Consider the following 57,671-nt stretch of genomic DNA (forward strand, 5'->3'; position numbering starts at 1 on the left):
CTCATGAAATACGGTATTCTGATGTGACAAAACCTGAATCCTGGTCGTTAAAGTGTTTGTTTGCACTCATATTTTAACTGTTAGGACTCAGGTTTTTTTATTTAAAGCAAACTATGGGACAGCAGTGTCATATGATCCTTCTTTTTTATGTATGTATAATTTTGAGATGATTAAGGCTGATAGAGTTCCATCACCACGTGTACGCAAGTATCGCCTTTCGCAGACTGAATATCCAGCATTCCACCCATGCGTTCAATACGCATTTTCATACTGCGCATACCAATGCTCATGCCATTTTTCTGCACCATCTCCGGATTAAAACCGATACCATTGTCCTGAATTTTTAAAGTCAGTTGATGTGGTTGTGTATATTCCATACTCACACTCACTTTTATGGCCTGACTATGCTTGATAATATTGGTCAAGCTTTCTTCTACCACACGGATCAGGGTCAGACATTGTAAAGCCGTAGGTTCACGCTGCCAGACTTTAGGAAATGACCATTCTACGGCGATATCCATTTCTTCCAGCAATTGAGTAAATCGGTAACGTACTGGCGCAATCCAGATCACTGGCGTTTCAGGCACTTTATTGTCAATAGAAGAACCGCTATCGATGATTTGACGCAGGTCATCCCTAAGCAGCTTCAGCATGGATAAAAACTGCCGGTTAGAAATATTTTCGTTACTTTGATCCACCAGAATCATGGAACGTACAATCGAGCCCCCCAGTCCATCATGCAGTTCATGTGATAGATTAATCCGTTCCTGCAAACGCACATTATCCAGTTCCAGCTTATGCTGATCACTCAAGCTTTTATTTAGATCTGCACTGACTTGCCGTACTTTGGATTCCAGCTGCGTATTAAATTTTTCGATTTTTTTAATATTACGATTCAGTCGTGTCCCCATAATTAGCACGACAAACAGGATAATAATCGGTGATGTATAAGGTGATAAAGGTGAGAATTCACTAACCGCCGTTTGACCCAGAATGATCAGATCTATAATGACACACAGCAAAATTCCCCACAGACAAAGCATCAGAAACAGATATTCGCCATTTCGAGTTTTAATTGCCCAGTAGCTAACATAGATGACACAACTAATATAAAGCAGCACATAGCAGACAAAAGCAACACTTAGCACTGCTTCTAAATGATCTAAAGAACTGGCTATGATGAATAGACTGAATAAAGCAGTCACCCCGATAAGTCCCCGCTCCAAACGCTGAAATTTCTGCTTCAAGAACCGAATTAGATACAGACAAAAACAGTGCATATAGAGGATAAAGAAAATCAGATTGGCTTTACCGGCCCATATACTGGAGGGAAAAGGAAAATTCTCTGTGGTTAATACATTGGAGATAAACAGAATCCACAATAATGAACTCAACGCCAGCCAGCCAAAAGTGGTTTCTGAACGTCGGAATAGCCAGATAATCAGGCTAATGACTCCAATCGTACCGGATAGAATCATATTGATCTGAAAGAGCGTACGGCGATCCCAGATCTTTTTTGAGTAATGCTGGTCATTGGCCATGATGTTGTGAAATTCAATTCTGCCAAGCCCTGCACCCTGGAAACTATAGCCTCGTACATAAATCAGCAGTTCATTGTCTGTCTGCTTCAAGCCCGCAATGGGCAAAATCCAGTAACGTGGTACATTCCAGCTTTTAGACAAAGGCTCTTGCAGGTTTTGATCCGACCACAGCAGATCATCATTCAGGAAAACAGCTCCAGCAGAGTTCAGATAATCAATACCAAAAACAATGGGTTCAGCGAGACGTATATTGTCCTGACAAGACCAACCCCAGCGAATTTTATACCAGGCACCCCCATTATATTTTGGCCAGTTATTTTTCCAGTTATCCGGCAATGTTACAGGTTGCCAGCCCGCCTCCGGAATTTCGAGATGACTCGGGACTTGAACTTTTTGTTGCTGTTCAATATTCACCTGACAAAGCTCGTTAATCTGAAAATTATTCTGTGCCAGACTGATGCAAGAGAATAGGCTCAGCCAGCTCCCTATTATCAATAAAGCGATGAGCCTTAATCTTTGTCCAACCATCTTGCTAATAGATAGCGTTTGCACTAAAGAATACCTAAATGCCGTGCTGTGCTGACTGCTTTGGTTCGCTTGCTGACAGAGAGCTTGCGGTAAATATGCTTGATATGACTCTCTACGGTATAACGTGACACGCAGAGTTCATCAGCAATTTCACGATTGCTGAGTCCCTGTGCCACCAATGAAAGAATTTCTTTTTCCCGTTGAGTCAAGCTTTCCTGTTCAGGATCAAGTACGATCTGCTCCAAAGAGGAAGATGGCTCTGAACTGGAAATCTGCTTGAGAATTTCCCGTGCAATAAAAGGATCAATGGGTGCACCGCCACGCAAAATACTACGAATTGCCAGACTTACTTCTGTATCATCGCGTTCCTTGAGTACATAACCGGTTGCTCCCGCCTTAATTGCTTTTAACAAGCTATCCTGAGTGCTCCAGGCAGATACCACTAGTATTAAGGTTTGTGAACCGAGCTCATGTATTTTTTCAATAATGGAAATGCCATTTCCATCTGGCAGTCCAAGATCAATCAGTGCTAAACAGAACGGTTCTTGTTGCAGAAGATATTCGGCTTCCCTGACATTATTGGCGAACAGCAATACCTCATCACTATATCCCAGATCCTTCAAAATATTTTTTAAACGGCACTGAATGACATATTCGTCTTCAACAATTAATACAGGTACCGGTAGTACGGCGTCTTGTGCTGTCATAAGCACACCCCTTATCGTTATTCTTATTACCCCATTGAAATTAAAATATAAACAAAAAAAGAAGAAAAATCATGAGTTTTTTTAACTTTATTGTGAGTAGCTCTAAGTATGAATAATTTTGAAAGCAGAGTTCTTGTTCTTGGAAAATTCAAAGTTATAAACCATAAAAATGCCATCTATTTTCAGATGGCAATTTTTTTATCTTCCAAATATTAGGAGCAGTTTATTTTTTGCTTTTCTTCTCAGGACCATATTGCTGCTTCAAATACTCCACAATATCTTTGGACTCAAACATTTTTGTATTGGTATTTGGGTCAACGAGATAAGGAACCTGAATATTATCTCCCATTACTTTTAAGACCTGTTCACGCTTACCACCCGGTAAAGGTTCATATTTCCCCGGTTTTAAACGCAGTTTTGCCAGACCTTGATCCTGCCAACGTTCTTTTGCCACATTATGATAGATGTAAGGGATTTCCAGTTCAGACAATACGCCACGGACAATACGGGTATAGGGACTGGCTTCAAAGCCCCACAGCTCAAGAAGCTGTTCAGGCGCAGGGCTATTCTTCGACAACGGTTTAGCCATGCCACCACGTAGACCATTCACCATCGTACCTGCAATGGCAGCAACCGGCACTTTTGGATAATTTGAATATTTGGCTGGAGTCTTACCTGTCTTGCCATAATGCTTAAACAGGTGATGAATAATATCCTGAGATTCGTATAGCTTATCTCCGGTATTTTCATCTACTAAAAATGGAAACTGAAGTTTGCCACCTTGCTGTTTCACTTCGGGACGAAAGCGTTTACCGCCTCGTGGGCACGGATACACTTCATAATCGAGGTTCAGTAAAGTCATCACCTCACGAACACGACGACAAAATGGTGATCCTTCATATTCATAAAGCTTGAGAGGCTTTTCAGGCTGATTCGGAAATGGTGTCCCAGTCGTACCACGTCCACCTTCCAGAAATGCGGATGCCAATGCCTGTGCTACTTTAATCTGATGGCCTAACATATCGTCTGTCCTCTTTATTATTTTCAAACCGTGAAAGCAGCAATCTAAACTGCCTGACTTCCACGGTATAGCTTGTTTTTGTATATTTTCAATAACCGGAATTAGTCCACCAGTTGCTCTTTGGACAGGACAATGCCGTTGTTATCAGCATAGACATATTCACCTGATTTAAAGGTCACGCCACCAAAATAAAGCGGCACATCAACTTCACCAATACCTTTACGATTGCTCTTCTGTGGAATTGAAGCCAGTGCATGCACACCAAGATCAAGTTCAGCAATCGCATCGACATCACGGACACAGCCGTAGATAATCACACCATTCCAGTGGTTTTTCACCGCAGATTCAGCAATCAGGTCACCCATCAATGCACAGCGCATCGAAGCACCACCATCTACAACCAAAACCTTGCCGGAACCATCTGTCGCCAATAACTCTTTTACGCGAGAGTTATCTTCAAAGCATTTTACGGTCACAATCTGGCCGCCAAAGCTTTTACGTGCACCATAGCTTCTAAAGAATTTGCCATCTAGGCATGGGGTGACTACCTGCAGGTCTTTATCCGGATTGTCATCAAGCAGGTCACAAGTTACAAATGGTACGCTGGACACGATTTTTTACCCTCATTTCATTTTTTGTATGGCTAAATTATCATAAATTTCAAATTTCACAGTCTGATTCAGCGCTGCATATACCATAGTATGAGCCACCTGCTCTGCTGTCACTGGCTTGTATTTAAAAGAATCGGGGATGAAACGCGAAAACTTGTCAAACAGGTTCTGTGCCGCGTCTTCCAGTAACCGCTGATGATCCCGCTCACCAATCAACAAAGAGGGTCGGAACAAGCTGATACGCTCCAGAGACAAGGTCTGGATATAATCCTCTAATTCACCCTTTACCCGGTTATAGAACAGTCTGGATTTTGAATTGGCACTCATCGCACTAATCAACAGATAATGAGCATCCGTTTGCTGCACCAGTTCGGCAAAATGGGCGTTGATGGTGTAATCGGTATTATAAAAAGCTTCTTTGGAGCCGGCTTTCTTTAGCGTGGTACCCAGACAGCTAAAGGCATGGGTATGGCCACTGACATCCTGATCATTGAGCATTAAAAAGTCCTCAACGACCACCTGTTTGACCTTGTGCCATTGTTCAAATTCTGGTTGATGTTTACGCACGATGACGCTAATACGCTTACAACTTGGTTCATTTACCAGCTGTTGTACCAAAGTCTTTCCGACCAAGCCTGTAGCGCCAATCACGATAGGATATGTAATGGTTTTAGTCATTTTTTGTACGATCTCCCTGCTTAGATACTAATCTAACGTTTTCTTTATAATTTTTCTGCAACTAAAATGTTGTCAAAGCATGTCAAGACTTGACTTAAGCCCATAGTTTCCTCAAAATATGGCACTTGTTTACGGGCTGGTGATAGTTCTTCTGATGTGGTTTTCAGTTGAGTTTCAGCCCGCCCAGACCAATCTATTTCAAGGAGTGCACGAGTGGCAAACTCTGCTCAAGCAAAAAAACGTGCTCGTCAAAACGTTAAAGCACGCAAACACAACGCAAGCTTGCGTTCTATGGTTCGTACATATCTTAAACGTACAGTAGCTGCTATTGCTGCTGGCGACTATGCTGTTGCTACTGAAGCTTACAAAAAAGCTGTTCCAGTAATCGACCGTATGGCTGACAAAGGTATCATCCATAAAAATAAAGCAGCTCGTCATAAGAGCCGTTTGAACGCGCAAGTTAAAGCATTAGCTTCTAACTAATCGCAAATCAAAAGAAGCCCTTTTAGGGCTTTTTTTGTGCCTGAAATTTAATACTAATTCAACAAAGAATTATGAATACCAGAAAGTATCTAATCCTAGTTATAGAAATCTTCTATTCAAATAAAAATAGAATACATTATTCATCCTTATCCATAGAATGAGGTGTTGTCGTTTGATCTTGCTGCGCATTGTCTGTATCACGCTGACAGGCAGTTAATCCCAGCATAACGACCAGACTTAAAATTGTGATTATTTTCATGATAACTCCTATGCTTCCAAAATTGGTTTAAATATCAGCATAGTGATATTTTATCATTACTCTATTTCACTTTCATACGATAAATGTAAAAAGCTCAACCTAAATGATTGAGCCTTTGAATTATTTATTGACCTTTAATTCGGTATTCTGAAATTGGGAAATATCCAGCTCATGCACTTTGCCACGCCAGATCCATTTTAGTTTAGATTCCTCAAATACATCGCCCTCAAACCAGACAAACAGACCTTCCATCATTTTCGGCCAGTCTTCACGGCTGACTTCCTGATGCCCAGACATCACTGCAATCATCGCTGCCAGAATGGTGTCATGACTGACCGCCAGACTGAGTCCATACGGCGTTTTCGGATGAGTGTTATAAATCAATTCCAGTACATCCACTACGCCATTAATTGGATGTTTCATTCCGGGCAAGGCATTGTTGACGAAGCTATTAATAAAGCCTAATGCCCCCTGCTTTTTGAAATATGGCCCTGCTTTTTGAATATCCAGTACAAAGCTGCCTGGCTCAACTAGCAAACCCTGTTCCACGATTTCAATCTTATGGGTATGCGGTGCTTTATCCGTTGCATCTGCCCCTTCGATCATCAATGCTGCGGTATCTACGCAGCGCTGAATCGGACTCGATATACAATGCTGAATATGCCGATCTGTCTGATTGACCAGATAAGCGCCCCATTCCTGCGCCAGATCACGTCCTTGCGGCGTCAACTGCAAATCATACCCTGCCAGTCCCTGACCAGCGACATCTTCACGCAGAGAATGCCGCGTAAACAGAGTCACAGGTGTCTTGGTATCAGGCAATAAATCTATTGCACTGAGCATACTTAGTGGAAGCAGTTTTAATGCCACAATCTTGCCAACTGATCTATCAACGGAATCTTCCTCACTATACCATGAACGGCTATGAGCTCAATCATTGTCTTGCATGTCCGCCAGTGCCTGTAAGGCTAGTATTTTCATAGCTTCATTCTTATAGGCGATAAATCCGCCATTCAGTAAGGTCTTGCGCTGGTTGTAGATGAATGGCCGACCTTCAAGATCAACCAGCCCTCCACCAATCCGCTCAAGCATGCATTGACCGGCACTGGTATCCCATTCAGAGGTTGGATGGAAACGCGGATAGATGTCTACTCGGTCTTCAAGGATCATGCAGAATTTATAGGCACTTCCTGCCTTGAACTCGGTGTACGCGCTAAGTTTAGCCAGGCTTTGCAGATACTCGACATATTTAGGTTTTTGCTGGCTGCTCTGACTCAGACCGACAAAGACATCCTGATGATTTATAGCTGCTTCATAACCAAACCATGCCTGATTCTGAATATCGTATTTTAAAGGCATGCCCTGTTCTGGGCAGAAATAAATTAGCTGCTGCGCAGGAACCGCCAAAATAGCAAAGGTAGTCAGACTGCCTCTGACCAGACTGAGATTAATCGTGAATTCTGGGCGCTGATGCAAAAACTCTTTAGTGCCATCCAGAGGATCAAGTAACCAGAAATCTGTCCAGGCATGACGCTGATCCTGCTGCCCCTCTTCTGACAATAAAGGCAATTCTGAGATTTCCGCTAAAGCTTGGGTTAAATAACTATTCACCCGATAGTCTGCCTGGGTCACAGGAGAATCATCACTTTTCTTGACAATATCAAACGCAGCACCTGAACAATAACGCTGATATTCTTCTCGCAAAATTTCACAGGCCTGTGTCAAAATGGGCACAAACTGCAAAATCATCGGATCTTGTGGTGCTATTGTCGCTTTAAACATAGAAAACCTTATATGTCGAATTGCTCAGAAAAACCGCCTGTCATTTTTGATATGGACGGAACTTTACTTGATCTTGCCTACGATGATTTCATCTGGAACGAGTTATTACCGGTCCGTTATGCTGAAACACATGGCTGTAGTCTGGAACAGAGCCGCGAAACGCTTTATGCATTCTATCAGCAACATAATCATACCCTAAACTGGTACTCTTCTCGCTTCTGGACGGCTAAAGTCGAAGTCGATGTTCTGGCCATGCAAATTGAGCATAAAGATAAAGTTAGCTTACGCCCTTATTGCCTGGAATTACTCGATTATCTTAAAAATAATGGCTATCCGATCTGGCTTGCCACCAATGCCGACTGTGCAGGACTCGCCTTCAAACTGGATCATCTGAATCTCAAAGATTATTTTGATGTGATTGTCAGCTCGGAAAGCATTGGACATGCCAAGGAATTTGTAGAATTCTGGCAAGGTCTGAATGCTTTGCACCCCTTTGATCCTGAGCAGGTCTATTTTATTGATGATACCGAAAAAGTCCTGAATGGTGCCAAGGCTTATGGCATCCAGAACCTGTTCTGTATCCAGCAACCTTCTTCCAGTAAAGTTGCACGCCAGACTTGCAATTACCCGATGCTGCACCAATTAACAGATTTAATCACTCATTTAAATCAGTCTGAGGTAAACAAGCAATATGCGTAAATCGTCTTTACCCGAAGATGCGGTAGGCATGCGTATAGATAAATGGCTGTGGGCGGCACGTTTTTTTAAAACCCGTTCCATTGCCAAGAATGCTATTGAGGGCGGTAAAGTCCATCATAATGGTGAGCGTGTAAAAGTATCTCGCGAAGTCCGTGTGGGTATGGAGTTGACGATTCAGCAAGGTATCGACAAAAAAACCGTAGTTGTAAAAGAACTTTCTGATGTTCGTGGTCCTGCACCTGTGGCACAGAAACTGTATGAAGAAACTGAAGTCAGTATCGCTCGCCGGGAATTGATTGCATCACAAAGAAAGTTGCATAATCTAGCGCGTCCCGATCATCGGCCAAGCAAAAAAGATCGTCGAGACATCAGTCGATTCAAGAATGAAAATAGTCAGAACTTTGATCAACATTGGTCATATAATGATGATTAAATTCAAGCGTCAGCATGTGTCGTAACACTGCTGGATTTTATAGAACACAAGGGAAATTTCTGTCACTATATTCTTGTGGAACGAAGCTCTAATGTAAGACATCCACTTGAGTACTAAGTTTGTGACATCGTATTGAGGTTGTAAGATGGATGAGAATAAAAACAAGGCGCTCAATGCTGCCTTAAGCCAGATTGAAAAACAGTTTGGTAAAAACACAGTGATGCGTCTTGGTGACAATACCGTGCAAGCAGTTGAAGCTGTATCTACAGGTTCTTTAACGCTTGATATCGCACTGGGTATTGGTGGTTTACCGAAAGGCCGTATTATCGAGATTTATGGTCCTGAATCTTCAGGTAAAACCACAATGACATTGCAAGCGATTGCTGAATGTCAAAAAGCTGGCGGTACATGTGCATTCATCGATGCCGAGCACGCGCTTGACCCTCAATATGCCCGTAAACTCGGTGTAGATATTGATAACCTGCTGGTTTCTCAGCCAGACAACGGTGAACAGGCACTTGAAATCGCTGACATGCTGGTGCGTTCCGGTGCGATTGACCTGATCGTAGTCGACTCTGTTGCTGCATTGACGCCTCGTGCCGAGATTGAAGGTGAAATGGGTGACTCACATATGGGTCTGCAAGCACGTTTGATGAGCCAGGCACTGCGTAAAATTACCGGTAATGCCAAGCGTTCAAACTGTATGGTGATCTTCATTAACCAGATCCGTATGAAGATTGGTGTAATGTTCGGTAGCCCAGAAACGACTACTGGTGGTAATGCACTTAAATTCTACGCTTCGGTACGTCTGGATATTCGCCGTATCGGTCAGGTAAAAGAAGGCGATGAGATTGTAGGTTCTGAAACCAAAGTCAAAGTTGTGAAAAATAAAATGGCACCTCCATTCAGAGAAGCTCTGTTCCAGATTCTGTATGGTAAAGGTGTTAACCATCTTGGTGAACTGATTGACCTTGCAGTACAGCAAGAAATTGTTCAGAAAGCGGGTGCATGGTATTCATATCAAGGCGACAAGATTGGCCAAGGTAAGAACAATACCATTCGTTATCTGGAAGAACACAAAGAGCTGGCGGATACTATTGAAAAACTGATCCGTGAGCAACTGCTTACTACAGGCAAAGTAGTCGAAGATAAAGACGAAGAAGAACCAGCAGACTTTCTGGATGCATAATCCTTGAACGTCATAACAGAGCGCCCTACGGGGCGTTTTTGTTATTATGGAGTGGATATTTTAATCGAGATCAATATGTCAGACGCAAAATTCAGCAAACTTTTGGACTATGACGCGATTAAACAGCAGTTTGGTGATGCTGAAGACTCAGTCACTCCTGCACCTATTGAGTCACAGACTTTGCCAGAATTTGATCCGGAAGACAGCTTATTTGGTAACTCCGATAAAGAGCAGAAGAAACCCGGTCTAACCGGCACCCGTTTGCGTTCTTATGCCTTTGCTGTACTAACTCGCAAAGAATACTCCAAAGCTGAACTCATTGAGAAACTGGCGCTTTATGCAGAAGATCGAAATGAAGTGGTCACTTTGGTTGAAGAGCTATCTAGAGAAAACTATCAAAGTGATCAACGTGTCGCTGAAATCATGTTATCGAGCCAAAAGCGTAAAGGCAAAGGTCCCAATCAGATTAAAATGAAGCTGAAAAGCAAAAAGATTGATACTGCCCTGATCAGTGAAGCACTGAAAGAAACGGACTGGGTACAACAGGCTTATGAACTGAAACTCAGAAAATATGGTCCAGAAGTGACGAAAGATCCAAAACTTAAAGCCAAGCAGATCCGTTTTCTGATGTATCGTGGTTTTGAAATGGATGCGATCATGAAAGCGATTAGCCGCAAGGCCGAAGATTAATTCTTTTTTTTATTTGTGAAAATTACGCTTAGACTATTTTATTATTTTCCTCATTACCATCTTACTTAAATAGTTTCCCTTATTACAATTAATCCCGAACAACAAAAAGCTTTCAAAAACTCAAATTAAGATAGTCTATTCAAAAGATTGAATTTCAATATTCCAAACAATATGGCATCCACGAAAGCAGCTGTGAATAGAAGATTAAAAGGAAAAGGAATAGAAAACAATAGAAATTAAGATTGAAAAATAAAGAGAGAATAGAGAAATTTTATAATTATAAATCTGGTGGCAACCCTACCAGCAAAGCTCCGGCACATCATAGATCTACTACCGTTGCTACCTTCCGGTCCTGGCGGGGTTCATAGAGTACAATTGCGAAGTAACCGGCAGGGCTACCATTACAGGAACAGAGTATAGAGATTTTTATTGAAGTTGCAAGGCCTGTATTTCAAATTTTCGGCATAAGATATCCGTTTGATTATTTTAAAAACAATATACCCCATTATGCTGATTTTTTAATATTCTTCACAATTAATTCATGAATATCGAAATTCACATGATCTTTGTAAAACCTTGTTGCAATTTCTAAAAATGCCGTTTTAAATGTGAAGCTATAAACAGGTTATCTCTTTTAGAATAAATGAGCTGCGGATACATAATCTCGCCAAGAATCATGGAACTTATATGATGTTTAAGAAACAGGTATTGTGTGCCCTCACTGCACTCTGTACAACCTCTCTTTTTGCTGCGATTCCTATCGAATCACGTGGACTCAGCCAAGGTGCTCAATCAAATAATATCAGCACTCAATCTGCCATTGCTACAGGTGCAGATGCACCTCAGACCAATACCAGCTGGCAGCTCATGCAAAAAAACCAGCAGCTTGAAAATGATCTACGCAGTTTACGTGGAAAAATCGAAGAACAAGAAAATGAAATCGAGAGATTAAAGAGCGAATTAACCAACCGCTATGCCGATCTGGATCAACGTCTGGAACTATTGCAGCAAAAAATTGAACCTGCTGAAGATACCTCCACGGAGGATAACCAACAGGATATTTCTCCCAGTTTAAGCTCTAATGCTCCAGCTACCACTCATCAGGCATCCACAACGCAACAGCCGAGTGAGCAGGAAAAAGCGGCTTATACCATTGCACTAGATGCCTATAAAAATGGTGGTGCAGCTAAAGCCATTGCGCCCATGCAAAATTTCATCAAGAATAATCCGAATAGCGTCTATATCAGCAATGCTCACTTCTGGTTAGCCGAATTTAACCTGTCGATTGATCCGCCGAATTTTAATGAAGCAAAGAAGAATTATCTGATCGTGGTTGACCGCTATCCGAATTCTGCAAAAGCCTCTACTGCCCTTTATCAGCTTTATAATATTAGTAAGGATGTCGAAAAGAACGCTACTCTTGCTTCACAATATAAAGCGAAACTACTCAAGAATTATCCGAAAGCTGAAGAAGTTAAATTTTTGAAGTAAATAAAAAGTCCCATAAAAAAAGACACCACGAAGGTGTCTTTTTTAATTTTACTTTCATTTCTATAACTTAACGTACAATGCCACGCTTGGATTGTTCGAGTGAATCAATCAGACGTTGTGCTTCAGAAACTTCTGGAAGAATCTCGTTACGGATTTTCTCAATAGCTTCCTGAGTCGTTAAACCAGATTTGTAAATCAGCTTAAAGGATTCACGTAAACCATTAATCACGTCTTTCGACCAGCCTTTACGACGCATGCCTTCAACATTCATGGCAAATGCATGGGCCGGGTTACCCGATACCATCACATAAGCAGGAACATCTTTCAGAATCAGTGAAGCACCACCAATCATGCTGTAAGAGTCAATTTTACAGAACTGGTGAATACCTGAGTTACCACCAATCACGACATAATCGCCTACGTGTACGTGACCCGCCACACCGACATTATTTGCGAAAATATTATGATCACCAACCATACAGTCATGTGCAATATGGGTATTTACCATTAACAGGTTATGACTGCCAATCTTGGTAATACCTTTGTCCTGAACCGTACCGCGGTGCAGACTGCAGTGTTCACGAATCTTGTTATAATCACCAATTTCCAGCCAGGTTTCCTCACCTGCATATTTCAGATCTTGGCAGACTTCACCAACACTGGCGAACTGAAAAATTTCATTATGTTCACCAATACGTGTGAAACCACCTACCACGACATGTGAATGCAGTTTGGTACCAGCACCAATCGTGACATTTGGCCCAATAATACAGTAAGGGCCAATCTGTACATCTGCAGCAATTACTGCAGATGCGTCAATGATGGCAGTTGGATGAATTAGGGGATTATTGCTCATGCCTGCTCGACTTTCAGATGGGAAACCATAATTTCCGCGGTTGTTGCGACAATGCCATCTACTGTGGCAATGCAATTATATTTATAAATGCCACGTTTTTGCATCACTAATTCAGATTTAAGTACTAATTGGTCACCAGCAACCACTTGTTTTTTAAATCGAACCTTTTCAGCGCCAGCAAAAAGGAATAATGAACCTTCTTTTGGAGTTTCATTATTCATGACAAAACCAAGAATACCTGAGATCTGTGCTAATGCCTCTACAATCAATACGCCTGGCATGATTGGATAGTTCGGAAAATGGCCTTGCAGAAACTCTTCATTAATTGAGACGTTTTTATAACCAACAATGCCATTTTCGGTAATATCGACAACGCGATCTACCAGTAAGAATGGATAGCGATGGGGCAAATATTCACGAATCTTTTGAATATTCATTGGCAATTCAGGCTTCGTGAATGTAGGCAAATTCGACTCTGTCATCATAATTATTTACGCAACTTAAATGTTGATTCAATGGACTCAATTTGAGATTGCATATGATCCAATCGTTTCACCAACTGGGTCAATGGCACATCTGCTAATTGTCTTAAGCGAACCACTGTGCGTTTCCATTGCTGATTTGGCAACAATCCCATGCCTGAAGAATAAGTACCTTCTTCAGTAATGTTATTTGTCACCATTGACATTCCTGTCAAGGTCACATTATCGGTGATATGTAGGTGTCCTGCTACCCCACAGGCCCCTGCGAGAATACAGTTTTTGCCAATTGTGGTACTACCGGCAATCCCGCATTTGGCTGCGATCGCAGTGTTTTCACCAATCTTGACGTTATGGGCGATTTGCACAAGATTATCAATAATGACACCTTGTTCCAGAATTGTGTCATCCAGTGCACCCCGGTCAATACTACAGTTTGAGCCGATCCGGACATCATCTGCAATACGGACTGAACCCAACTGGGCAATTCGATGCCATTTCCCTTGATAAGGTGCAAACCCAAAACCTTCACTACCAATTACGGTATTGGCATGGATCCGAACACGATTACCGATTTTTGTAGCACCTGTTAAAGTCACATGTGCATCAATAAAACAGTCCCGACCAATTTCAACCTGGTCGTCGATCTGAACGTGTGACTGGATAATCGTATTTTCACCCACCACACAATTCTCACCAATAACGGCATAGTGGCCAATATAGGCACTGTCAGCAATGATGGCAGATGGATGAATTTGTGCGGTACTTTCAATTCCCTGAATCGTATGTTTTTTCTCAAAAACGTGAGTCAGAATTGCAAAAGCCAGATAAGGATTGGCTACGACAATGAAGTTCTGCTGGGAAGTTAGCTGCTCTTTTAATTCAGCAGTCACAATTAAAGCACCCGCCTTACTCTGAGCTGCCTGTTCCAGATATTTATCTGCATTGACAAATGCAAGGTCATGAGAGGTTGCATTTTCAAGACTTGCCAAACCTCTCAAACATAAATCTGCCTGACCTACATACTCACCTTGGACAAGACGAGCGAGGTCAGCTAACTGAAGTTTTTGATGATTCATCGATTATTTAATTGCATTAACCTTTTGAATCATTTTATCAGTTAAATCATACTTCGCGTCATAAGCAAGTACGGAATTTTTATTTAAAACCACATCTAGCTTGTTTTCTTGGCGCAATTGTTCAGCAGCACGCTTCAGATTTCCTTCAAAAGCTTTATTCACACTTTGCATGCGCGTTTGCACGGTTGCCTGTACCTGTTGCTGCACACCTGCCAGTTGAGTCGCTTTGCCTTCAAATTCTTTGGCTATTTTTTCACGTTCTGCCTGTGTTTTTGCAGCCTGACCTTTTTGCTTGATTGCAGTAAGGTCTTTTTGAAACTGTGCAATCTGTGCAGTTTGCGGCTTAATATCATTTTCCAGAGTGGCATTTTGCTGCTTTAAATAAGTACTGTTTTGTACCACTTTTTCTAGATCAACGATTCCGTAATCATCGGCATGTGACAATGAAGTTAAACCCGCTAAAGCAATACCCATTGCCATCATCATTTTTTTCATGTTTTTACCCATTCAAAAAATTTTGCTCACAAAACCTGATGGCTTCATGAGCAAAATTTGTATTTAAGATCAAAATCTTCTTAGAAAGTACGCCCAATTTCGAACTGAACATTTTGAGTTTCATCACCGTCTTTATCATTCAACGGGTATGCATAGCTCAGTGATAATGGACCAATCATGGTAATCCAGGTGAAACCAGCACCTACGCTATAACGCATATTGCCTGCATCGAAACCAAAGTTATCTTTACAGTACTGTTTACCACTAATCGAGCTGCCATTCACGAAAATATTATCATTAGATACATCACACTGAGTATCAAATACTTGAGCACCTTCAGCAAAAAGTACCGGACGAACCTGACGCGCCCAATCTCCCTTAAATGGAACAGGCAGAACTAACTCAGTACCAAACTGAACTAAAGCATTACCGCCCACTTCTTCTGGGGATGGATCAGTTCGGCCGATGTCAGAGAAATATACGCCTGGATATTTAGGACCTAAGGTACTGTTTTCATAACCACGTACCGAACCATAACCACCGGCATAGAAGTTCTTATAGAAAGGCAGATCATTACCATAGCCTAAACGGCCATAACCACGCAGAACAAAGTCTTTGCCTAATGGGAAGAAAGCCTGTGCGTCATAGGTGAGCTTTTGATATTCCACATCACTACCTGGCAAGGCAATTTCTGCATTGACACGATGTGACATACCTGTAGTCGGGAACATTGGACGGTTCAAGGTATTATAAGACCAACCCAGATTCAGGTTATAGGTCAAGAAATCGCCTTTAAACTCTTGACCATATGAAATAGTATCAAGTGGAGCACCATTTGCATCTACACAGTTGCCTGTTGCAGATTCAACCTGACCTGGACAGAAGTCACCACGCTTGGTTTCTTTACCACCATTACGTTCCAAATAGTCAGCCACATATGTAGATACATATGGCCCTGTGGTCACTTCAGTCTGGTCTATATTCAAACCCAGGCTTACACTCTGGTTCTCATCAATTGGATAACCAAAGTTAATACCACCACCCAAGCTGTCTGTAACATAGTTATTTACGTTATAGTCATCATCCAGCTTTGTTTTACGGTAGTAAAGATTATAACCACGACGTACACCATCAATCGTGAAGTACGGATCCATTACACTCAAATTATAGTAATCTTGAGTTTCAGAACGTGACAGGTCAATCGAAACGCTGTTCCCTGTACCCAGGAAGTTAGTCTGACTTAGACCAGCCTGGAACGTTACACCACCACTTTGAGAGAAACCAACAGCTAGAGTACTTGTACCCGAATGCTGTTCTTCAACTGCCACATTCAAATCAATCTGATCTGGTGATCCCGGAATACGAACAGGTTTGATATCAACTGTTTTGAAGAAACCAGTACGTTCTAAACGTACTTTAGACAGGTCAATCTTCTCATTGCTTGCCAGCGCACTTTCCATCTGGCGCATTTCACGACGTAATACCTCATCGGCAGTTTTAGAATTACCTGTGAAGTTGATCCGACGCACAGTGACTTGTTGACCTGGGTTAATATAATAGTTCAGGTCAACCTGTTTAGTTTCGTTATTGATTTGAGGTACAACATTTACTTCAGCATAGTAATAACCAGCATTACCATATTTACGTAGCAATAGCTGCTTGACCGCATTCACTCGTTCCTGAGAGTATGTGTCGCCTTCTTTATACAATTGCAAAGCTTGTAGCTCTTCAGGTTTATAAAGCGCATCACCCAGGAATTTGGTTTGTCCAAACTTAAACTGTTCGCCTTCATTGACTGAAACTTCAATAAAGACATTCTTTTTATCTTCACTCAGGTTCAGACTTGAATTGGTAATATTGAAGTTGATGTAACCACGGTTCAGATACATCGCACGTAAAGCTTCCAGGCTCGCAGCCATTTTTTCACGTGCATAACGGTCATTACGTGAAATGACCGAGCTCCAGCCACTTTCTTTAACAGCGAAAGCCTGCTTGATATCTGATTCTTTAAAGACAGTATTGCCGATAATATTGATATCAAAAACTTTAGCGGCTTTACCTTCAACAAAATCAATCAGCACTTCAACGCGGTTATTTGGTCGCGGTGTCGTTGTTACCGTAATATCGGCATCATAACGACCTTGCTGCATATATTGCTGTTCCAGCTCGGTTTCGACTGTTTGCAGTGCAGATTTCTTCAGTACCTCACCTTCAGCCAGACCCATTTTTTTCAGGCCTTCTTCCAGCGCTTCCTTTGGAATCAGCTTATTGCCTTTCAGCTCAATTTTCGAAATCACCGGACGTTCTACGACCTGGAATACCAAGGTATTGCCCTGTTGAACGGCTTTGATGTCATCAAATAGTCCAGATGCATACAGGCTACGAATCGCATTGGCAATGATCGGATCATTCACCCGGTCACCACTGTTGATTGGCACCAAGCCGTACACATTTTCTGGAGTTAAACGTACCAATCCATCAAATTTTATATCTTGTACAATGAAGTCTTCTGCCGCATATACTTGTTGTGCTACTGCCATTGCACTAACGAGTGCCAAAGGCATAAATAAATGTGTGTGCTGCATGCCAGTCTTTTCCGCTGTTAATTATTCCATTTACGTTATTATAAACGCATAAAGTCATTAAATAATGCCAAAAGCATCATACTGCCGAGCAGTACCATACCAATTTTTAATCCAACCAATTGTATTTGTTCAGAAACAGGTTTACCACGAATTAATTCAATAAAATAATAAACCAGATGTCCGCCATCAAGCATTGGGATTGGCAATAAGTTTAATATCCCTAAACTTACACTCATTAGCGCCATAAAGGAAATAAAAGTTTCCCAACCCATTTCCGCGCTTTGTCCCGCCACTTTGGCAATGGTAATTGGGCCTGAAAGATTATCCAGACCAATCAGACCACGTACCATTTTGACGATCGAGTTCAGAATCATTGAAGACAGATGTGCTGTCTTGTCAAAGGCCATCACCATCGCCTCAACAGGCGTATAGTGAATAGTCTGTTTATATTCAGCAGGAATTGTCACCTTGCCCGGATCGCTTTGCACTCCGAGCATACCGGTTACATTCCCCATATTGTCACGTTTGCCTTGCGGCATGACCTGAAGATGCACGACCTGATTACCACGTAATACATCTATCTTAAGTAATTTTTCTGGTGATGCCTGTACCACTTGTACCACATCGAACCAGTCTTTCATCTGCACACCATCAATCGCCAGAATCTTGTCACCTTCTTTAAGACCCTGACGAATGGCTGCACCATCTTCACTCAGTTTGCTCACCACAGCCGGAATTTCCGGACGATATGGCAAGAAACCTAGTGTATCAAGGGGTGACTGACTTTGATCTTTAAGAAAGTCTTGAATTGGTAACTGGAATATCTTGTTTTCACCCGCACGGTCCGCCTGGATCGAAACCACACCAGTTTCACCCACACGATCCACCAAGGCATAACTCAGTTTTTCCCAAGTTTCGACTTGTGTACCATCTACAGCGACAATCTTGTCACCAGGCTGCATCTGTACAGTGGCTGCAGGTGTGTTTGGTAAGACCTTACCTACACGAGTATTCAGCTGTTCCTGTGCAGGTAAAAAAAGTACCCAAAACAGGACAACAGCTAAAAGCAGGTTAATGAGAGGACCCGCAGCAACGATGGCAATACGTTTCCAGGGATGCTGACGGTTAAAGGCTTTAGGCAAGTCTTCTTCTGCCACACTGCCTTCACGCTCGTCCAGCATTTTGACATAACCACCCAAAGGCAAAGCTGAAAGCTGATATTGGATACCGGATTTTTTGGAAGTCCACTTTAGAAGGGTTGGTCCAAAACCAATGGAATAGACCAGTACTTTAACGCCCAGTTTACGTGCCACAATGTAGTGACCAAACTCGTGAATCGCAATTAAGGGACCGAGTAATAGGATTGCGGCTGCAATAATAAACAAGGCGTTCATGTCTTAACTTCCTTTATTCACAACATATTGCTGTGATAAACCTCGTGCTGTGTGATCTGCATGCAGGATAGTATCCAGATCGTGTGCTGGTTGATTGTCCATCTGGTTCAGGACAGTTTCAACCACCTGAGGAATTTGGGTAAATCTGATTTGCTGATTTAAAAATGCAGCAACTGCAATTTCATTGGCCGCATTCAAAATTGTAGGCGCAATTCCACCACTCTTCATGGCTTGACGCGCTAATTTCAGTGCCGGAAAACGAACCACATCCGGTTCCTGAAAATTCAGTTGTGAATGCTTAAACAAATCCAGAGCCGGGATATGGGTACTGATCCGTTGTGGCCATGCCAAAGCATGTGCAATTGGCGTGCCCATATCCGGGTTACCCATTTGTGCCAATGTCGACCCGTCCACATATTGCACCATGGAATGAATAATACTCTGTGGATGCACAACAACTGTAACAAATTGTTCTTGAACTGCAAACAAATGACACGCTTCGATAAGTTCCAGCCCTTTATTCATTAAAGTAGCGGAATCTACGGAAATCTTTTGCCCCATTGACCAGTTAGGATGTTTGCAGGCTTGAGCAGGTGTCACATCATGCAATTGTTCAAGCGAATGGTTCAGGAATGGACCGCCAGAAGCAGTCAGTAAAATCTGATGAACACCGAGCTTAGGTTGACCATTACGTTCGGCATCAAAGTAGTTTTGAGGCAGGCACTGGAAAATAGCATTATGTTCAGAGTCGACTGGCAACAAGAGTGCACCATAATCTCGCGCGGCTTGCATCATGATGTCGCCGGACATGACCAAGGCTTCTTTATTGGCCAATAGGACACGCTTACCCGCTTTGACTGCAGCCAAGGTAGGAAGCAGGCCTGCCGCCCCGACAATTGCTGCCATTACGATATCAACATCCGCATGCTCTGCAACTGAAATTAAGCCTGCTTCGTTCTGAAGAATTTCGATATCTGATAAGCCCTGCACTTGTAGCAGCTGAGAAAGTTCATCGACTTTATTTGCAGGCACTACAGCCACTTTAGGACGGTACTGCTGACAGATTTCTGCCAGCTCAGTAATACGACTTTGCGCTGTCACAGCGAAAACCGAGTAAGCTTCAGGATGTTGCTGCAAAATTTTTAAAGTACTTTGACCAATTGAACCTGTAGCACCCAGTATACAAACAGCTTGTGACATTTATAAATCTACGCCAATAAGTTTTAAAACATATATGCCTGTTGCAAAGATAGGAGCTGCAGCAAGCAAAGAATCAATACGATCTAGTACACCACCATGACCCGGCAAAATACGGCCCGAATCCTTGATTCCAGCACGACGCTTAATCATGGATTCAAACAAGTCACCTAGCACTGAACTAAACACGGTAATAACAGAAAGGATCAGGAACAGACATAGCTCTGGCCAGGTCATATCCAGATAAAGTGAAGCGACGACAACCACGATGAGCATGGAGGTAAGAATACCGCCGTATAGACCTTCTACCGACTTGTTTGGGCTGACATTTGGTGCGAGTTTTTTCTTGCCGAATTTGCGTCCAACAAAGTAAGCGCCACTGTCTGCACCCCATACCAGCAGAAACAGGTACATCAACCACCATGGGGAGTTTAGCCAAACCGAGAAGATTGCTGTAACAGCAGCAGAAACCAGTACAATCCCGATGCCGTGCAAGCTGACATTGTACCAGCCATCATAATCAGGATAGGTTTTAACCCAGTAGATACTCAGCAACCAGGTCAGGATAGATGCAGACCATAATAATAAGGCCACATCCCAATAGTATAAAGCCAGTGCAGATAAGGCTGCAGTCAACAGACCATAGCCCCACGCCACTGGCTTGATTACATTTTTACATTTTCGCGGCATGAGTTTAAACCACTCATAGCCTGCCACCCCGGCAGCCACAACCATCAATGCGAACATTGGATATTGTGATTTGGTCGCAAACATACAGCTCAGTACGACTGCAACCAGCACCAATGCGGTTATAATCCGCTCAAACATGTGTATTAATTCTCAAGTCTTTCTTGAAGAATCTGCTCTGATGTTTTACCGAAACGACGTTCGCGCCCGCCAAATACAGCAAGTGCGTCATCGAATTCCTCTACGGTAAATTCTGGCCATAAGGTCTCAGTAAAATACAGCTCTGCATATGCTGCCTGCCAGAGCAGGAAATTGGACAGGCGGAAATCTCCACCGGTACGAATCAGCAGATCAACAGGCGGCAAGTCACTCAAACTGACATATTGACCGAACACATCAGTATCAATTGCTTCAAGATCTAATTTATTTGTTAAAACATCCGCAGCAATCTGCTTTGCAGCTTGTGCCATGTCCCACATTCCACCATAGCTGATTGCAATGGTAAGCGTCATACTATCGAAATTAGCAGTCCTTTGTTCTGCTTGCAACATCAATGCTTGCAGTTCAGGAGATAAACGCGACCGATCACCAATAAAACGTAAAGCAATATTAAATTTTTGCATACGTGGCAACTGTTCATGAATCGTGTCTTCCAACAACTTCATGAGCAGGTCGACCTCATATTGGGGACGGTTCCAGTTTTCGCTAGAGAATGCAAAGACCGTTAAAGCCTGGATATTTCTTTTTCTACAATGTTCAACAATCGGGTCAAGAACCGTTTTTCCTTCACGGTGTCCATCGCCTTTCTGCATCTGATTTTTTTTGGCAAAACGATTGTTGCCATCCATGATGATGGCAACATGTTTTGGAAGACGGGAATTTTCTTCAGAAGCGGTCATTGATGAATTAGACCTTCATCAATTCAGCTTCTTTCGCAGCCAAGCGCTTGTCAACTTCAGCAACAAATTTGTCTGTGATTTTCTGAATTTCGTCAGATGCACGACGTTCATCATCTTCAGAAATTTCTTTTTCTTTCAACAATGCTTTGATGTCACCCAATACATCACGACGGATATTACGGATCGCAACTTTGGCATTTTCAGCTTCGTTACGTGCAACTTTCTGCATGTCACGACGGGTTTCTTCAGTTAGTGCAGCCATCGGTACACGGATCGCATCAGCAGTAATCGGGTTCAAACCAAGATCAGACTCACGGATCGCCTTATCAATCGCAGCAACCATTGAACGTTCAAATGGTTGAACCAGCAATGTACGTGAATCTTCCACGCCTACGTTTGCAACCTGATTCAATGGCACATCAGAGCCGTAGTAAGGAACCATGACGCCGTTCAAAATTGATGGATGCGCACGTCCGGTACGAACTTTAGCGAAACCATGTTCTAACGAGTCAAGAGACTTGTTCATACGCTCTTCTGCGTCTTTTTTAAGATCGTTAATCATATGATCTTCCTTACTTAATTCTTAAAAGATGTATTTACTAAATTAGGAGGTAGTATAAAGGGCTTTGTAGCTCACGTCATTAATTGGTGACGTGAGTTCCTTCTTTTTCACCCATCACCACTGAAAGCAATGCGCCAGATTTGTTCATATCAAACACTTGAAGTGGCACATTGTGGTCACGACATAAGCAGATCGCAGTTAAATCCATGACGCCCAACTTCTCGTCCAACACCTGATCAAATGTCAATGTGTCGTATTTCACGGCATCTTCGTATTTGCTTGGATCTTTGTTGTAAACACCATCAACCTTAGTAGCTTTCAGGATCAGGTCAGATTCAATCTCGATACCACGCAAGCATGCTGCTGTATCCGTAGTAAAGAACGGATTACCTGTACCCGCTACAAATACGCACACTTCACCTTGAGTCAGATGACGAATCGCATCACGGCTAGAATAAGATTCAACCACTGCACCAATCGGTAATGCAGACATCAAACGGGTTTTGATATTACGGCGTACCAAAGCATCACGTAATGCCAGACCGTTCATGACAGTTGCCAGCATACCCATCTGGTCACCGGTTACACGACCTACCAGACCATCTTTTTGCAACTGGCTACCACGGTACAGGTTACCACCGCCCACGACGATACCGACTTGTACACCCAAACCCACGAGATGCGCAATAGAAAGTGACATCTGATCGAGCACTTGTGCATCGATACCCATGTCCTTGTTTCCTGCCAGTGCTTCACCAGATAGCTTTAGCAGGATGCGACCAAAACGTGGCTTTTTAGAATCCAACATCATCAAACTCCAAATTATTTAATCTAAATTCTTTTAATTCAAAATCTTAAGCAGACTTGATTGAGATCAGCTTGGCAAATAAATCATATTCATCTGCATCAGTGATTTCGACTTCAAGCAAATCTCCTGCCTTAATCAAACTTTTGTCGATATCTTCAACAAAAACATTACCATCAATTTCAGGCGCATCCGCATATGAGCGTGCTACAGCAACCGGGAATTCTTCTTCCAGGTCATCGACTAGCACCGTCATTTTCTGGCCAATACGTTTTTGTAGCTTCGCTGCTGAAATTTCCTGCTGAACCTGCATGAAACGTTCATAACGTTCCTGTTTGATCTCTTCAGGCACATGATCTGGAAGATCGTTCGCTGTCGCACCTTCAACTGGTGAATAAGTAAAACAGCCCACGCGATCCAGTTGTGCTTCTTTCAGCCAGTCCAGAAGCATCTGGAAATCTTCTTCCGTTTCGCCCGGGAAACCCACCACAAATGTAGAACGGATGACTAGGTCAGGACATTTCTCACGCCAAACTTTTAAACGCTCCAGTGTATTTTCACTGTGAGCAGGTCGTTTCATCAGCTTCAGGATTCTTGGGCTGGCATGCTGGAATGGAATATCCAGATAAGGCAGGATTTTGCCTTGCGCCATCAAATCGATTACGGCATCTACGTGTGGATATGGATAAACATAGTGCAGACGCACCCAGATGCCCAATTGACCCAATGCTTCACACATGTCATAGAATTTGGTTTTAACTGGCTGGCCGTTCCAGAAGTCCAGTTTGTATTTGGTGTCAACGCCATAAGCAGAAGTATCTTGGGAGATTACGAGTACTTCTTTGACACCTGAACGTTTCAGTGCTGCAGCTTCTTCAAGCACAGAACCGACTGGACGGGAAACCAGATCACCACGCATGCTTGGAATGATGCAGAAGGTACAACGGTGGTTACAGCCTTCTGATATTTTCAGGTATGCATAATGTTTAGGGGTTAAACGAATACCCTGCTCAGGCACCAGATCAATAAATGGATTGTGTTTTGGCGGTTCAGGAACATACTCATGTACCGCATCCATCACTTCTTCATAGGCCGCTGCACCTGTCACTTTCAGGACGTTCGGGTGCATTTGGCGAATTTTATCTTCGTCTTTTCCTAGACAACCTGTTACGATAACACGACCATTCGCGCTCATCGCTTCACCGATGGCATCTAAAGACTCTTGTACTGCAGATTCAATAAAACCACAGGTATTTACTACTACTAAATCAGCACCGTCATAATCCGATGCGACATCATAACCTTCAGTCTTTAACTGAGTTAAAATTCGTTCAGAATCTACCAATGCCTTAGGACAACCTAAAGATACAAAACCGACTTTGGGGGACTTCATGAATCTGCGCTCCACTAGAATGCGCGTATTGTATGTCTTTTCGCATCATAAAAATAGTTGAAATGGCCACTCTTTGCATCATGCACTAAAATAACGCCATAAAATATTCAATATAAAAGCTTATGCACCAAAATGAATCATTTTAGGTTTACAGCCTCAATTTAATCCGTTATACCTGAGTTTGATTGGGCATCCCTGTCAGATTTCGTGCATTTTTCAGCAAAATTTTAACAAGAGTTCTAAAGTTGGCGTGCATCTTGCTTATTTTGCCTCAAATCTGAACTTTGAAATTGTTATTTTGCTTTATGAAGATGCCATTGCGCCATTTTAATACAGGAAAACCACCGCTAATGGATCAGCCTCTTTCCATCGACTATCGCCTTTTGGTGGACAACCTGACCACTGCCATTATGCTGGTTGATAGTCATCTGAATATTTATTACTTAAATACAGCCTGCGAGGCTATGTTTGATGTCAGCCTGTTACGCGCATCAGGCACGCCGGTATTAAATATACTGCAAGCGCCAACAGATGAATTCAACACTGAAGAATCACTCTATAACACGCTGCATACTGGCCAACCTTATACTCGCCGTGAGGCGACGATTATTGTTAACTTTAAAGACATTCATGTGGACTATACGGTTTCCCTGCTCAATGCGGGCAAGCCAAATCATCCTTTATTGCTGATCGAGCTGAATCAGCGTGACCGTATGCTGAAAATCTCACGTGAAGAAAACTATATCCAGCAGCATCAAGTTGCGCGCCAATTAATTCGTGGCGTGGCACATGAAATTAAAAATCCACTTGGTGGCATTCGTGGTGCAACCCAGCTTCTGGCACGTAGCCTTGAAGATCCAAAATATAAAGAGTTCACTGACATTATTATTAGTGAAGTGGATCGCCTGAGAAATCTGGCAGATAGCATGCTCGGTTCACGCCAGTTACCAAGCTATGAAATGGTTAATGTGCATGAGCCTTTAGAACGCGTTCGTTCACTGATTGTGAATCAGACTAAAAAGAAAATTAAAATTACCCGGGACTATGACCTGTCCCTGCCGGAAGTTCTGGCAGATCGCGATCAGCTGATTCAGGTCATGCTAAATATCTGCGTGAATGCCGTTCAGGCGATGACAGAAAACAAGGATTTCTTTGTCGAGCATCAACCGGAACTTATTTTAAGAACCCGGATTCAGCGTCTTTATACCATTAGTGGTGTGATTCACCGATCTGTGGTTCGAATCGACATTGAAGATAATGGTCCGGGTGTTCCAGACGATATTATCGAAGCCGTGTTCTACCCGCTTGTGACCAGCCGTGCCAAAGGTACCGGACTAGGTCTCAGCATTGCTCAAAATATTATGCATCAACATAACGGAATGATTGAATGCCAGTCAGTTCCAGGAAAAACCGTATTTAGCTTATTTTTACCTTGGGAGTCAGATCATGTCGCGAAATAAAATATGGGTGATTGATGACGATCGTGCCATGCGTTGGGTACTAGAAAAAACATTTAAAGAAGAAGGTTTCGACGTTACCAGTTTTGAAGAAGCCCAGTCAGCACTTGATCAGTTGGGCGTAGATGCACCTGATGTGATCCTGACCGATATCCGTATGCCAGGTATTGATGGTCTGACCTTTTTAGGCAAGGTGAAAAATACCAATCCTGATTTGCCGGTTATTATTATGACGGCGCATTCGGATCTGGAATCTGCTGTATCCAGTTATCAAACAGGTGCTTTTGAATACCTGCCAAAACCATTTGATATTGATGAAGCATTGGCACTGGTCAATCGTGCGATTTTACATATCACCAAATTACAGCAGCAAGAATCTGCCAAATCTGCACCAACCATTCAATCGACTGAGATCATTGGTGAATCGCCTGCCATGCAGGAAGTCTTCCGTGCCATTGGTCGCTTGTCTCAATCACACATTACCGTGCTGATTAATGGTGAATCCGGTACAGGTAAAGAACTGGTAGCGCATGCCCTACACCGCCATTCACCGCGTAGCAATAAACCGTTTATTGCACTGAACATGGCGGCTATTCCAAAAGACCTGATAGAGACTGAATTATTTGGTCATGAAAAAGGTGCTTTTACCGGTGCAAATACGCAACGTCAAGGCCGTTTTGAACAGGCCAACGGCGGTACGCTGTTCCTGGATGAAATTGGCGACATGCCTTTTGAAACACAAACGCGTTTATTACGTGTCCTTGCAGATGGTGAATTCTATCGCGTTGGTGGTCACATTCCGGTTAAAGTTGATGTACGTATTGTGGCTGCAACGCATCAGGACTTGGAAAAACTGGTACATGACGGCCGCTTCCGTGAAGACTTGTATCACCGTCTAAATGTAATCCGTATTCATATTCCTAAACTGGCGCATCGCTCTGAAGATATTCCAATGCTGGCACAGCACTTCCTTGCGCGTGCAGGTAAAGAACTGGGTGTAAATCCTAAAATCTTACGTCCTGAAACTCAGGAATATATGCAGAAGCTGCCTTGGCAAGGGAACGTTCGTCAGCTTGAAAATACCTGTCGCTGGCTAACCGTGATGATCACAGGCCGTGAAGTTTATCCAGAAGATCTGCCACCAGAATTAAAACAGATTCCAATTCAGCAGCAAGATCCGGGTGCTCCAATTCCAAACCTGAATCAAATTGCGCCGCATCATTGGGATGAATTACTGGGTCAATGGGCAATCCAGAAACTGAAAAACGGCGAAATGAAGCTGTTAGATGTGGCTACACCAATGTTTGAACGCACACTCATTAATGCTGCACTACAACAAACTCGTGGTCGTAAGCGTCATGCAGCCGAACTATTAGGTTGGGGGCGTAATACCCTCACCCGTAAGTTGAAAGAACTCGGCATGGACAGTGCGGAGGATGATGAAGTCGAAGAAGTCGAAGGCCAAGCCTGAAATTAAAAAAGCACCCTTGGGTGCTTTTTTATTGCTTATGTATAGTAATGAGATTCCTACACTGTTAAACCGATATAACGCGAATAACCTGCTGCACCTAAATCTGACTTTAAAATCAGATAATTCGGATAAGTACTTGTGGTGATTTCCTCGAACATGTTTACAACATCATCATTAGCATGCAGTTCATCCACTGTTTTTCGCATAGTTTGCTCAAATTCATCGGTGATGTATTCAAAACCGATATCCATGGCAATAAATAAGGTATGTTCACAGGGTTGAACATACTGCTCTTCTTGCCAATTAATGATGTCTTGATGGCAATGAGGGCAAGCGATGTTGTCTGTGGCTTGGATATCGAGTTCAACGAGTTGGTATGGCATTGGAATGATCTAGATGTGGAACTTTTGAATATTTTAGCAAATCCCAACATCATCGCAGTCATTCTTTAGAAAATTTCTACAACCATTGCACAAGCAATTCTTCCACCATTTCTTTACCTCGTAAATGATTCATCCAAGATGATGGAATTGCATCTACACCATAATATAAACCAGCTATACCACCCGCCACACATGCAGTCGTATCTGTATCATTACCCAGCGCAATTGCTGTCTTAATCACCTTTTCATAATCGCTAGCTTGTAGTGCGTAATATGCCGACTTTAAACAATCTACGACATAGCCAGTACCTGTCGGTCGATCCCAGTCATCACTTAAAATATGGTGCTCAAGCTCATCTAACGCACCATTCTGATCACTCAATTCACGCTTGAGTATTTCAATTGCTTCTATCCATGAATCTTGAATAGAACAACCATCTAAAATTTTACGTACCCATAAACAATATAATGCACAACATAATTTAGAACGGATATGCGCATGAGTCAGATGTGATTGTATAAATGCCGCCTCTATTAATTCACGATTAGAGCCTTGATGCCAGAGCGCTAAAGGCAATACACGCATCAGCGCACCATTACCATTGGCATATTCATCATTTTTCGCAACTTGATTTAACTAGATACCCGATTGATAACGATGTATCGCATCAACCGTTTGAATTCCCACATCGAATACCTGACCATCGACAGCCATATAACTTGATTGGTACCAATCGCAAATCCGTTGCATAAAATCTTCAGGATTGAGTTTCTTTTGATCTAACAATGAGGCCAACAAACATAATGCTTGTGCACCATCATCTGACCACGTTCCAATTGGAAGACTGGCATAAGTCCGCGCAAATCCTTTTGGGGGAATCATATCAATTTGTTCAATATCAGGCAGCTGGCTCGGCACTTTAAACTCATAAGGCACACCTACCGCATCACCAACAAGTAAACCGTAAATCGCGCCCCGTATGTATTTTTCTCTATCCATGTTTTAGCTTCATTGTTGTACATTTCCCATAATTAACATAGCAAAATTACTGAATTTATTCATGAAATAATTGATCTTTTAATTTTTTTAACTTCATTAAATATAAAAAACCCGCATTACGCGGGTTTTTTATCACTTCAAAATCTTATGCAGATTTTTTCGCTTGGGCATTCTTACGAATCGTAATCATCACCAATTGAACTGCCGCAGGTGTTACACCCGGAATACGGCTTGCTTGAGCCAGTGTTTCAGGACGAATATCTTTTAACTTCAAGGTAATTTCATGAGAAAGACCTGAAACAACATCATAGTCAAAATCAGCAGGAATCTTGGTTTCCTCTAAACGTTTCATTTGTGCAACGTCTTGATGCTGACGGTTGATATAACCTTCGTATTTCACTGCAATCTCAATCTGATCACCCACTTGTGGTGAAACTTCAGAACCTGTGAGCTCTGCAATTTGAGCGAAGGTGATGTTTGGACGTTTTAACAAATCAATTGCAGAACATTCTTTAGAAAGATCCGCACCTGTCATTTCTACGAATTTTTTACCCATTGGATTGTTTGGTGCAGCCCAAAGGTGTTGCAAACGACCTGTTTCTTTCTCTACAGCTTCCATTTTTTCACAGTAAGCTGCCCAACGTTCGTCATCAACCAGACCCATTTCACGACCGATTGGTGTTAAACGTTGATCCGCATTGTCTTCACGTAACATCAAACGGTATTCCGCACGTGAAGTGAACATACGGTACGGTTCTTTAGTACCTAAAGTGATCAAGTCATCAACCAGTACACCCATGTACGCTTCATCACGTTTTGGTGTCCATTGTTCTTGATCCCATGCACGACGTGCAGCGTTCAAGCCTGCAAGCAAGCCTTGAGCACCCGCTTCTTCATAACCGGTTGTACCGTTAATCTGACCAGCAAAGTACAGGTTATTGATCGCTTTGGTTTCCAAAGTGAACTTCAATGCTTGCGGGTTAAAGTAATCGTATTCAATCGCATAACCCGGACGAAGAATGTGTGCATTCTCCATACCACGGATTGAACGCACCAATTCAAACTGAACATCAAATGGTAAAGAAGTTGAAATACCGTTTGGATAAAGCTCATGTGTATCCAAGCCTTCAGGCTCAAGGAATACTTGGTGTGAATCTTTATCAGCAAATTTATGAATTTTATCTTCAATTGATGGACAGTAACGTGGACCTACACCTTCAATCACACCAGTGTACATCGGTGAACGGTCTAAACCGCCACGAATGATCTCATGGGTACGTTCATTGGTATGCGTGATGTAGCAGTTCACCTGTTCAGGGTGCATAGACACATCACCCATAAATGACATGGTTGGAGACGGGAAATCACCCGGCTGCGGTGTCATGACAGAGAAGTCGACTGAACGTGCATCAATACGTGGCGGTGTACCTGTTTTTAAACGACCTACAGGTAAGTTTAACTCACGTAAACGATGTGCCAATGAAATTGAAGGAGGATCGCCAGCACGACCGCCTGAAGCATTGTTTAAGCCAATGTGAATCACACCACCTAAGAATGTACCTGCAGTTAGCACCACAGTTTTCGCATCAAAGCGAATACCCATTTGGGTCACGACACCTTTAACAGTATCGCCTTCAACAATCAGGTCATCTGCTGCTTGCTGAAAGATATCCAGATTCGCTTGATTTTCTAAAGTCTCACGAATCGCTGCTTTATAACGAACACGGTCAGCCTGCGCACGAGTTGCACGTACTGCTGCACCTTTACGTGAATTCAGAATACGGAATTGAATACCGCCTTTATCGGCAGCCAGCGCCATCGCACCGCCCAAGGCATCAATTTCACGCACTAAATGTGATTTACCGATCCCGCCAATGGCCGGGTTACAGCTCATCTGCCCTAAAGTCTCAATGTTATGAGTTAAGAGTAATGTCTGTCGACCCATACGTGCTGCAGCCAGTGCTGCTTCCGTACCTGCGTGACCGCCACCGATAACAATGACATCGTATACTTTAGGATAGTGCATAGTGGTAAATAGAGAGATAGAAAAAGGATAGCTGAACATTATAGCAAACTTCCTTCCAAAGTTGACAAAATCACTTGAATTTATCCTTCGGAATTTACTCTGCCAGCCAATAAAGCAATGTAATTAAACTTTGCATACTTACTATATAAATTAAACATCTAAACTCAAAAAGTTACCCGACTCATATTGTTTAATATTGATTAGTTTTTAATCTATAAAGTGGTAACATTACAAACAAAGGTATACATGATGAATAAGAATATTTTCCTAGCAACAGCGCTCTGCGGTCTATGTTTCGCTCCATTTGCAGCCTCAGCAAATGATAAAGTCGAGAAGGTTTATAATGCCCAAAAATACCAGCAAGTTTGTAAAGGTAAATCAGAGGGCGCTCCTGTAAGTTTTGCTTACCGCGGCATTATCTGGAATGGTACCTGTCAGCAACAGTTCTTCCCTTCATCATCAACCAATATCAAAGGCGATGAACCTGAACTTTATACATCTTGTAGTTCAGGCGGCGAAACTTCAGCAACCATTAATGGCACTCAGGTCAATGGTAAATGTGCATTAGGCTTTACCCCTCCACGTCCACAGTCACAAATGCAGTCTCAGCCACAGATGCAACAAGATATGCAGTCTCAACCACAAATGCAAACTCAGCCTCAAACCCCATCTCAATCAGGGATGTAAATCACTATATAGCTGATTAAATATATTTTTAATCAGAAACTTAACGGGTAAAATGCATAAATTTTACCCGTTTTTATATTGCTTATTTATTCATCTACGCTAAACTCAAAATATACCTAAAAAATGAATAATAAAAAGGAAACTTCATGGATTCGGGGTTTTTTAGCTTGTTTTTGCCGATTACTTTGGCAATTACGATGATGGGGTTAGGACTACAGTTAACAGTCAAGGATTTTCTGCATGTTAGTCGTTATCCTAAGGTGATTTTTATTGTCTTATTCTCGCAACTGGTGATTTTAACCGGTTTAACCTTTTTAATCTGTTTGGTACTGGATCTGCCGCCATTGCTTGCTGTAGGCATGATGCTGCTGGTTGCCTCTCCAGGAGGAGCCACCGCCAATCTGCTGAGTTATCTTTACAAAGGTGATGTGGCGCTTAATATCACGTTAACCGCCATCAATACGATTATTTCTATTTTCACTTTACCTTTTATTATGAATCTGTCCCTGTACTATTTTATAGGACAGGATACCGGCATCGGCTTACCGCTTGAAAAAATGGCTCAGGTTTTTCTGATTACGCTGATTCCGGTTGTGATCGGCATGCTGATGCGAGCAAAGTTTCCAAAGCTTTCAGACATTGTACATATGCCAATGCGGCTGCTCTCTATCGCTTTTTTAAGCATGCTCTTGATCTATGCCATTTTCCAAGAGCGCTTTAACATCATCGAATATTTTGCCAGTATCGGGATTGCTACTTCTATATTATGTTTTTCCAGCCTGTTTCTCGGTTATTGCCTGCCTTTATTAATGGATATTCCAGACAAGATGGCACGCGCCTGCACCTTCGAAGTCGGCATTCATAATACGACTGTGTCAATGACGATTGCGATTTCTGTCCTGAATAATGTCACCATTGCCATCCCTGCGGGTATTTATTCAATTGTCATGTACGTTTTTGCTGGTATTTTTGGCTTTATGATTAGTCAGCAGAAACTTAGCTATAGTGGCAAGAGTCGTTTATCAGATTTGTAACTTTCTAAGTCAATTTCCTGCTTAAGCTGTATGCTTTTTATAGAAAATTTAAAACTATTAAAATAAATTTCTATAAGGAGCATGCAGATGGACTCTGGCATCATAACAATATTCCTCCCCCTCGCACTCGCCATCATCATGGTGGGATTAGGACTCGAACTCACGCTTAAAGATTTTGCCCGGGTAAGTCAGCACCCTAAAGCAGTGCTGGTTGCCTTGTTTTGTCAATTAATTCTGCTGGTAAGCATTGCTTTCATTCTATGTAGAGTTCTGGCTTTACCACCTTTACTTGCTGTTGGTCTGATGTTGCTGGCCGCATCGCCAGGTGGCAGCACCGCAAATCTGTTCAGCTATCTGTTTAAAGGTGATTTGGCGCTTAATATTACCTTGACTGCGATCAATTCGGTGGTCGCTGCATTTACCTTGCCTTTAATCATGAATTTTTCCATCATGCATTTTATGCAGGACAGTCAGCAGATCAGCCTGCAGTTCGGAAAGATCCTGCAAGTGTTTGGTATCATTATTATACCAGTCGCGATTGGCATGTTGATTCGTCATTATGCGCCTGCACTTACAGTAAAGTTAAACAAGCCTCTTCGCATTTTTGCAGTCTTCTTTCTAGTGCTGATTATTGCTGGAGCAATTTATAGTGAACGCGCCAATATTGCTGAATACCTGACTCAGGTGGGTTTAGCAACCGCCCTGTTCTGTCTCTTCAGCTTAATGATTGGCTATTTTGTTCCACGACTGATGAATATCAATTCCGCTCAGGCACGTGCCAGCGCCTTCGAGATCGGCATTCACAACAGTACGCTTGCCATGACCATTGCACTTACTGTCATGTCCAGCACTGTGGTTGCCATGCCTGCTGCGGTGTATTCCATCTTCATGTATATCTTCGCGGCTATTTTTGGACTATTGCTGAATCGTTTTGCTCCAGTAGCTGCACGCCCTACCATTTCTCCCACTCAGGAAAATGCGTTTTAACCGGTTTTCATAAAAAGGATGCGAAAGCATCCTTTTTATTTGACTCCGTCTCAAGAAGATCACACCTTCAAGCCGAACTTCCGTTACAATAGCTTTTTGAAAAAATGTATAAAGGTTATTTCTGTGAAGTGGTTACAAATTCATATTACAGTTGATCAGGCTCAGGTAGATTTTACTGAAACATTACTTAGCTCACTGGGCGCCGTAAGTGTCACCCTGGATGATGCTGAAAACCAGGATTTACTGGAACCACTTCCAGGAGAAACACCGCTCTGGAATAAAGTGATCGTGACTGGCATCTATGCTCAGGAAGATGACGAAGAAGAAATCGATGTAGCTGCATTGGAAACCTTTATTCGTGCGCAACTACCTGAAGCACCAATCCGTCATGAATTCCTGGAAGATCAAGCTTGGGAACGTACCTGGATGGATGCATACGAGCCAATCCAGATTTCTGAAAAATTCTGGATTGTTCCAGAGTGGATGGAAGCGCCTGAAGCAGATGCAGTGAATATCAAGCTTGATCCAGGTTTAGCTTTTGGCACAGGTAACCATGCATCTACTTTCCTTTGCCTGCAATGGCTGGGTAAAACCGATGTAAAAGACAAGATCGTGATCGATTATGGCTGTGGTTCAGGCATTTTGGCTGTCGCTGCTTTGTTACTCGGCGCCAAATATGCCTATGCAACTGATATTGACCCACAAGCTGTTTTAGCCACCAAACAGAATGCTGAACTGAATGGCGTATTGGATCGACTTTATGTTGGTTTACCGGAAGAGTTCAATGCAGAGCTTGGCGAGCAGAAAGCAGATGTGTTTGTTGCCAATATTCTGGCTGGCCCACTCATGATGCTTGAGCCTGAGTTCGCAGAATTGGTGAAACCTGAGGCAGAGTTCGCACTCGCAGGTGTTATCGAAGAGCAAGTTGCTGATGTTACTAGCATTTACTCAAAACATTTTGATATATTAGAAGTAGAAAAACGCGATGAACACTGGTGCCGTATCTCGGGGAAACGCCATAAGAATTAAAGAGTCTATAAAACATTTATGAGTGACAAGCGAACCCACTGCCCGACTTGCTCTACAACCTATAAAGTTACGGTTGCGCAATTAACCATTGCCCAAGGCATGGTTTGCTGCCCAAAATGTAGTACGACCTTTAATGCTTTATCGCATCTGGTGACCGAAGCACAGAATTCGGTCGCCCTTACCCATACGCCAAGTCATGTTTCTTATATTAATAGAAGCCTCACCGAATCTACTTCTTCAGATCAGCACTATTTACTCAACATCTTTGATGAAAAAGTTGAAAACTCAAATATTGATCTGAAAACCTATCTGAACAACCTGAATTATTTCAGTACTGAACCGATTGCAGTACTGCCTAGCATGAACTGGGATGATCAGGCTGATAAACAGCACAATAAAGGCCCGCTTTATTATTTAGGCTGGACCAGCCTAAACCTGTTCTTATTTGGCTTACTTTTATTTCAATTCTTCTGGTTCAATCCACACTATATTAAGAATAGTCATGTGATGAGTGTGGCTTTTAACAATATCTGTGAAGTGTTCAACTGTTCCAATCTGGAAGAACATTACAATCTGATCAATACCAATAAGGTCAAAGCCAAAGCGATTGCCACAGATAAAACCCAGTTTAGTGGTGAGCTGATCAATTTCCACAAGCGCAGTCTGGAAATGCCAAACTTAAGAGTTCACCTTAAAGATCAGGGTGTAGTCTTGGCGACTTATAATTTAAAACCTCAGGAATACCTGATCGAAAGCCTGGTTAAGATTCAACGTATTCCCCAAAACAGCCCATTTAAATTTGAATTTGTGCTTCCTGTCGACCGTAAAGACTTCGATAATTACAGTTTGGAAATAATTCGACCTTAATATTGATAAAAACTATTAAAAAACGAAAAAAAAGTTAAAAAAAATGCAGTTTTCTTGCTCACTTTTCCCGAGACAATGGTATTATACGCGCCACGAAAGCTATGTGCTGCAAACTCCTCGCTACTTTTTCACAACAAATACAGTCTTGCCTAATGCGCTATAAAACTTATTGCGTATCGAGCAGATTTTTTTGTTTTGATTTTGGTCAGTAACAAAACTTTAACTATTGTTACGCTTATTTTTCGACCAAATCGTCGAGATGTGGCAAGCTACAAGCTCAATGTAATGACCAAGTTTTAGAACTCCAGTTTTAGGATCTAAAATGGAGTTCATTTCAATTTCTAGACCACTTTTATATATCACTTTACCCAAGTGATATTTGATTTTTCGGATTAATTCGCATGAATAGCAAATCTCCTATTTTTACTGCACAATCTGATGTCGCTCTTCGTATTCACGTAGATCGCGCAGTTCGCCACTACTTTGCACAACTGCAAGGCGAGCAACCTTCTCAGGTGTACGACATGGTGCTGGCAGAAATGGAGAAGCCTTTATTATCTGTCGTTCTAGAATATACGCGTGGTAATCAGACACGCGCTGCCGAGATTCTCGGACTAAACCGCGGTACTTTACGTAAAAAGTTAAAAGCTCACGGTTTAATGAGTGAATAAATGATAAAATGCTTGCGGCTACCGCAGGCATTTTTTTTGACTGTTAATTAGCTATTTAGATTTAATCTGTTCCTTGGTAACTGTGACGAAGATCATGACTATTAAACGCGCTTTAATCTCTGTTTCCGATAAAACCGGTATTGTGGAATTTGCACAAGACCTTGCTGCTCTTGGGGTAGAAATTTTATCTACAGGTGGTACATACAAATTGTTGAAAGACAATAATGTTGCTGTAGTAGAAGTTTCGGAGCACACTGGTTTCCCAGAGATGATGGACGGCCGTGTAAAAACGCTACATCCGAAAATTCATGGTGGCATCCTGGCTCGTCGTGGTCTAGACGAAGCTGTGATGGCTGAACACAACATCGATGCGATCGATCTTGTCGTTGTTAACCTGTATCCATTTGCTGCAACTGTAGCGAAACCAAACTGTTCACTAGCTGATGCAATTGAAAACATCGACATCGGTGGTCCAACAATGGTTCGTGCTGCTGCGAAAAACCACGCGTCTGTTGGTATCGTAGTAAATGCTGCTGACTATGCAACTGTAATTGCTGAGCTTAAAGCTGATGGTGCTTTATCTTATGCAACCCGTTTTGACCTTGCGGTTAAAGCATTCGAACATACTGCTCAATATGACGGTATGATCGCATCTTACTTAGGCGCTCGCGTAGGTAAAGAAGAAGGTCAGGCAGACAAATTTGCGCGTACTTTCAATACTCAATTAAACAAAGCTCAAGACTTACGTTACGGTGAAAACCCGCATCAGTCTGCTGCTTTCTATGTAGATCCTGCTGCGAAAGAAGCTTCTGTTGCGACTGCTAAGCAGCTACAAGGTAAAGAACTTTCTTATAACAACATCGCGGATACTGATGCTGCACTTGAATGTGTGAAATCATTTGCGAAACCTGCTTGTGTGATCGTAAAACATGCGAACCCATGTGGTGTTGCAGTTTCTCTAGACGGCATCAAAGCTGCTTATGATCTTGCTTATGCAACTGACCCTGAATCTGCATTTGGCGGCATCATTGCATTCAACCGTGAATTAGACGTTGCAACTGCGCAAGCAATTGTGGATCGTCAATTCGTTGAAGTGATCATTGCACCAAGTATCGCTGACGGCGTACTTGAAGTGACTGGCGCGAAGAAAAACGTACGTGTACTCGTATGTGGCGAACTTCCAGCGATTAATGAACGTGCTCCACAGCTTGACTACAAACGTGTAAACGGTGGTTTACTGGTTCAAGATCAAGACTTGGGCATGATCACGAAAGATGACCTTAAAGTAGTGACTAAGCGTGCTCCAACTGAACAAGAAATCGATGACATGATCTTTGCTTGGAAAGTTGCGAAATACGTGAAATCAAACGCGATTGTTTATGCGAAAAACCGTCAAACTATTGGTGTGGGCGCAGGTCAAATGAGCCGTGTAAACTCAGCTCGTATTGCTGCGATCAAAGCTGAACACGCTGGTTTAGTGGTTGAAGGTGCAGTTATGGCATCTGATGCCTTCTTCCCATTCCGTGACGGTATCGACAACGCGGCTAAAGCCGGCATCAAATGCATTATCCAACCAGGTGGTTCAATGCGTGACGAAGAAACAATTGCTGCAGCGGATGAAGCTGGTATTGCAATGGTATTCACTGGCATGCGTCATTTCCGCCACTAATTTTTAAGTATTAAATTCCAGACCCTCCTTTTCGTAAGGAGGGTTTGTTACATCAGTAGATTGTTTAATATCTTGCTATAAGATGTTAAAAGATTTTTAAACCTCATTGGGTTTGTGGAATTTCATTTTCGAGGGAATTTTCTAAAGATGAACATTTTAGTTTTAGGTAGTGGCGGCCGTGAACATGCGCTTGCATGGAAAATCGCACAAGACGATCAAGTGGCAAAAGTATTTGTTGCACCGGGCAATGCAGGCACCGCAACTGAAAATAAATGTGAAAATGTCGCTTTGGACATTCTCAATAACCCTGCCATCATTGATTTTGCAAAAAACAATGCAGTTGAAATGATTATTGTTGGTCCTGAAGCACCATTAGTAAATGGTGTAGTTGATGCTTGCCGCGAAGCAGGCGTGAAAGTTTGGGGCCCTACTCAATTTGCTGCTCAGCTGGAAGGCTCTAAAGCATTCGCGAAGCACTTCTTAAAACGCCATAACATTCCAACTGCTTTTTACGATGTATTTACTGAAGTAGATGCAGCAAAAGCATTTGTTGAGAAAAATGGCGCGCCAATTGTGATCAAGGCTGATGGTCTTGCTGCGGGTAAAGGTGTAATTGTTGCCATGACCAATCAGGAAGCATTCGATGCCATTGATGACATGCTGGCAGGCAACAAATTTGGTGATGCCGGCTCTCGTGTGGTGATTGAAGAATTCCTTGCTGGTGAAGAAGCATCTTTCATTTGCATGATCGATGGTGACAACATCCTGCCAATGGCAACTTCTCAAGATCATAAACGTATTTTTGAAGGTGATCAGGGTCCAAATACTGGTGGTATGGGCGCTTACTCTCCTGCGCCAGTTGTCACTGCTGACGTGTTTGAAAAAGCTATGAATGAAGTGATGCGTCCGACTGTTGAAGGTATGAAAAAAGACGGTCACGTATACACAGGTTTCTTATACGCTGGTCTGATGATTGACGATAAAGGTCAACCGAAAGTAATCGAGTTTAACTGTCGTTTTGGTGATCCTGAAACTCAACCAATTATGATGCGTTTAAAATCATCTTTAGTTGATTTGGTTCAAGCAGGTCTTGAAGGTAATTTACCTGCAGAAGCTGAATGGGATGAGCGTAAGACTGTCGGTATCGTATTAGCATCTAAAGGCTATCCAGAAACGTCTAGCAATGGTGATGTGATTTCTGGTCTAGACACTGAAATGACTGATGCGAAAGTTTTCCATGCAGGCACCAAAGCTAATGAAAATGGTGACATCGTCACTGCTGGCGGTCGTGTTCTTTGTGTCACTGCTTTGGGTAATACCATTGGTGAAGCGCAAGCCAAAGCTCTAGAACTTTGTGAAAAAGTAACGTTCGACGGCGTTCAATATCGTAAGGATATTGGTTACCGTGCAATTGCTCGTGAAAATGCTTAATTCTTTCTCGTAAAAAATTAAGTAAAAACCCCGCTGAGTGCGGGGTTTTTAAATGCTCTCATTTTAAACAATAGGCTCTAATCCATTGCCAGAGCATCTTGGACATCTACCATTCAGCCCCCATCACCACCACATTGTTTACAAAAAATTGTATCTACAGTATTAAATGTTTGTTTGTAAATATCTCTTAAATCTTTTTCTTCTAATTGGTTAGGATTTTTTGTATCTAATAAAATTGATGTATCTTTGTTTGCATTTATAAATCCCTTAATCTATTCCAGACTAACAGAACGTCCTTTATATTTTCTAGTTAAAACTTCAGTTCTATGCTTATATAATTTTAAGCCATTATTTAATTCAATCTCCAACAGCACACACTTTTTATCATTCATACGTGATAATTTCAGAAGTCTTCCATCATCGATACAATAACGATGACTAGAATTTTCTAAAAATATTTTACTTTTCTTGCCAGAAATATAAGCATATAAATTTTTTTCTTGTGCTAAATCCTTTATATTTTCTAATGTTTTTTCTAATAGATCCATTTTTCTACTCTTAATTTGATCTCATACAATTATTACTTCAAATTTACAAATTTCAAGATAAACATGATTGCAATTATAAAAACCCCTCGCCTAATCCTTCGCCAATGGCAAGATTCCGATACTGCCCCATTTATCCAAATGTGTGCAGATAATGAGGTCATGCGTTATTTTCCTACCCCATTGACACCTGAACAAAGTCTACAGTTTATTCAAAAAGTGACTCGGCAGATTGATCAGCATGGTTGGGGTTTATGGGCAGTTGAGCTAAAAGAGACTAAAGAATTTATTGGATTTATTGGCCTGCAACCACAGCCTGATCTGTTTGAGTTTTCACCCTGTATTGAGATTGGCTGGCGGCTTGCTCAGAAATACTGGCATCAAGGTTATGCTACTGAAGGTGCTCGCACAGTATTGGATTACGCATTCAATACTTTAGATTTGAATAAAGTTGTATCTTTCACTGCCACAGTCAATACACCATCTGAAGCTGTGATGAAAAAGATAGGTATGGTAAAGACCCAAGAGTTTCAGCATCCAAAGTTGCCAGAAGATCACCCTTTATGTTGGCATGTCTTATATGAGATCAATCAACGTAATTAATCAAGTAAATAAGACATGGCTCACCCCCTCCCCAAGCATTCATTAAAAAAGATCTTTCAGTAGCTTAATGAGCTGATAGATTGATTATGTTTATTCATTTTTATGATTTCTATTGGATAAAATCTTATAAAGATCAATCTTTAAGCGATATGTAATTCTGATTTATCTTCAATAAAAATAATATATTGTATTCATTAATATTTTAATAATTTTCATCTAATTTATATTCTACTAAAAAGATAAGTAAATACTTTTTATCCACTATATCGAATAAACAATAATTGCTATGATTGCGCCCATTCAGAGCACCAAATACGATTATATCTTTTAAAAATCTCTATTTACTTTCTCCAAATAGAAAATCGATATGGCGGTTTGGTGAACTCTGACCCGATCGAATTAACGTGAACTGTTGCAGTACATTTGCATTTTCCCTGCCGGAGCCACATGCGACTCGATCTAAGGTCAGCTGAAAGTGTAATAAAACTCCACTTTAACATGACCTTAAAATGCATATACTTTAGGCAACACGAAAATTAGGACATCTTTATGAAAAAGCTACTTGGCGTTTTACTCAGTGCATCTGTACTGACTTTAACTGCATGCGGAAAACAAGAAGCGCCTGCAACGGATGCAGCACAAAACAAAGACTCAGGTGAACTGCAAACTGTTACTATGGCATCGACTGGTTCAGATGCTGACGTATGGCGCTACATTTCAACTTTGCCTGAAACTAAACAAGCCGGCATCAAGCTTGATGTGAAAAACTTTACTGACTATGTGGCGATGAATACTGCTGTTGCCAACAAAGAAATTGATGTCAACGCCTTCCAGTCTTATGCCTATATGGTTGCTTATAACGACGCCAATACTCAAAAGATCGCTCCACTTTCTACGACTTATCTTGAGCCAATGGGGATCTACTCAAGCAAAGTAAAAAAAGTAGAAGAATTTAAAACAGGTGCGACGATTGCAATTCCAAACGACGGCGCGAATGAATCACGCGCATTGTTATTATTACAATCTGCTGGTCTGGTAAAACTTAAACCAAACTTTGACCTGGTAAAAGGCACGCCTGCTGACATTACTGAAAATGCGAAACAGATTGTTATCAAGCCAATTCAAATGGCGACTGCAGTTCGTGTGAAAGATGAAGTTGATGCGATTGTTCTAGGTAATACTTTGGCAATGGAAGGTGGTCTGAACGTATTGAAAGATGCGATCTATTACGAAGCGATTGATCAAAGTACTAAAATGAATGTTAACGTTTTAGCTGTCGCTGCTGACCGTCAAAATGATCCTGTACTTCAAAAAGTTGGCCAGTTGTATCATACTCCAGCTGTGAAAGCCTATGTTGATGAACACTTCGGTGGTACTAAAGTTGCTGTCAATAAACCAGTGACTTATTTAACCGAAGAAAAGTAATACAATAATCAATATTCAGAACAGGCAAGATTTCTTGCCTGTTTTTTTATTCGTGATGCAGTATTTGACACTATGATTGAATTTAAAGACATCTCCAAACAGTATGAGCTCAAGGGTCAAACCTTACGTGCCTTGAATCGGATTAATTTACAGATTCCGACCGGCAGTATCTTTGGCATTATTGGTTATAGTGGTGCCGGTAAAAGTACCCTGATCCGCCTGATTAATCTGCTTGAACGCCCTACTTCTGGTCAGGTGATTATCAATGGCACGGACTTTACTGCTTTGGATGCCAAATCATTGCGTCAGGAACGTACCCAGATCGGTATGATTTTCCAGCACTTCAATCTGATGCAGACCAAAACGGTGGTTGCCAATATTGAAATGCCGATGAAATTGCTGGGCTGGAGCAAAGCTGAACGGGAAAAACGTCTCGAAGAACTGCTGGATTTTATTGATCTGAAACATAAGCGTCATGCTTTCCCGGATGAACTGTCCGGTGGTCAAAAGCAACGTGTTGGTATTGCTCGTGCATTGGCAAATCACCCAAAAATTTTGTTATGTGATGAAGCAACTTCTGCTCTAGATCCGCAAACTACTAAATCTGTACTGCAACTACTCAAACGGATTAATCAGGAACAAGGCATTACCATTGTTATGGTCACCCATGAAATGGATGTGATTGAAACCGTGTGTGATTATGTTGCTGTTATGGAAAAAGGCGATGTGATTGAAACAGGTTCTACCTTACAGATCTTTAGTCAGCCGCAGCATCCAACCACCAAGAATTTCATCCAGACTGTATTACAGCAAAATTTACCAGTGAATATTCTGGCGAATCTGGAAAATCAGAATCATCACAGTATTTATTGTTTAAAATTCCTGGGCAGCTCAGCGCAGGAAACCGTGATTCAGGGCGTGATCAAACAATTTGATATCAGCTTGAATATCCTTTTTGCCAATATGACAGAAATTAATGGGTCGGTGATTGGCCAGATGTTTATTCAGCTCTTAGGCGATCCAGCACAAATTACAGCAGCAATGCAATATCTGAGAGATAACGGCGTACAAGTAGATCAGGCGGGAGTACAAGAATGAGAGACTTAATTGTACAGTGGCTTACCACGATCACTGCGCCATTCTGGAAAAGTTCCCTGTCGATGGATCAGTTTGTTACAGCACTACAAGAAACTTTCCACATGGTATTCTTCGCGATGCTGTTTGGCTGTATCTGGGGATTTATTCAGGCGATCATTTTACTTGTCACTCGTCCAAACGGGATTCTGCCAAACCGTGTGATTTACCACGTTCTAAACCCGATTGTGAATGCACTGCGTTCCCTACCATTTATTATTCTGCTGATTGCAGTGATTCCACTTACTAAATTTTTGGTCGGAACATCAATTGGTACTTGGGCAGCGATTGTACCTCTAACTATTTATGTCGGTCCTTATATCGGCCGTCTGGTAGAAACTTCTCTGCTGGAAGTGAATGAAGGCATTATCGAATCTGCACAAGCGATGGGTGCAACGCCAATGCAGATTATTTTTAAGTTTATTCTGCCGGAAGCGCGTAGTTCACTGATTCTAAATCTAACCACAGCAACTATCAGTTTGATTGGTGCAACCGCAATGGCTGGAGCAGTTGGTGCCGGTGGTATTGGTGACTTAGCGATCTCTTATGGTTATCAGCGTTTTGATACATCTGTGGTGATCATGACTGTGATCGTTTTACTGATTCTAGTTCAGATTGTACAAAGTGTCGGGGACTGGTTATCGCGACTTCGTTAAGCTAAATTCCTAAGGAAATAAAGCCCTCTTTCTGAGGGTTTTATTTTCTACTGATAAAATATCTGCATCTTAAACATCGAAGCGCACATTTGATACATGACGTAGCAGCATGGATGCTGCCGTTGATCTGTGGCACATGGAAGTGCCACAGATCAACAAAGGGGTTTTGTTACTTTTGGCCCGTCAAAAGTAAGGCATAACTACTCAAAATTTAAATTGAAGTAAAAATAATGAAATTCTAATTTTCAAATAACTTTATGAATAAACTTACTGACACTTGAAATTCTTCTTTTACTTTTGAAAGATGAATAGCACTGCTATGCAAGGTAACAAAAATCTTCTGTTAGCTTGATGATACGTCCCTGTATCACAAGCCAACGGCGACATCCATGTCGCCTAATACAAATTCAATTTGGATACGTAGTTCTATTCCGATAAAATGATAAACATGACTTTAAGTCAATTCTAATTCACAATCTAAAAGTTCAGCATTTCCCCTCAATTTCAAACTGAAACAATAAATCCCGTGCTAAACTATCGAGTGGTTTTTGCAGGGACTCATTTATGCACTTTGTTCATCTTGGTATTCATACAGAATTTTCGATTACTGAATCCATCGTACGTATACCTGACTTGGTCAAAGCTGCTGCGAATGACGAGATGCCAGCACTCGCGCTGACTGACTTATCCAATCTACATGCTGCTGTTAAATTCTATAAAAAATGTTTGGATAAAGGCATCAAACCGATTCTTGGCTCTGAAATTCGTCTGAATGATGCTGAGCATCGGGTTACCCTGCTTTCCATGACCAACAAAGGCTGGCGCAACCTGACCGAACTGGTGTCTGAAGGTTATATCAGCGGCCAGCAACTGGATATTCCTTGCGTACAAAAAGATTGGATCTTGAATCAGCACGATGACATGATCGTATTGCTCGGTATGCAGTCCGATGTCGGCAAAATGCTGATTACTTCAAATCCCGATAAAGCTGAACCGCTACTGCAAGAATGGGTAGAGAAATTTGGAAATCGTGTTTATCTCGCCCTCACCCGCACTGGCCGTGCTAATGAAGATACTTTCATTGAAGAAGCGGTAAAGCTCGCAAAGAAATATAATATTGGTGTAGTTGCACATAATGATGTGCATTTTATTGCACGCGAAGACTTTGAAGCACATGAAGCGCGTGTCTGTATCGCAGATGGTTATGTGCTTGGTGATAATCGCCGTCCTAAAACCTATAGCCCTGAGCAATATTTTAAAAGCTCAACAGAAATGGCGGAACTGTTTAGCGATATTCCAACCGCGATTGAAAACACCTTCCATATCGCAAAACGTTGTAATGTCACCCTACGTTTAGGTTTCAACGATCTACCAGATTATCCAATTCCTGAAGGCCATACTATTGACACCTACTTCGCACATTTATGTGAAGAAGGTTTAGAAGAACGCCTGAACTTCCTGTATCCACCAGAAAAACGTGAAGAAGACTGGCCTATAATCCGTCAGCCTTATGATGAACGTCTGGCCTTTGAGATCAAGATTATTCTGGATATGGGCTTCCCAGGGTACTTCTTGATCGTCATGGACTTCATTCAATGGTCCAAAGGAAATGGCGTACCGGTAGGTCCGGGCCGTGGTTCAGGTGCGGGTTCCCTCGTAGCCTATAGTTTGAAAATTACCGATCTTGATCCTCTGCGCTATGACCTGCTGTTCGAACGTTTCTTGAACCCGGAACGTGTGTCGATGCCCGACTTTGACGTCGATTTCTGTATCGCTGGTCGTGACCGCGTAATTGACTATGTGGCACGGACTTATGGTCGTGATGCGGTATCGCAAATTGCGACTTTCGGTACCATGGCAGCGAAAGGTGCGATTCGAGATGTAGCCCGTGTCTTGGGTAAATCTTATGGTCTGGCTGATCGTATTTCCAAACTGATTCCAACCAAGCCTCTGGGTTTAAGCCTTGAAGAATCATTGGAAGCTGAACCTCAACTGAAAGATATCGTCACCAATCCATCGAATCCCGATTATGACGATGCCTCAGAAATCTGGGAAATGGCACTCAAGCTTGAAGGCATTACCCGTAATACCGGTAAACATGCCGGTGGTGTAGTGATTGCACCAACCAAACTGACCGACTATTCAGCCGTGATGTGTGATGCGGATGGTACAGCACGTGTTGCTCAATTTGATAAGGATGATGTCGAAGCTGCCGGTCTAGTGAAATTCGACTTCTTAGGTCTACGTAACCTGACCGTTATTGAAGATGCCATCAAGCACATCAATGCACGCCCAGACGTGACCGAACCGGTGAATATTTCCTATATTCCGCTGGATGATAAGCCAGCCTATAACATCTTCGCGACGGCGAATACCACTGCGGTATTCCAGTTTGAATCCGTCGGCATGAAAAAGATGTTGAAGGAAGCACGTCCTAGCAAGTTCGAAGAAATTATCGCCTTCGTATCGTTATATCGTCCGGGTCCAATGGATCTGATTCCTGACTTTATCCATCGTATGCATGGTGGCGAGTTTGAATACCTGCATCCATTACTGGAAAAGGTATTAGAGCCGACTTACGGGATCATGGTATACCAAGAACAGGTAATGCAGTCGGCACAGTTCTGTGCCGGCTATAGCTTGGGTGGTGCGGACTTACTTCGTCGTGCGATGGGTAAGAAAAAACCTGAAGAAATGGTCAAGCAGCGTAAGATCTTCATTGAAGGTGCTGCGAAAAAAGATATCGATGAAGCAACGGCGAACCATATCTTCGACTATATGGAAAAATTCGCAGGCTATGGCTTTAACAAATCGCATGCTGCAGCCTATGCACTTGTCGCCTATCAAACAGCTTGGTTGAAAGCGCATTATCCTGCTGAATTCATGTCAGCGGTGATGACCTCGGAAATGCAGAACACTGATAACGTGGTGTTCCTGATTGATGATTGCCGTCATAACGGACTGGAAGTATTACCACCATCGGTGAATATGTCGATTTACCAGTTCCATGCCAGTGATCCAAAAACTATTGTGTATGGTTTAGGTGCGATTAAAGGCGTGGGTGAAGCGGCAATGCAGTCCGTGATTGAATCACGTCAGAAAGAAGGTCCTTATAAAGACCTGTTTGACTTCTGTCACCGTATCGACCTGAAAAAAATCAATAAACGTACGCTCGAAGCCTTGATCCGTGCGGGTGCACTAGATTGTCTAGGCATTGAACGTGCTGACCTAATGGCACAATTGCCTGAAGCGGTACAAGCTGCGGATCAGGCGCGTCAGAACCGTGAAACCGGGATCATGGATCTGTTCGGGGAAGTTGAAGAAGTCCAACGTAAACCTGCCAAACCGGTGAAACCTTGGTCAGATGAAGTTCGTCTGAAAGGTGAAAAAGATACCTTAGGTCTATACCTGACTGGTCACCCAATTGATGTATATCGTAATGAACTAAAAGCTTTTGTACCTTGTCAGATCAATGAATTAACCCCAACCCGTCGTGGTGTAACGACTGTGTTTGCCGGTCTGGTAGTCGATGTCGCTAACTTCCCGAACCGGATGATGGTGACATTAGATGATGGTACGGCACGTATCGAAATTTCCACCAACCATGAACGCTTCCAGCGCTTTAAAGACATCGTTCAGGTCGATAAAGTGGTAGTGATTGAAGGTGAAATCTACGAACGTGAAGGTTTTGACCGTCCACTCGGTCGTTTAACTAAGGCCTTTAGCCTGAATGAAATCCGTCAGAAACGTGCTAACAGCATCAAGATTACCTTGCAAGCTGAACATTACAGCAAAACCCTCAGCCGTGACTTGCAGCAGATTCTAGTGCCATATACCAATGTGGACATGAGCACGCATATTCCCGTGATTCTATATCTGGATTATGGCTATGCCACGGCCGAACTGCATCTGGGTTTAAGCTGGAAAGTTGCGCCGCTGGATGATCTTCTCGCCAAGCTGCGTGATTATTTTGGCAAGACTGCGCTCTATATCGAGTATCAGGTGAAGTCTAAAGCTGCACGTGCCGTATCTTATGAACAAGCCAAGCCGGTCGAGGTTCCGCCCCCACCTGCTGACATGAGTATGGACGATGCTCTGGCACAATATGAAGCTGAATCTCAGCCGCAGTATTCATAAATCTCCCATTTTAATATATCCAAACTGGAATCATCATGAGTCAAATTGACAATGCTGCTGTTTCAGCACATCTCTCTCATGTGCGTATTGTCATGGTTAATACTACCCTGCCTGCCAATATTGGTAGTGCCTTACGTGCCATGAAAACCATGGGCCTGTGCAAGCTGGTTCTGGTTGCGCCTAAAACCTACCCACATCCGGACATTGATGCCCTAGCTGCAGGTGCAACCGATCTGATCGAGCAGATTGAAATCGTAGAAACGCTAGAAGAAGCCATTAAGGATTGCCAGATCGTCTTTGGGACCAGTGCGCGTAGCCGCACCATTCCATGGCCTTTACTAGATGTCCGTCCAGCGGCAGAAAAAGCACTTTCTGCTGTGGTGCAAGAAAAACAGGAAATTGCGATTCTGTTTGGCCGTGAAGACCGCGGTCTGACCAATGAAGAACTGGCAATGGCGAATTATCACTTAACCATTCCTGTGAATACGGATTATGGTGTTTTGAATGTTGCTCAAGCCATTCAGGTGATCTGCTATGAACTGCGTATGGCAGCACTGGATCAGGTTGAACACCCACGTGATCCAAAAGCCACCATGCAAGTCATTGATGGCATTGAAATGGAATGGGATGAACCACTGGTGACCCATGAACAGATGGAACAGTTCTACCCGCATCTGGAAAAAATGCTGGCAGAAATTGAATTTATGGATCCAAAAAACCCACGATTACTTCCTTTACGCTTGCGTCGCCTTTTCGGACGTATACAATTAGATCGTATGGAATATCACTTACTTCGTGGTATTTTCACTCGTGTTCAGGCACTGAATAACGGCACCTGGAAAAAATCTTCCCATACATCACAACAGGATGAGGATCAAAACTAATGCTAAAACAGCTCAAAGAAGATATCCAAGCTGTCTTTGCGCGCGATCCTGCAGCACGCAATACCTTAGAAGTCTTAACCACCTACCCTGGCATCCATGCACTGATTATGCATCGGATGGCACATGAGCTATGGAAAAAAGACTGTAAAGGTACAGCGCGTGTTTTGTCCTCTTTTAGCCGTTTTGCAACAGGTATCGAAATTCACCCAGGTGCCAAGATTGGTAAACGTTTTTTCATTGATCATGGCATGGGCGTTGTGATTGGTGAAACTGCGGAAATTGGCGATGATGTCACCTTGTATCATGGTGTGACTTTGGGTGGTACCACCTGGAATAAAGGCAAGCGTCACCCGACTCTGGAAGATGGTGTTGTTGTTGGTGCAGGTGCTAAAATCCTGGGGCCATTCACGGTAGGTAAAAATGCCAAGGTTGGTTCCAATGCTGTGGTTACCAAAGCAGTTCCGCCGAATACCACAGCGGTCGGCAATCCTGCCCGATTTATTACCAAAGACCAGCCAAAAGAGGATGCTGAAGCACGTCGTCGTGATTATGCAGAAAGCATTGGCTTCCAGCCTTATGCAACTACACAGGATCAGACCGACCCAATTCTGGAAGGCATGCGTGTTCTACTTGACCGTATTCAACAAAATGAAAAACGCATGAATACACTGTGCAACCGCCTGTCTCTGCTTGACCCAACTTTTAAGAAAAACCAGTTAAATGAACAGCCATTTAGCAAGGAAGAACTTAAAATTCTAGAAGATGCGCGCCGTGAGTGCGAAGCACAAACCAGTCAGTCCAAGGCCTGACTATAAATCGTAATTCTTTTGTAACACGCATTTGCTTGCATGATCGCAGCACTTTTCATAGACTGACGATCATGCATTTTTTGAATAGATGTTTTAAAAAATAACATGAATGGACGGATATTATGACCTTGAAGCCCTTAGCAATTGCTTGCTTAGCTTTTACCATGACGGCGTGCTCTATGGCACCGACATCAAGCAAACAAGAACAGAAACCAGCTGATCAGATAGTTTTTGTTGAACCTGAACTTACTCCGCCATTTTATGCTTTAAATCCATTTAACTATAACGAACCACCTCCATTTGAAGTTCATTTGCAAAAAGCCGCTGCGCAGCCAGTGACGAAAATGGTGGTCACTGATCCTAAAGATCCGTCTAAACAGTTAACCCTAGATGTGAACAAGCTGATCATCCCGATGGTGGATAGCAATACACGCAGTATGCGTTATGCAGCACTTGCCAATGAAAATGAAATCGACATTACCGAAATCGATGATTTCTTGCAGATGGTAGAAGGTAAAGCGCGTCATTATCCACCCCGCTTTAGCGACCGTCAGGAACGCCGTGGTTTTGAAGCAAAACTTCGCGAAGTTTCTCAACAGCTGGATACCTTGGCTTCACGTCCGAATGCTTCATTTGATGTCTTAATGCGTGCATTTAAGGCCAGCGTGATGGCACGTAATCTTGATTTGGGTTCTATCTATACCACCAAATCAATGACCTATGCACAGCGCATTCTTCGTATTAACCAGGATGATGCTGAAGCAAACTTCTGGTTCGGTTTTGGTCTGTCTGAAGGTGGTGGTCACCGCGAAGCAATTCAGTATCTGGACAAGGCAATGCAGGCAGGTGTTCAAGAAGCTTATTTATCTGCGGCAAATAACTACATTGCCATGGAGAATAAAAAGAACGCTGTTCAGGTTCTGAATAATTACAAAATTAAATATCCGCAAGAAGCTGAAGTCGCTGATCGTCTGATTCAGGAAATTGAAAAACAGGGTCGCTGGAACGTATGGCAAGTCATGCAAACAGCCGCTCCTGCACCAACAACCCCTGCGCCTACACCAGCACAATAAGCTATATTTCAGATTCATAATATTACAAATAGACCGCTCCGGCGGTCTATTTTTATGGGAAAAAATTAGTAAAATACAAAGCATTATCAAGCTTTATAATTTTAAATGAGTGTTCAAAGTCTTTATGCACGAGAAAATAAATAAGATAGCATTACTTTGCACTGTACTCATGACAGCTGTACTGAGTGGCTGTCAGGTGGTGAGTGTTAAAGAGCAGGCTATTAATGTCACCATCAATAATGAACGCGATAGCATTCTTACACGCGATAAGTTGAGTGAAGCCAGTCTGAATGTCCTGTCCATGACCGGACGTGAAGCACAAGTCTGTGAAAATAATCCAGAAGAATGTGTGAAAGAGCTACAAGAAATTCCACAGATTCTGGATGAGCAATTACTTTCAACATCGAGTGAATTATATCTAGCTAAATCACTCCAGCTTGGTAAATCGGCTGAATGTAAAACCAGTGCTCTGGCTAAGACCCGATCTGAAGAAAAACAGCAACTGCAAACCCAGAACCTGCAAAAATGTCAGGAACAGCAGTTACAAATGCTGGATAAAAGTATCCGCTACAGTTATGCCTATCTGTTTCAGACTGAACGTGCACCACAGGACCGGATCTTCGACAACCGACAAGTTCAGATTCGTGACTTTTATAACCTGGCAATTGCTCATTTAATCCAGATCTACGCGGAACGTTATAAAACTAAAGAAGCCGGTCAACGTCTGCAGGTTGGCAACAGCGTCTATACCATTAATCTGGACAATTTCCCCCAGCTCAAGAATCAGCCAATTGAACAGTTAATGTCGACCTATAACATGAACTTCTCTGGTCTGCGCTCGATTACCCGTCGTGACGGTTTCGGCTCTGAGTTTCTGGTGGTCTTGCCAGAAGAAGAAATTTCCAAAAAAGATAAAAAATATCTGGTTGATCCACTAAATCACCAATATCAAAGTGGCGTAAATCCTTTTATTCATTCAGCACGTTATCTGGCAACCACAATTACTGCCATTCCAGAATCAGCGAACTCTGTAGAACAGATTCTAAATAACAGCAACTTCCATTTAAAACTTTATGACCCGTATAAATATGACAAGATTAAAGTTGCCAATAAGGAATATGCTTTAGCGGCAAACTTTTCAGCGCCTTATGGGCTATGGCTGGCAGAAAACAATCTGGGACGCGCAGCTTATCTGACACTGATCAATCGTGACGATAATCTGGTCATGCCGCATCTGTTTATGCTGGAACCTTATAATCCAAATAAAAAGGTTTTGGTGCTGATTCATGGTTTGGCCAGTAGCCCAGAAGCCTGGATTCGTTTAACGAATGATATTATGGGTGATCCGGTCTTAAGAGAAAATTTCCAAGTGTGGCAGGTCTTCTACTCAACCAACATGCCTATACTGGAAAGCCGGTTCCAGATTAATGCGCTGCTTCAACAAGGTTTCGCGCGTATTAGCAATAATGCACCAGCCAAAAAAGAAGCTGTCCTCGTCGGACACAGTATGGGTGGTGTTATTGCCCGTCTATTGGTGAGTGATGCAGATATTACTGAACCCGCTTTTAATATTGTAAAAAATTCAAAGCTGACCAAGTTCCGGGACAATCCACTCTTTAAAGCGCGTTTAAAAATGCAGCCGGTTCCGAATTTCAGTCGTGCTATTTTCCTGGCAGCACCGCACAAAGGTACCGATTATGCAGATCGCTGGCATACCAAACTGGCACGTAAAATTATTCGTGTGCCAAGTGCCTTTTTGGGTGCATTTGCTGACACTGTCCAAGGTGAAATTGGCTTAAGTGATTTTCTGCATGAAGTTGGTCGTGATCTGATTCAGAATGGGCCGAGTGATCTTAGTAAGAAATCAAAATTCACGGCACTGACTAAAGATATTAATCCGGCACCAGGTTTCAAATTTCACTCGATTATTGGCAACAATACAGATAGCGATGATGAAAATATTATGACTGATGATGTCGTCGCTTATCAGAGTGCATATCTTGAAGGTGCGGCTTCCAATAAAATTATCAAAGGTGGACATTCTGTTCAGGAAACGCCTGAGGCTGTACTGGAACTCCGCCGCCTTCTCAGATTACATCTGGTCGACTTGGGATTGTATGATCCTGATTAAATTTTGATAAGCGATATAAAAAAGCTGCCTATCGGTGGCTTTTTTTATGGGCAACCCATGTATCAATACCCTTTTATGCTTTATATCGACTAAGTCCGTACAAATACAGATTCCTGCGGATTTATGTTTCTTTCTAAAAATTAAATTTGTTAGACTTGAGGCAATTATTTTTGACATTCAAACCAGTCTTTACAGGATTTTAGCTTAGGCTATTTTCCAGGTTTTCCGAGGATAGTGTTTCGGAAAAAGATTTCGGTTTTGCTTTATATATTTAAAGGATTTTTTCTTAATGACCAGTTCAGAACTTGTGGCTGATCTCTCTAGCTTAACGCCCATGATGCAGCAGTACATGTCGGTCAAAATGCAGCATCCACACTCATTGATGTTTTATCGCATGGGTGATTTCTATGAACTGTTCTTTGAAGATGCCCATAAGGCCGCCAAAATTTTAGGCATTACCCTGACCCATCGCGGTAAAGCCAATGGTCAGCCAATTCCGATGGCCGGTGTACCTTTCCATGCTGCTGAAGGATATCTGGCTCGTCTGGTAAAAAAAGGCGAAACGGTGGTGATCTGCGAGCAGATCGGTGAAGTGACTGGTAAAGGTCCAGTTGAACGTGGGGTCGTCCGAATTATCACTCCCGGGACTTTAACTGATGATGCCTTATTAGGTGCGCATCAAACCTCCAACCTGGTTGCTCTGTGTGTTCAACACCAACAAATCGGAATTGCACTTCTCGACCTGAGTGCGGGTTTATTTAAAGTCCAGCAAATCGATTATGACTTAAGTCAGTTAGCCATTGAGTTGGCACGCCTGATGCCAAGCGAAATTGTGGTGGATGAAAATCTGCAAGATCAAGCACTGGTAGAATACTTAAAACAACAGCTAGATGTTCCAATCAGTAAACGTCCGAATGTTGATTTCAACCAGAACAATGCTCAGAAGACCTTATGCGACCAGTTTGCAGTAAGCACACTTTCAGGTTTCGGAATTGATCATCTGCCCTTGGCCAAAGCTGCTGCAGCCGCATTGATTCACTATGCCAAAGAAACCCAGAAAACGGCTTTACCGCATATCCGAACCATTCAACTGGAACAAAGTTCAGACTTTATTGCACTGGATCCAGTCACCCGTCGCAACCTCGAATTGATTGAGCCTTTATTTGAACATGGCACTTCATTGTTTCAGCTGATCAATGACTGTCAGACCGCTATGGGTGGCCGTCTGCTTAGCCGCACCCTGATGCAACCGCTTCGTGATACCGCGATTCTGGATGAGCGACTGGATGCGACACAGGCATTGCTTGAAGGTTTCCATGAATCGCCAGTCCGTCTTGTCTTAAAAGAAATCAGTGATATTGAACGTGTACTCAGCCGTATTGCTCTCGGCAGTGCGCGTCCACGCGATCTGGTTCAATTACGTCAAGCTTGTGCACAGATTCCATTTTTACGCCATGCGTTACAACCGCTGTTAAGTCAGCAGAATTCGAAATTATTGCAACAGCTGAATGAAGAACTGGGCGATTTTCATGGCCTGCATCAGCGCCTGATGTCAGCTATTGTTGAAAATCCGCCGGTACTGCTACGTGATGGCAATGTCATTGCAGAAGGTTTCGATAGCGAGCTGGATGAGCTGCGTAAAATCCGTGATCATGCCGGACAGTTCCTGATTGATCTGGAGATTAAGGAACGTGAGCAAAGCGGCATTCCTACCCTGAAAATCGGCTATAACCGTGTCAGTGGTTATTATATCGAACTGACTCGTGCACAAGCTGAACAGGCACCTGAACATTATATCCGTCGCCAAACGCTGAAAAATGCTGAGCGTTATATCACGCCTGAACTAAAAGCTTTTGAAGATAAAGTATTGTCTAGCGAATCTCGTGCACTTGCTCGCGAGAAAATGCTATTCGAAATGTTGCTGGATGAACTGCGTCAGGATATTGGCAATCTACAGATGATGAGCAGTGCGATTGCCCAGATCGATCTGTTGGCAAACTTTGCCCATCAGGCACGTTTACGCAATTGGGCACGACCAAAATTCAGCCCTGAAATTGGTGTGAAAATCGTTGCCGGCCGTCATCCTGTGGTTGAAGCCTTAAGCAAGGCAGCCTTTACTCCAAATGATACCCAGCTGGATTATCAGCACCGTATGGCTATTATCACCGGTCCAAATATGGGTGGTAAATCCACCTTTATGCGCCAGACTGCCCTGATTGCCCTACTGGCTTATTGCGGTAGTTATGTGCCAGCGCAATCGACAACACTGGGTCCAATTGACCGAATCTTTACCCGGATTGGCTCTGCAGATGATTTGTCGACTGGCAAATCAACCTTTATGGTGGAAATGACGGAAACTTCGCAAATTCTGCATCATGCTACCAGTCAATCTCTGGTTCTGATGGATGAAGTGGGTCGTGGAACCAGTACTTATGACGGGCTGTCCCTGGCTTGGGCTTGTGTGCTGGATCTGACTAAACGGATTCAATGTCTATGTCTGTTCGCAACGCATTATTTTGAGCTAACCGAACTGGACAAAGAAGCAGGAATTGATAACTATCATGTCACAGCCAAAGAACTAAATGGCAACCTTATTCTGCTGCATAAAGTCCAACATGGCCCAGCTAGCCAGAGTCATGGTTTACAGGTCGCTAAACTGGCAGGTATTCCTGCGGCTGTAATTAAAGAAGCTCAGCATCGCCTAAAAATTCTGGAAAAGCAGCATCAGGCCAAACCACAAAGTCCACAGCATGACCTGTTTGCCATGCCTGAAATCATCGAAAAAGTCATCGAGATTGAAAAGCCTTCAGCAGCGCTTGAATTATTAGAAGACATTGATGTCGACAATCTGAGCCCACGTGAAGCATTACAGCAGTTATATGCGCTCAAAGATCTCATGAAACAGCCAAGTTAAAATCTCTTCTAAGCCCTATCCCGCATAGGGCTTAGCTGATGATGATTCTCATTCCCTAAGCCTTTTATCAAATCATCGCAGTTTTTTCAAATTTAACAGCCCTATATATAACAAATATCAATAAAAGGAATTGTTTGTTCCCTCTATTTTTGCCTAAAATACGGTATTCGTCATTAGAACCATATTTTTTAGGTAGCTGTCGCCATGACCTTCGTTGTCACTGAAAATTGTATTAAATGTAAATATCAAGACTGTGTTGAAGTTTGCCCAGTAGACTGTTTCTATGAAGGTCCTAACTTCCTTGTGATTAACCCGGACGAGTGTATCGACTGCGCGTTATGTGAGCCTGAATGTCCTGCGAATGCAATTTTCTCTGAAGATGAATTACCGGAAGGCCAAGAAGTCTTTATCGAGCTAAATGCTGAACTGTCTCAAAAATGGCCGAACATCACACAAATTGGTGAGCAACCTGCTGACCGTGAAGAGTGGAATGGTAAAACTGATAAATTACAATATCTTGAAAAATAATTTTTCAAATCTTAAAAAAAGACCAGCACAGACTGGTCTTTTTTATACCCCATCCACACATTTCATTGCAATTTATCCTGATTTTCTCCGTAAAAGTGGACTAAAATAGCGCTATTTTAAAATATCTGAATTGCTATCAATGAAGCATTTAATAAAGGGGTTATTGAGTGTTTGTATAATCCCGCTTGTCTTTGTAGGATGTGCTACCACCACAAAACAGTCTGGTAAGGTAACTCCAGATAAAAGGATTTACATCCCAGAAGAACGAGTCCAGTACAACCATAAACCACAGCCTAAACCGGTTCCTTATGTCTATACTCACTGGGTATCGGCACTGAATAACCTGTCTCTTGTACGTGAATATGAAAACTTTTTGGCCCAGCAAGGGGTCGGAAATATTATTCCAAGTTTTGAGCTGATGCGTACTGCACGGGATTGGGCTAAATGTGGTCGATCGCAATATATGATTCCAAGCCGTGAGCTCTGGTCAAATCAGGTGCCTACTTTACGTGTCTTCAAATATCTGGTTGCTGCCAATGTACTGACTGATTTTGAAGTCACTTCGGTTTATCGTGACCTGCCTTTAAATCAGTGTGCCGGTGGAGCCAATTCTTCACGTCACCTGTTTAACTCGGCAATTGATTTTCGGATCGGACCTGAGTACCCACAGGCTCAGGATTATGCAGCAATTGAAAATACCAAGTTCAAACTGTGCCAGTTTTGGTTACAGCATGGACAAAGCCTGAATATGGGGCTCGGTTTATATGCCTCTGGCCAAATCCATATTGATACCCAAGGTTATCGCACTTGGGGTCCGGATTTAAGTCGTCGCTCATCAATGTGTAATTACTAAGTCATTTCATTTTCTATACAAAGCCAGCTTTTGGCTTTGTATAGCCTAAAAAATCAGCGAATATAGAACAATAAATTGCGCTGTGCCCGGAAAAGTTTAAAATGCACGCATCACAACAAAGGTGCGAGTACTATGCAACAAATGTGGACAGATATTGACCGCTACATTGATTCACATTTAATTCCTGAAGATCCTATCCTGAATCAGACTCTTGAAAATACTGCTGCACATGGTTTTCCAGATCATCTGGCTGTTGCGCCGAATCAGGGCATGCTGCTGCAAATGCTGATCCAGATGAATAAGTGCAAGCGCGTACTGGAACTAGGAACCTTTGCTGCATATAGCACCATGTGGCTGGCTCGTGCCCTCCCTGAAGACGGTTATATCCTGACAATCGAAGGCCGTGATACACATGCTGCGATGGGACAGGAAAATATTGATCGTGCACAGTTAAAACAGAAAGTTGAGCTGAAATGTGGCCGTGCTGCAGATGTGCTTCGTGCCCTGCCTCAAGATACTGAAGCCTTTGACTTTATTTTTATTGATGCCGATAAGCAAAGCTATCCTGAATATCTGGAGCTGAGCTTAAACTTTTCTCACTCCGGTACCATTATCTTCCTGGACAATGTGATTCGTGCCGGTGATATCATCAATCCGGATAATAAAAAACCAAGTATTGAAGGCATTCGTGACATGTTTAAAGCGCTGGAAAATCATCCACGTA

The 57,671-nt window shown here is 42.5% G+C and carries 52 protein-coding genes, 1 other RNA gene and 1 pseudogene (1 of these 54 running past the window's edge); 29 read left to right on the plus strand and 25 right to left on the minus strand.

Annotated features, from left to right (window positions below; translation table 11 throughout):
- Window positions 1-170: 170 nt before the first annotated feature.
- The 5 genes from FTV25_RS09555 to FTV25_RS09575 all read right to left on the minus strand — a co-directional run bounded on the left by FTV25_RS09555 (window position 171) and on the right by FTV25_RS09575 (window position 5,086).
- The gene (locus FTV25_RS09555) at window positions 171-2,069 is read right to left on the minus strand and encodes an ATP-binding protein (protein ID WP_180003175.1); all 1,899 of its coding nucleotides are present in this window, start codon (window positions 2,067-2,069) and stop codon (window positions 171-173) included.
- 23 nt (window positions 2,070-2,092) lie between these two features.
- A complete protein-coding gene (locus tag FTV25_RS09560; protein ID WP_034702603.1) occupies window positions 2,093-2,776 on the minus strand; it encodes a response regulator transcription factor in 684 nt (227 codons plus the stop codon).
- A 223-nt stretch (window positions 2,777-2,999) separates the two neighbouring features.
- Window positions 3,000-3,797 carry a glutathione S-transferase N-terminal domain-containing protein gene (locus FTV25_RS09565; RefSeq protein WP_034702605.1) on the minus strand — a complete coding sequence of 266 codons (798 nt, stop codon included), beginning with the start codon at window positions 3,795-3,797 and terminating at the stop codon, window positions 3,000-3,002.
- A 101-nt stretch (window positions 3,798-3,898) separates the two neighbouring features.
- Window positions 3,899-4,408 carry a ribonuclease E activity regulator RraA gene (gene rraA, locus FTV25_RS09570; RefSeq protein ID WP_180003107.1) on the minus strand — a complete coding sequence of 170 codons (510 nt, stop codon included), beginning with the start codon at window positions 4,406-4,408 and terminating at the stop codon, window positions 3,899-3,901.
- Window positions 4,409-4,420: 12 nt separating this feature from the next.
- Entirely contained in the window at window positions 4,421-5,086 is a 666-nt protein-coding gene (locus tag FTV25_RS09575; RefSeq protein ID WP_180003109.1) for an NAD-dependent epimerase/dehydratase family protein, read from the minus strand.
- A 213-nt stretch (window positions 5,087-5,299) separates the two neighbouring features.
- Between FTV25_RS09575 and rpsT the strand changes: the two genes are divergently transcribed.
- The gene (gene rpsT / locus FTV25_RS09580) at window positions 5,300-5,569 is read left to right on the plus strand and encodes a 30S ribosomal protein S20 (RefSeq protein WP_004786139.1); all 270 of its coding nucleotides are present in this window, start codon (window positions 5,300-5,302) and stop codon (window positions 5,567-5,569) included.
- A gap of 136 nt (window positions 5,570-5,705) precedes the next feature.
- Here the strand turns inward: rpsT and FTV25_RS16105 are convergent, their stop codons facing one another.
- The 3 genes from FTV25_RS16105 to FTV25_RS09590 form a co-directional block, all read right to left on the minus strand.
- Window positions 5,706-5,828: a hypothetical protein gene (locus FTV25_RS16105; protein ID WP_004786141.1), complete on the minus strand. Its 123-nt coding sequence runs from the start codon at window positions 5,826-5,828 to the stop codon at window positions 5,706-5,708.
- Window positions 5,829-5,948: 120 nt separating this feature from the next.
- A complete protein-coding gene (locus FTV25_RS09585) occupies window positions 5,949-6,698 on the minus strand; it encodes a histidine phosphatase family protein (protein ID WP_034702613.1) in 750 nt (249 codons plus the stop codon).
- A 60-nt stretch (window positions 6,699-6,758) separates the two neighbouring features.
- A complete protein-coding gene (locus FTV25_RS09590) occupies window positions 6,759-7,610 on the minus strand; it encodes a 3'(2'),5'-bisphosphate nucleotidase CysQ (protein WP_034702615.1) in 852 nt (283 codons plus the stop codon).
- Window positions 7,611-7,622: 12 nt separating this feature from the next.
- Here FTV25_RS09590 and FTV25_RS09595 point away from each other — a divergent pair, with 12 nt between their 5' ends.
- The 4 genes from FTV25_RS09595 (at window position 7,623) to FTV25_RS09610 (ending at window position 10,621) form a co-directional block, all read left to right on the plus strand.
- On the plus strand, window positions 7,623-8,309 hold the full coding sequence (locus FTV25_RS09595; RefSeq protein ID WP_179992315.1) for an HAD-IA family hydrolase: 687 nt from the start codon (window positions 7,623-7,625) through the stop codon (window positions 8,307-8,309).
- Entirely contained in the window at window positions 8,302-8,742 is a 441-nt protein-coding gene (locus FTV25_RS09600; RefSeq protein WP_004786147.1) for an RNA-binding S4 domain-containing protein, read from the plus strand. The genes FTV25_RS09595 and FTV25_RS09600 overlap by 8 nt, the downstream gene beginning before the upstream one ends.
- Window positions 8,743-8,887: 145 nt before the next feature.
- A complete protein-coding gene (recA, locus tag FTV25_RS09605; protein ID WP_004786150.1) occupies window positions 8,888-9,931 on the plus strand; it encodes a recombinase RecA in 1,044 nt (347 codons plus the stop codon).
- A 75-nt stretch (window positions 9,932-10,006) separates the two neighbouring features.
- The gene (locus FTV25_RS09610; protein ID WP_180003111.1) at window positions 10,007-10,621 is read left to right on the plus strand and encodes a regulatory protein RecX; all 615 of its coding nucleotides are present in this window, start codon (window positions 10,007-10,009) and stop codon (window positions 10,619-10,621) included.
- A gap of 295 nt (window positions 10,622-10,916) precedes the next feature.
- Here FTV25_RS09610 and ffs read toward each other — a convergent pair.
- Window positions 10,917-11,013: signal recognition particle sRNA small type (gene ffs, locus FTV25_RS09615), an RNA gene on the minus strand.
- 295 nt (window positions 11,014-11,308) lie between these two features.
- Here ffs and FTV25_RS09620 point away from each other — a divergent pair.
- The gene (locus FTV25_RS09620; RefSeq protein ID WP_180003113.1) at window positions 11,309-12,112 is read left to right on the plus strand and encodes a YbgF trimerization domain-containing protein; all 804 of its coding nucleotides are present in this window, start codon (window positions 11,309-11,311) and stop codon (window positions 12,110-12,112) included.
- Window positions 12,113-12,179: 67 nt separating this feature from the next.
- On the opposite strand, the gene lpxA is transcribed toward FTV25_RS09620, so the two are convergent.
- The 12 genes from lpxA to rimO all read right to left on the minus strand — a co-directional run bounded on the left by lpxA (window position 12,180) and on the right by rimO (window position 24,543).
- On the minus strand, window positions 12,180-12,968 hold the full coding sequence (lpxA, locus tag FTV25_RS09625) for an acyl-ACP--UDP-N-acetylglucosamine O-acyltransferase (RefSeq protein ID WP_004786156.1): 789 nt from the start codon (window positions 12,966-12,968) through the stop codon (window positions 12,180-12,182).
- Window positions 12,965-13,450 carry a 3-hydroxyacyl-ACP dehydratase FabZ gene (gene fabZ, locus FTV25_RS09630; RefSeq protein WP_171064833.1) on the minus strand — a complete coding sequence of 162 codons (486 nt, stop codon included), beginning with the start codon at window positions 13,448-13,450 and terminating at the stop codon, window positions 12,965-12,967. Before fabZ ends, lpxA begins: the two co-directional genes overlap by 4 nt.
- A 5-nt stretch (window positions 13,451-13,455) precedes the next feature.
- Entirely contained in the window at window positions 13,456-14,526 is a 1,071-nt protein-coding gene (gene lpxD, locus FTV25_RS09635; protein WP_180003115.1) for a UDP-3-O-(3-hydroxymyristoyl)glucosamine N-acyltransferase, read from the minus strand.
- A gap of 3 nt (window positions 14,527-14,529) precedes the next feature.
- On the minus strand, window positions 14,530-15,021 hold the full coding sequence (locus FTV25_RS09640; protein ID WP_218947817.1) for an OmpH family outer membrane protein: 492 nt from the start codon (window positions 15,019-15,021) through the stop codon (window positions 14,530-14,532).
- Window positions 15,022-15,101: 80 nt separating this feature from the next.
- Window positions 15,102-17,606: an outer membrane protein assembly factor BamA gene (bamA, locus tag FTV25_RS09645; RefSeq protein ID WP_179992311.1), complete on the minus strand. Its 2,505-nt coding sequence runs from the start codon at window positions 17,604-17,606 to the stop codon at window positions 15,102-15,104.
- Window positions 17,607-17,644: 38 nt separating this feature from the next.
- A complete protein-coding gene (gene rseP, locus FTV25_RS09650; RefSeq protein ID WP_034702634.1) occupies window positions 17,645-19,000 on the minus strand; it encodes an RIP metalloprotease RseP in 1,356 nt (451 codons plus the stop codon).
- Between the two features lie 3 nt (window positions 19,001-19,003).
- A complete protein-coding gene (ispC, locus tag FTV25_RS09655) occupies window positions 19,004-20,200 on the minus strand; it encodes a 1-deoxy-D-xylulose-5-phosphate reductoisomerase (RefSeq protein WP_125278339.1) in 1,197 nt (398 codons plus the stop codon).
- Window positions 20,201-21,025 carry a phosphatidate cytidylyltransferase gene (locus FTV25_RS09660; protein ID WP_034702638.1) on the minus strand — a complete coding sequence of 275 codons (825 nt, stop codon included), beginning with the start codon at window positions 21,023-21,025 and terminating at the stop codon, window positions 20,201-20,203.
- A gap of 5 nt (window positions 21,026-21,030) precedes the next feature.
- Window positions 21,031-21,783, minus strand: coding sequence for a polyprenyl diphosphate synthase (gene uppS, locus FTV25_RS09665; protein WP_179992307.1), 753 nt, complete (start codon window positions 21,781-21,783; stop codon window positions 21,031-21,033).
- Window positions 21,784-21,790: 7 nt separating this feature from the next.
- Complete coding sequence (frr, locus tag FTV25_RS09670; RefSeq protein WP_005235283.1) at window positions 21,791-22,345, minus strand: ribosome recycling factor; 555 nt, start codon at window positions 22,343-22,345, stop codon at window positions 21,791-21,793.
- A gap of 79 nt (window positions 22,346-22,424) precedes the next feature.
- A complete protein-coding gene (gene pyrH, locus FTV25_RS09675; protein ID WP_004786170.1) occupies window positions 22,425-23,153 on the minus strand; it encodes a UMP kinase in 729 nt (242 codons plus the stop codon).
- A gap of 46 nt (window positions 23,154-23,199) precedes the next feature.
- Entirely contained in the window at window positions 23,200-24,543 is a 1,344-nt protein-coding gene (gene rimO, locus FTV25_RS09680; protein WP_104426206.1) for a 30S ribosomal protein S12 methylthiotransferase RimO, read from the minus strand.
- A gap of 350 nt (window positions 24,544-24,893) precedes the next feature.
- Here rimO and glnL point away from each other — a divergent pair, with 350 nt between their 5' ends.
- Both glnL and glnG read left to right on the plus strand, forming a co-directional pair.
- Window positions 24,894-26,003 (plus strand): nitrogen regulation protein NR(II), encoded by a 1,110-nt coding sequence (gene glnL / locus FTV25_RS09685; RefSeq protein WP_125278343.1) that lies wholly within the window; start codon window positions 24,894-24,896, stop codon window positions 26,001-26,003.
- Entirely contained in the window at window positions 25,990-27,471 is a 1,482-nt protein-coding gene (glnG, locus tag FTV25_RS09690) for a nitrogen regulation protein NR(I) (RefSeq protein ID WP_166136568.1), read from the plus strand. Before glnL ends, glnG begins: the two co-directional genes overlap by 14 nt.
- Window positions 27,472-27,527: 56 nt before the next feature.
- Here the strand turns inward: glnG and FTV25_RS09695 are convergent, their stop codons facing one another.
- The 3 genes and pseudogenes from FTV25_RS09695 to mnmG all read right to left on the minus strand — a co-directional run bounded on the left by FTV25_RS09695 (window position 27,528) and on the right by mnmG (window position 30,880).
- On the minus strand, window positions 27,528-27,854 hold the full coding sequence (locus tag FTV25_RS09695; RefSeq protein ID WP_180003121.1) for a hypothetical protein: 327 nt from the start codon (window positions 27,852-27,854) through the stop codon (window positions 27,528-27,530).
- A 76-nt stretch (window positions 27,855-27,930) separates the two neighbouring features.
- Window positions 27,931-28,854, minus strand: a pseudogene (locus FTV25_RS09700) (ADP-ribosylglycohydrolase family protein).
- A gap of 145 nt (window positions 28,855-28,999) precedes the next feature.
- Window positions 29,000-30,880, minus strand: a complete 1,881-nt coding sequence (gene mnmG, locus FTV25_RS09705; protein WP_180003177.1) for a tRNA uridine-5-carboxymethylaminomethyl(34) synthesis enzyme MnmG — start codon at window positions 30,878-30,880, stop codon at window positions 29,000-29,002.
- Between the two features lie 249 nt (window positions 30,881-31,129).
- Here mnmG and FTV25_RS09710 point away from each other — a divergent pair, with 249 nt between their 5' ends.
- From FTV25_RS09710 to purD, 8 genes are all read left to right on the plus strand, one after another.
- The gene (locus FTV25_RS09710; RefSeq protein WP_180003123.1) at window positions 31,130-31,567 is read left to right on the plus strand and encodes a hypothetical protein; all 438 of its coding nucleotides are present in this window, start codon (window positions 31,130-31,132) and stop codon (window positions 31,565-31,567) included.
- 146 nt (window positions 31,568-31,713) lie between these two features.
- Window positions 31,714-32,601, plus strand: coding sequence for a bile acid:sodium symporter family protein (locus FTV25_RS09715; protein WP_180003125.1), 888 nt, complete (start codon window positions 31,714-31,716; stop codon window positions 32,599-32,601).
- An 87-nt stretch (window positions 32,602-32,688) separates the two neighbouring features.
- Complete coding sequence (locus FTV25_RS09720) at window positions 32,689-33,588, plus strand: bile acid:sodium symporter family protein (protein ID WP_180003127.1); 900 nt, start codon at window positions 32,689-32,691, stop codon at window positions 33,586-33,588.
- A gap of 123 nt (window positions 33,589-33,711) precedes the next feature.
- Window positions 33,712-34,617, plus strand: a complete 906-nt coding sequence (gene prmA / locus FTV25_RS09725; protein WP_034170373.1) for a 50S ribosomal protein L11 methyltransferase — start codon at window positions 33,712-33,714, stop codon at window positions 34,615-34,617.
- Window positions 34,618-34,635: 18 nt separating this feature from the next.
- Window positions 34,636-35,484, plus strand: a complete 849-nt coding sequence (locus FTV25_RS09730; RefSeq protein ID WP_180003129.1) for a DUF3426 domain-containing protein — start codon at window positions 34,636-34,638, stop codon at window positions 35,482-35,484.
- Window positions 35,485-35,885: 401 nt separating this feature from the next.
- On the plus strand, window positions 35,886-36,155 hold the full coding sequence (fis, locus tag FTV25_RS09735; RefSeq protein ID WP_001086304.1) for a DNA-binding transcriptional regulator Fis: 270 nt from the start codon (window positions 35,886-35,888) through the stop codon (window positions 36,153-36,155).
- A gap of 94 nt (window positions 36,156-36,249) precedes the next feature.
- A complete protein-coding gene (gene purH, locus FTV25_RS09740) occupies window positions 36,250-37,824 on the plus strand; it encodes a bifunctional phosphoribosylaminoimidazolecarboxamide formyltransferase/IMP cyclohydrolase (RefSeq protein WP_004786185.1) in 1,575 nt (524 codons plus the stop codon).
- A gap of 147 nt (window positions 37,825-37,971) precedes the next feature.
- Entirely contained in the window at window positions 37,972-39,255 is a 1,284-nt protein-coding gene (gene purD, locus FTV25_RS09745) for a phosphoribosylamine--glycine ligase (protein ID WP_180003131.1), read from the plus strand.
- A gap of 272 nt (window positions 39,256-39,527) precedes the next feature.
- On the opposite strand, the gene FTV25_RS09750 is transcribed toward purD, so the two are convergent.
- A complete protein-coding gene (locus FTV25_RS09750) occupies window positions 39,528-39,803 on the minus strand; it encodes a hypothetical protein (RefSeq protein WP_180003133.1) in 276 nt (91 codons plus the stop codon).
- 72 nt (window positions 39,804-39,875) lie between these two features.
- On the opposite strand from FTV25_RS09750, the gene FTV25_RS09755 reads away from it, so the two are divergent.
- The 13 genes from FTV25_RS09755 to FTV25_RS09815 form a co-directional block, all read left to right on the plus strand.
- Window positions 39,876-40,403 carry a GNAT family N-acetyltransferase gene (locus tag FTV25_RS09755; protein ID WP_180003179.1) on the plus strand — a complete coding sequence of 176 codons (528 nt, stop codon included), beginning with the start codon at window positions 39,876-39,878 and terminating at the stop codon, window positions 40,401-40,403.
- A 549-nt stretch (window positions 40,404-40,952) separates the two neighbouring features.
- Window positions 40,953-41,828, plus strand: a complete 876-nt coding sequence (locus tag FTV25_RS09760) for a MetQ/NlpA family ABC transporter substrate-binding protein (protein ID WP_004786195.1) — start codon at window positions 40,953-40,955, stop codon at window positions 41,826-41,828.
- Window positions 41,829-41,900: 72 nt separating this feature from the next.
- Entirely contained in the window at window positions 41,901-42,926 is a 1,026-nt protein-coding gene (locus tag FTV25_RS09765) for a methionine ABC transporter ATP-binding protein (protein WP_180003142.1), read from the plus strand.
- Window positions 42,923-43,618 carry a methionine ABC transporter permease gene (locus FTV25_RS09770; RefSeq protein WP_180003144.1) on the plus strand — a complete coding sequence of 232 codons (696 nt, stop codon included), beginning with the start codon at window positions 42,923-42,925 and terminating at the stop codon, window positions 43,616-43,618. The genes FTV25_RS09765 and FTV25_RS09770 overlap by 4 nt, the downstream gene beginning before the upstream one ends.
- Before the next feature lie 564 nt (window positions 43,619-44,182).
- Window positions 44,183-47,755: a DNA polymerase III subunit alpha gene (gene dnaE / locus FTV25_RS09775; RefSeq protein ID WP_180003147.1), complete on the plus strand. Its 3,573-nt coding sequence runs from the start codon at window positions 44,183-44,185 to the stop codon at window positions 47,753-47,755.
- Between the two features lie 35 nt (window positions 47,756-47,790).
- On the plus strand, window positions 47,791-48,639 hold the full coding sequence (locus FTV25_RS09780; RefSeq protein ID WP_034703830.1) for an RNA methyltransferase: 849 nt from the start codon (window positions 47,791-47,793) through the stop codon (window positions 48,637-48,639).
- Window positions 48,639-49,448, plus strand: coding sequence for a serine O-acetyltransferase (gene cysE, locus FTV25_RS09785; protein ID WP_159122783.1), 810 nt, complete (start codon window positions 48,639-48,641; stop codon window positions 49,446-49,448). Before FTV25_RS09780 ends, cysE begins: the two co-directional genes overlap by 1 nt.
- Before the next feature lie 122 nt (window positions 49,449-49,570).
- A complete protein-coding gene (locus FTV25_RS09790; RefSeq protein ID WP_180003149.1) occupies window positions 49,571-50,521 on the plus strand; it encodes an ABUW_2363 family tetratricopeptide repeat lipoprotein in 951 nt (316 codons plus the stop codon).
- A 124-nt stretch (window positions 50,522-50,645) separates the two neighbouring features.
- Window positions 50,646-52,652 carry a triacylglycerol lipase gene (locus FTV25_RS09795; RefSeq protein ID WP_180003151.1) on the plus strand — a complete coding sequence of 669 codons (2,007 nt, stop codon included), beginning with the start codon at window positions 50,646-50,648 and terminating at the stop codon, window positions 52,650-52,652.
- Between the two features lie 289 nt (window positions 52,653-52,941).
- The gene (gene mutS / locus FTV25_RS09800; protein ID WP_180003153.1) at window positions 52,942-55,566 is read left to right on the plus strand and encodes a DNA mismatch repair protein MutS; all 2,625 of its coding nucleotides are present in this window, start codon (window positions 52,942-52,944) and stop codon (window positions 55,564-55,566) included.
- Between the two features lie 204 nt (window positions 55,567-55,770).
- Entirely contained in the window at window positions 55,771-56,094 is a 324-nt protein-coding gene (gene fdxA, locus FTV25_RS09805) for a ferredoxin FdxA (protein ID WP_004786212.1), read from the plus strand.
- A gap of 139 nt (window positions 56,095-56,233) precedes the next feature.
- Window positions 56,234-56,947: a D-Ala-D-Ala carboxypeptidase family metallohydrolase gene (locus FTV25_RS09810; RefSeq protein WP_004786214.1), complete on the plus strand. Its 714-nt coding sequence runs from the start codon at window positions 56,234-56,236 to the stop codon at window positions 56,945-56,947.
- A 132-nt stretch (window positions 56,948-57,079) separates the two neighbouring features.
- Window positions 57,080-57,671, plus strand: partial view of an O-methyltransferase gene (locus tag FTV25_RS09815; protein ID WP_166135213.1) — the 5' portion only. Its footprint extends 74 nt past the window's final position; the window shows 592 of its 666 coding nt (coding positions 1-592); it begins with the start codon at window positions 57,080-57,082; its stop codon lies beyond the right edge, outside the window.

Origin of the sequence: Acinetobacter sp. YH12249 (assembly GCF_013417475.1) — a bacterium.
GTDB lineage: Bacteria > Pseudomonadota > Gammaproteobacteria > Pseudomonadales > Moraxellaceae > Acinetobacter.

Coding starts and splice junctions, on each gene's coding strand:
- FTV25_RS09555 (WP_180003175.1), bottom strand. CDS start 2,069: ATGGTTGGACAAAGATTAAGGCTCATCGCTTTATTGATAATAGGGAGC.
- FTV25_RS09560 (WP_034702603.1), bottom strand. CDS start 2,776: ATGACAGCACAAGACGCCGTACTACCGGTACCTGTATTAATTGTTGAA.
- FTV25_RS09565 (WP_034702605.1), bottom strand. CDS start 3,797: ATGTTAGGCCATCAGATTAAAGTAGCACAGGCATTGGCATCCGCATTT.
- FTV25_RS09575 (WP_180003109.1), bottom strand. CDS start 5,086: ATGACTAAAACCATTACATATCCTATCGTGATTGGCGCTACAGGCTTG.
- FTV25_RS16105 (WP_004786141.1), bottom strand. CDS start 5,828: ATGAAAATAATCACAATTTTAAGTCTGGTCGTTATGCTGGGATTAACT.
- FTV25_RS09590 (WP_034702615.1), bottom strand. CDS start 7,610: ATGTTTAAAGCGACAATAGCACCACAAGATCCGATGATTTTGCAGTTT.
- FTV25_RS09595 (WP_179992315.1), top strand. CDS start 7,623: ATGTCGAATTGCTCAGAAAAACCGCCTGTCATTTTTGATATGGACGGA.
- FTV25_RS09600 (WP_004786147.1), top strand. CDS start 8,302: ATGCGTAAATCGTCTTTACCCGAAGATGCGGTAGGCATGCGTATAGAT.
- recA (WP_004786150.1), top strand. CDS start 8,888: ATGGATGAGAATAAAAACAAGGCGCTCAATGCTGCCTTAAGCCAGATT.
- FTV25_RS09610 (WP_180003111.1), top strand. CDS start 10,007: ATGTCAGACGCAAAATTCAGCAAACTTTTGGACTATGACGCGATTAAA.
- FTV25_RS09620 (WP_180003113.1), top strand. CDS start 11,309: ATGATGTTTAAGAAACAGGTATTGTGTGCCCTCACTGCACTCTGTACA.
- lpxA (WP_004786156.1), bottom strand. CDS start 12,968: ATGAGCAATAATCCCCTAATTCATCCAACTGCCATCATTGACGCATCT.
- fabZ (WP_171064833.1), bottom strand. CDS start 13,450: ATGACAGAGTCGAATTTGCCTACATTCACGAAGCCTGAATTGCCAATG.
- lpxD (WP_180003115.1), bottom strand. CDS start 14,526: ATGAATCATCAAAAACTTCAGTTAGCTGACCTCGCTCGTCTTGTCCAA.
- FTV25_RS09640 (WP_218947817.1), bottom strand. CDS start 15,021: ATGAAAAAAATGATGATGGCAATGGGTATTGCTTTAGCGGGTTTAACT.
- bamA (WP_179992311.1), bottom strand. CDS start 17,606: ATGCAGCACACACATTTATTTATGCCTTTGGCACTCGTTAGTGCAATG.
- rseP (WP_034702634.1), bottom strand. CDS start 19,000: ATGAACGCCTTGTTTATTATTGCAGCCGCAATCCTATTACTCGGTCCC.
- ispC (WP_125278339.1), bottom strand. CDS start 20,200: ATGTCACAAGCTGTTTGTATACTGGGTGCTACAGGTTCAATTGGTCAA.
- FTV25_RS09660 (WP_034702638.1), bottom strand. CDS start 21,025: ATGTTTGAGCGGATTATAACCGCATTGGTGCTGGTTGCAGTCGTACTG.
- uppS (WP_179992307.1), bottom strand. CDS start 21,783: ATGACCGCTTCTGAAGAAAATTCCCGTCTTCCAAAACATGTTGCCATC.
- frr (WP_005235283.1), bottom strand. CDS start 22,345: ATGATTAACGATCTTAAAAAAGACGCAGAAGAGCGTATGAACAAGTCT.
- pyrH (WP_004786170.1), bottom strand. CDS start 23,153: ATGTTGGATTCTAAAAAGCCACGTTTTGGTCGCATCCTGCTAAAGCTA.
- rimO (WP_104426206.1), bottom strand. CDS start 24,543: ATGAAGTCCCCCAAAGTCGGTTTTGTATCTTTAGGTTGTCCTAAGGCA.
- glnL (WP_125278343.1), top strand. CDS start 24,894: ATGGATCAGCCTCTTTCCATCGACTATCGCCTTTTGGTGGACAACCTG.
- glnG (WP_166136568.1), top strand. CDS start 25,990: ATGTCGCGAAATAAAATATGGGTGATTGATGACGATCGTGCCATGCGT.
- FTV25_RS09695 (WP_180003121.1), bottom strand. CDS start 27,854: ATGCCATACCAACTCGTTGAACTCGATATCCAAGCCACAGACAACATC.
- mnmG (WP_180003177.1), bottom strand. CDS start 30,880: ATGCACTATCCTAAAGTATACGATGTCATTGTTATCGGTGGCGGTCAC.
- FTV25_RS09710 (WP_180003123.1), top strand. CDS start 31,130: ATGAATAAGAATATTTTCCTAGCAACAGCGCTCTGCGGTCTATGTTTC.
- FTV25_RS09715 (WP_180003125.1), top strand. CDS start 31,714: ATGGATTCGGGGTTTTTTAGCTTGTTTTTGCCGATTACTTTGGCAATT.
- FTV25_RS09720 (WP_180003127.1), top strand. CDS start 32,689: ATGGACTCTGGCATCATAACAATATTCCTCCCCCTCGCACTCGCCATC.
- FTV25_RS09730 (WP_180003129.1), top strand. CDS start 34,636: ATGAGTGACAAGCGAACCCACTGCCCGACTTGCTCTACAACCTATAAA.
- fis (WP_001086304.1), top strand. CDS start 35,886: ATGAATAGCAAATCTCCTATTTTTACTGCACAATCTGATGTCGCTCTT.
- purH (WP_004786185.1), top strand. CDS start 36,250: ATGACTATTAAACGCGCTTTAATCTCTGTTTCCGATAAAACCGGTATT.
- purD (WP_180003131.1), top strand. CDS start 37,972: ATGAACATTTTAGTTTTAGGTAGTGGCGGCCGTGAACATGCGCTTGCA.
- FTV25_RS09750 (WP_180003133.1), bottom strand. CDS start 39,803: ATGGATCTATTAGAAAAAACATTAGAAAATATAAAGGATTTAGCACAA.
- FTV25_RS09760 (WP_004786195.1), top strand. CDS start 40,953: ATGAAAAAGCTACTTGGCGTTTTACTCAGTGCATCTGTACTGACTTTA.
- FTV25_RS09765 (WP_180003142.1), top strand. CDS start 41,901: ATGATTGAATTTAAAGACATCTCCAAACAGTATGAGCTCAAGGGTCAA.
- FTV25_RS09770 (WP_180003144.1), top strand. CDS start 42,923: ATGAGAGACTTAATTGTACAGTGGCTTACCACGATCACTGCGCCATTC.
- dnaE (WP_180003147.1), top strand. CDS start 44,183: ATGCACTTTGTTCATCTTGGTATTCATACAGAATTTTCGATTACTGAA.
- FTV25_RS09780 (WP_034703830.1), top strand. CDS start 47,791: ATGAGTCAAATTGACAATGCTGCTGTTTCAGCACATCTCTCTCATGTG.
- cysE (WP_159122783.1), top strand. CDS start 48,639: ATGCTAAAACAGCTCAAAGAAGATATCCAAGCTGTCTTTGCGCGCGAT.
- FTV25_RS09790 (WP_180003149.1), top strand. CDS start 49,571: ATGACCTTGAAGCCCTTAGCAATTGCTTGCTTAGCTTTTACCATGACG.
- FTV25_RS09795 (WP_180003151.1), top strand. CDS start 50,646: ATGCACGAGAAAATAAATAAGATAGCATTACTTTGCACTGTACTCATG.
- mutS (WP_180003153.1), top strand. CDS start 52,942: ATGACCAGTTCAGAACTTGTGGCTGATCTCTCTAGCTTAACGCCCATG.
- fdxA (WP_004786212.1), top strand. CDS start 55,771: ATGACCTTCGTTGTCACTGAAAATTGTATTAAATGTAAATATCAAGAC.
- FTV25_RS09810 (WP_004786214.1), top strand. CDS start 56,234: ATGAAGCATTTAATAAAGGGGTTATTGAGTGTTTGTATAATCCCGCTT.